The organism is Nocardioides sp. zg-1308, assembly GCF_013155375.1.
GTDB classification, from domain to species: Bacteria; Actinomycetota; Actinomycetes; order Propionibacteriales; family Nocardioidaceae; genus Nocardioides; species Nocardioides renjunii.
This window is the reverse complement of the sequence record NZ_JABJQY010000002.1, coordinates 1,523,280-1,580,082: the sequence shown is the minus strand read 5'-3', so window position 1 is coordinate 1,580,082 and position 56,803 is coordinate 1,523,280. Positions and strand designations below refer to the sequence as shown.

General features: G+C 71.0%; 53 protein-coding genes (2 of these 53 only partly in view). 16 read left to right on the top strand and 37 right to left on the bottom strand.

Annotated features, from left to right (window positions below; translation table 11 throughout):
* A protein-coding gene (locus HN031_RS09320) for a DUF6069 family protein (RefSeq protein ID WP_216652095.1) crosses the window boundary here: on the top strand, positions 1-75 show its end. The gene continues 369 nt to the left of window position 1, outside the view; only the last 75 of its 444 coding nucleotides appear in the window; its start codon lies beyond the left edge, outside the window; the stop codon is at positions 73-75.
* Here HN031_RS09320 and HN031_RS09315 read toward each other — a convergent pair.
* The 6 genes from HN031_RS09315 to HN031_RS09290 form a co-directional block, all read right to left on the bottom strand.
* The gene (locus HN031_RS09315) at positions 2-559 is read right to left on the bottom strand and encodes a M15 family metallopeptidase (RefSeq protein ID WP_172269274.1); all 558 of its coding nucleotides are present in this window, start codon (positions 557-559) and stop codon (positions 2-4) included. The genes HN031_RS09320 and HN031_RS09315 overlap by 74 nt on opposite strands.
* Positions 560-660: 101 nt before the next feature.
* Positions 661-1,053: an SgcJ/EcaC family oxidoreductase gene (locus HN031_RS09310; RefSeq protein ID WP_172269271.1), complete on the bottom strand. Its 393-nt coding sequence runs from the start codon at positions 1,051-1,053 to the stop codon at positions 661-663.
* Positions 1,054-1,109: 56 nt separating this feature from the next.
* Positions 1,110-2,078, bottom strand: a complete 969-nt coding sequence (locus HN031_RS09305) for an RNA polymerase subunit sigma-70 (RefSeq protein WP_172269268.1) — start codon at positions 2,076-2,078, stop codon at positions 1,110-1,112.
* Positions 2,079-2,082: 4 nt separating this feature from the next.
* Positions 2,083-2,568, bottom strand: a complete 486-nt coding sequence (locus HN031_RS09300; RefSeq protein ID WP_172269265.1) for a nucleoside deaminase — start codon at positions 2,566-2,568, stop codon at positions 2,083-2,085.
* Between the two features lie 149 nt (positions 2,569-2,717).
* Positions 2,718-3,398 carry a response regulator transcription factor gene (locus tag HN031_RS09295; protein WP_172269262.1) on the bottom strand — a complete coding sequence of 227 codons (681 nt, stop codon included), beginning with the start codon at positions 3,396-3,398 and terminating at the stop codon, positions 2,718-2,720.
* Positions 3,399-3,546: 148 nt separating this feature from the next.
* A complete protein-coding gene (locus HN031_RS09290; RefSeq protein WP_172269259.1) occupies positions 3,547-4,581 on the bottom strand; it encodes an aldose epimerase family protein in 1,035 nt (344 codons plus the stop codon).
* Positions 4,582-4,670: 89 nt separating this feature from the next.
* Between HN031_RS09290 and HN031_RS09285 the strand changes: the two genes are divergently transcribed.
* On the top strand, positions 4,671-5,396 hold the full coding sequence (locus HN031_RS09285; protein ID WP_172269256.1) for a family 16 glycosylhydrolase: 726 nt from the start codon (positions 4,671-4,673) through the stop codon (positions 5,394-5,396).
* Here the strand turns inward: HN031_RS09285 and HN031_RS09280 are convergent.
* Positions 5,379-6,104 (bottom strand): DinB family protein, encoded by a 726-nt coding sequence (locus HN031_RS09280; protein ID WP_172269253.1) that lies wholly within the window; start codon positions 6,102-6,104, stop codon positions 5,379-5,381. The two genes, HN031_RS09285 and HN031_RS09280, sit on opposite strands and share 18 nt — an antisense overlap.
* A gap of 40 nt (positions 6,105-6,144) precedes the next feature.
* Entirely contained in the window at positions 6,145-7,044 is a 900-nt protein-coding gene (locus tag HN031_RS09275; RefSeq protein WP_172269250.1) for a hypothetical protein, read from the bottom strand.
* A gap of 100 nt (positions 7,045-7,144) precedes the next feature.
* Here HN031_RS09275 and HN031_RS09270 point away from each other — a divergent pair, with 100 nt between their 5' ends.
* A complete protein-coding gene (locus HN031_RS09270) occupies positions 7,145-8,449 on the top strand; it encodes a D-arabinono-1,4-lactone oxidase (protein ID WP_172269247.1) in 1,305 nt (434 codons plus the stop codon).
* 260 nt (positions 8,450-8,709) lie between these two features.
* On the opposite strand, the gene HN031_RS09265 is transcribed toward HN031_RS09270, so the two are convergent.
* Both HN031_RS09265 and HN031_RS09260 read right to left on the bottom strand, forming a co-directional pair.
* Entirely contained in the window at positions 8,710-9,507 is a 798-nt protein-coding gene (locus HN031_RS09265; RefSeq protein ID WP_172269244.1) for a DUF5677 domain-containing protein, read from the bottom strand.
* 54 nt (positions 9,508-9,561) lie between these two features.
* Positions 9,562-10,056 carry a hypothetical protein gene (locus tag HN031_RS09260; protein ID WP_172269241.1) on the bottom strand — a complete coding sequence of 165 codons (495 nt, stop codon included), beginning with the start codon at positions 10,054-10,056 and terminating at the stop codon, positions 9,562-9,564.
* A 263-nt stretch (positions 10,057-10,319) separates the two neighbouring features.
* On the opposite strand from HN031_RS09260, the gene HN031_RS09255 reads away from it, so the two are divergent.
* Positions 10,320-13,940 (top strand): hypothetical protein, encoded by a 3,621-nt coding sequence (locus HN031_RS09255; RefSeq protein ID WP_172269238.1) that lies wholly within the window; start codon positions 10,320-10,322, stop codon positions 13,938-13,940.
* 188 nt (positions 13,941-14,128) lie between these two features.
* On the opposite strand, the gene HN031_RS09250 is transcribed toward HN031_RS09255, so the two are convergent.
* From HN031_RS09250 to HN031_RS09215, 8 genes are all read right to left on the bottom strand, one after another.
* Entirely contained in the window at positions 14,129-15,718 is a 1,590-nt protein-coding gene (locus HN031_RS09250; RefSeq protein ID WP_172269235.1) for a hypothetical protein, read from the bottom strand.
* A 434-nt stretch (positions 15,719-16,152) separates the two neighbouring features.
* On the bottom strand, positions 16,153-16,836 hold the full coding sequence (locus tag HN031_RS09245) for an HNH endonuclease (protein WP_216652094.1): 684 nt from the start codon (positions 16,834-16,836) through the stop codon (positions 16,153-16,155).
* A 254-nt stretch (positions 16,837-17,090) separates the two neighbouring features.
* The gene (locus HN031_RS09240; RefSeq protein ID WP_172269232.1) at positions 17,091-17,453 is read right to left on the bottom strand and encodes an alpha/beta fold hydrolase; all 363 of its coding nucleotides are present in this window, start codon (positions 17,451-17,453) and stop codon (positions 17,091-17,093) included.
* Positions 17,453-18,100, bottom strand: coding sequence for an alpha/beta fold hydrolase (locus tag HN031_RS09235; protein WP_367650711.1), 648 nt, complete (start codon positions 18,098-18,100; stop codon positions 17,453-17,455). Before HN031_RS09235 ends, HN031_RS09240 begins: the two co-directional genes overlap by 1 nt.
* A complete protein-coding gene (locus HN031_RS09230; RefSeq protein WP_172269226.1) occupies positions 18,018-19,295 on the bottom strand; it encodes a hypothetical protein in 1,278 nt (425 codons plus the stop codon). The genes HN031_RS09235 and HN031_RS09230 overlap by 83 nt, the downstream gene beginning before the upstream one ends.
* A 149-nt stretch (positions 19,296-19,444) precedes the next feature.
* Positions 19,445-20,959, bottom strand: a complete 1,515-nt coding sequence (locus HN031_RS09225; protein ID WP_172269223.1) for a hypothetical protein — start codon at positions 20,957-20,959, stop codon at positions 19,445-19,447.
* A gap of 176 nt (positions 20,960-21,135) precedes the next feature.
* Positions 21,136-21,348: a hypothetical protein gene (locus HN031_RS09220; protein ID WP_172269220.1), complete on the bottom strand. Its 213-nt coding sequence runs from the start codon at positions 21,346-21,348 to the stop codon at positions 21,136-21,138.
* Between the two features lie 471 nt (positions 21,349-21,819).
* Positions 21,820-22,692, bottom strand: coding sequence for a helix-turn-helix transcriptional regulator (locus tag HN031_RS09215; RefSeq protein WP_172269217.1), 873 nt, complete (start codon positions 22,690-22,692; stop codon positions 21,820-21,822).
* Between the two features lie 100 nt (positions 22,693-22,792).
* Between HN031_RS09215 and HN031_RS09210 the strand changes: the two genes are divergently transcribed.
* On the top strand, positions 22,793-23,554 hold the full coding sequence (locus HN031_RS09210) for an SDR family NAD(P)-dependent oxidoreductase (RefSeq protein WP_172269214.1): 762 nt from the start codon (positions 22,793-22,795) through the stop codon (positions 23,552-23,554).
* A gap of 151 nt (positions 23,555-23,705) precedes the next feature.
* A complete protein-coding gene (locus HN031_RS09205) occupies positions 23,706-24,314 on the top strand; it encodes a cold shock and DUF1294 domain-containing protein (RefSeq protein ID WP_172269210.1) in 609 nt (202 codons plus the stop codon).
* Positions 24,315-24,343: 29 nt separating this feature from the next.
* On the opposite strand, the gene HN031_RS09200 is transcribed toward HN031_RS09205, so the two are convergent.
* Positions 24,344-24,925: a TetR/AcrR family transcriptional regulator gene (locus tag HN031_RS09200; protein WP_172269207.1), complete on the bottom strand. Its 582-nt coding sequence runs from the start codon at positions 24,923-24,925 to the stop codon at positions 24,344-24,346.
* 58 nt (positions 24,926-24,983) lie between these two features.
* On the bottom strand, positions 24,984-25,826 hold the full coding sequence (locus tag HN031_RS09195) for an alpha/beta fold hydrolase (protein WP_172269204.1): 843 nt from the start codon (positions 25,824-25,826) through the stop codon (positions 24,984-24,986).
* Between the two features lie 233 nt (positions 25,827-26,059).
* On the opposite strand from HN031_RS09195, the gene HN031_RS09190 reads away from it, so the two are divergent.
* Positions 26,060-26,227, top strand: coding sequence for a PspC domain-containing protein (locus tag HN031_RS09190; RefSeq protein WP_367650710.1), 168 nt, complete (start codon positions 26,060-26,062; stop codon positions 26,225-26,227).
* A 2-nt stretch (positions 26,228-26,229) separates the two neighbouring features.
* On the opposite strand, the gene HN031_RS09185 is transcribed toward HN031_RS09190, so the two are convergent.
* The 12 genes from HN031_RS09185 to HN031_RS09130 form a co-directional block, all read right to left on the bottom strand.
* Positions 26,230-26,367 carry a hypothetical protein gene (locus tag HN031_RS09185; RefSeq protein ID WP_172269198.1) on the bottom strand — a complete coding sequence of 46 codons (138 nt, stop codon included), beginning with the start codon at positions 26,365-26,367 and terminating at the stop codon, positions 26,230-26,232.
* A 157-nt stretch (positions 26,368-26,524) separates the two neighbouring features.
* On the bottom strand, positions 26,525-27,529 hold the full coding sequence (locus HN031_RS09180; protein ID WP_253943043.1) for an aldo/keto reductase: 1,005 nt from the start codon (positions 27,527-27,529) through the stop codon (positions 26,525-26,527).
* Positions 27,530-27,554: 25 nt separating this feature from the next.
* Positions 27,555-29,060: an L-arabinose isomerase gene (gene araA, locus HN031_RS09175; RefSeq protein WP_172271521.1), complete on the bottom strand. Its 1,506-nt coding sequence runs from the start codon at positions 29,058-29,060 to the stop codon at positions 27,555-27,557.
* A 65-nt stretch (positions 29,061-29,125) separates the two neighbouring features.
* Entirely contained in the window at positions 29,126-29,803 is a 678-nt protein-coding gene (locus HN031_RS09170; RefSeq protein WP_172269195.1) for an L-ribulose-5-phosphate 4-epimerase, read from the bottom strand.
* A gap of 1 nt (position 29,804) precedes the next feature.
* Positions 29,805-31,538: a ribulokinase gene (araB, locus tag HN031_RS09165; protein WP_172269192.1), complete on the bottom strand. Its 1,734-nt coding sequence runs from the start codon at positions 31,536-31,538 to the stop codon at positions 29,805-29,807.
* A 1-nt stretch (position 31,539) separates the two neighbouring features.
* Positions 31,540-32,598 carry a LacI family DNA-binding transcriptional regulator gene (locus tag HN031_RS09160; RefSeq protein ID WP_216652093.1) on the bottom strand — a complete coding sequence of 353 codons (1,059 nt, stop codon included), beginning with the start codon at positions 32,596-32,598 and terminating at the stop codon, positions 31,540-31,542.
* Complete coding sequence (gene yjfF, locus HN031_RS09155; protein ID WP_172269190.1) at positions 32,595-33,596, bottom strand: galactofuranose ABC transporter, permease protein YjfF; 1,002 nt, start codon at positions 33,594-33,596, stop codon at positions 32,595-32,597. Before yjfF ends, HN031_RS09160 begins: the two co-directional genes overlap by 4 nt.
* Positions 33,593-34,666 (bottom strand): ABC transporter permease, encoded by a 1,074-nt coding sequence (locus tag HN031_RS09150; RefSeq protein ID WP_367650709.1) that lies wholly within the window; start codon positions 34,664-34,666, stop codon positions 33,593-33,595. Before HN031_RS09150 ends, yjfF begins: the two co-directional genes overlap by 4 nt.
* The gene (locus HN031_RS09145; protein WP_253943042.1) at positions 34,659-36,239 is read right to left on the bottom strand and encodes a sugar ABC transporter ATP-binding protein; all 1,581 of its coding nucleotides are present in this window, start codon (positions 36,237-36,239) and stop codon (positions 34,659-34,661) included. The genes HN031_RS09150 and HN031_RS09145 overlap by 8 nt, the downstream gene beginning before the upstream one ends.
* 179 nt (positions 36,240-36,418) lie before the next feature.
* Positions 36,419-37,429, bottom strand: coding sequence for an ABC transporter substrate-binding protein (locus tag HN031_RS09140; RefSeq protein WP_172269187.1), 1,011 nt, complete (start codon positions 37,427-37,429; stop codon positions 36,419-36,421).
* Positions 37,430-37,827: 398 nt separating this feature from the next.
* Complete coding sequence (locus HN031_RS09135; protein WP_172269184.1) at positions 37,828-38,865, bottom strand: LacI family DNA-binding transcriptional regulator; 1,038 nt, start codon at positions 38,863-38,865, stop codon at positions 37,828-37,830.
* An 18-nt stretch (positions 38,866-38,883) separates the two neighbouring features.
* A complete protein-coding gene (locus HN031_RS09130) occupies positions 38,884-40,068 on the bottom strand; it encodes an ROK family protein (protein ID WP_172269181.1) in 1,185 nt (394 codons plus the stop codon).
* 101 nt (positions 40,069-40,169) lie between these two features.
* Between HN031_RS09130 and zwf the strand changes: the two genes are divergently transcribed.
* The 5 genes from zwf (at position 40,170) to HN031_RS09110 (ending at position 45,751) form a co-directional block, all read left to right on the top strand.
* Positions 40,170-41,660, top strand: coding sequence for a glucose-6-phosphate dehydrogenase (zwf, locus tag HN031_RS09125; RefSeq protein WP_367650708.1), 1,491 nt, complete (start codon positions 40,170-40,172; stop codon positions 41,658-41,660).
* An 11-nt stretch (positions 41,661-41,671) separates the two neighbouring features.
* Positions 41,672-43,531: a phosphogluconate dehydratase gene (gene edd, locus HN031_RS21050; RefSeq protein ID WP_367650774.1), complete on the top strand. Its 1,860-nt coding sequence runs from the start codon at positions 41,672-41,674 to the stop codon at positions 43,529-43,531.
* Complete coding sequence (gene eda / locus HN031_RS09120) at positions 43,515-44,174, top strand: bifunctional 4-hydroxy-2-oxoglutarate aldolase/2-dehydro-3-deoxy-phosphogluconate aldolase (protein ID WP_253943041.1); 660 nt, start codon at positions 43,515-43,517, stop codon at positions 44,172-44,174. The genes edd and eda overlap by 17 nt, the downstream gene beginning before the upstream one ends.
* Before the next feature lie 95 nt (positions 44,175-44,269).
* The gene (locus HN031_RS09115; RefSeq protein WP_172269175.1) at positions 44,270-44,731 is read left to right on the top strand and encodes a PPOX class F420-dependent oxidoreductase; all 462 of its coding nucleotides are present in this window, start codon (positions 44,270-44,272) and stop codon (positions 44,729-44,731) included.
* A 42-nt stretch (positions 44,732-44,773) separates the two neighbouring features.
* The gene (locus HN031_RS09110) at positions 44,774-45,751 is read left to right on the top strand and encodes a pyridoxal-phosphate dependent enzyme (protein WP_172269171.1); all 978 of its coding nucleotides are present in this window, start codon (positions 44,774-44,776) and stop codon (positions 45,749-45,751) included.
* Between the two features lie 10 nt (positions 45,752-45,761).
* On the opposite strand, the gene HN031_RS09105 is transcribed toward HN031_RS09110, so the two are convergent.
* Complete coding sequence (locus tag HN031_RS09105) at positions 45,762-47,720, bottom strand: sugar-binding domain-containing protein (RefSeq protein ID WP_367650707.1); 1,959 nt, start codon at positions 47,718-47,720, stop codon at positions 45,762-45,764.
* Positions 47,721-47,866: 146 nt separating this feature from the next.
* Between HN031_RS09105 and HN031_RS09100 the strand changes: the two genes are divergently transcribed.
* The 4 genes from HN031_RS09100 (at position 47,867) to HN031_RS09085 (ending at position 52,197) form a co-directional block, all read left to right on the top strand.
* Entirely contained in the window at positions 47,867-48,874 is a 1,008-nt protein-coding gene (locus tag HN031_RS09100) for a LacI family DNA-binding transcriptional regulator (protein ID WP_172269168.1), read from the top strand.
* Between the two features lie 137 nt (positions 48,875-49,011).
* Positions 49,012-50,322: an ABC transporter substrate-binding protein gene (locus HN031_RS09095; protein ID WP_172269165.1), complete on the top strand. Its 1,311-nt coding sequence runs from the start codon at positions 49,012-49,014 to the stop codon at positions 50,320-50,322.
* Between the two features lie 4 nt (positions 50,323-50,326).
* Complete coding sequence (locus HN031_RS09090) at positions 50,327-51,304, top strand: carbohydrate ABC transporter permease (protein WP_172269162.1); 978 nt, start codon at positions 50,327-50,329, stop codon at positions 51,302-51,304.
* Complete coding sequence (locus HN031_RS09085; protein ID WP_172269159.1) at positions 51,301-52,197, top strand: carbohydrate ABC transporter permease; 897 nt, start codon at positions 51,301-51,303, stop codon at positions 52,195-52,197. Before HN031_RS09090 ends, HN031_RS09085 begins: the two co-directional genes overlap by 4 nt.
* 90 nt (positions 52,198-52,287) lie before the next feature.
* On the opposite strand, the gene HN031_RS09080 is transcribed toward HN031_RS09085, so the two are convergent.
* The 4 genes from HN031_RS09080 to HN031_RS09065 all read right to left on the bottom strand — a co-directional run.
* Positions 52,288-52,644 carry a VOC family protein gene (locus tag HN031_RS09080; RefSeq protein ID WP_172269156.1) on the bottom strand — a complete coding sequence of 119 codons (357 nt, stop codon included), beginning with the start codon at positions 52,642-52,644 and terminating at the stop codon, positions 52,288-52,290.
* A 91-nt stretch (positions 52,645-52,735) separates the two neighbouring features.
* Entirely contained in the window at positions 52,736-54,007 is a 1,272-nt protein-coding gene (locus HN031_RS09075; RefSeq protein ID WP_172269153.1) for an MFS transporter, read from the bottom strand.
* 58 nt (positions 54,008-54,065) lie between these two features.
* Positions 54,066-55,100, bottom strand: a complete 1,035-nt coding sequence (locus tag HN031_RS09070; protein ID WP_172269150.1) for a LacI family DNA-binding transcriptional regulator — start codon at positions 55,098-55,100, stop codon at positions 54,066-54,068.
* A 93-nt stretch (positions 55,101-55,193) separates the two neighbouring features.
* On the bottom strand, positions 55,194-56,803 hold the 3' portion of the coding sequence (locus HN031_RS09065; protein WP_172269147.1) for an alpha-L-rhamnosidase C-terminal domain-containing protein. The gene runs 1,141 nt beyond the window's last position; 1,610 of the gene's 2,751 nt are visible here — the last part of the coding sequence; its start codon lies beyond the right edge, outside the window; it ends in the stop codon at positions 55,194-55,196.

The following is a 56,803-nucleotide window of genomic DNA, read 5'->3' as shown; positions in this document are numbered from 1 at the left end:
CTCAACGCGGCCGCGGCATCCGAGGCGCACTCCCGTCCGGCAGCATCGGCGGGCACGGGCCGCCCGGCGTGGTGAGCAGCTCGAAGTGCCACGGCTCGTTGGCGAAGACCTGGCAGAGGCCGTACGCCGCCCCGTGCCGGCCGACCCAGATCGCGCCGTCGGTGGGACCGATGTCGACGGCGTCGCCGGTGACGTGCGCCGACGCGTCGGGCGTGGCGACCCAGCGGCTGGCCTCCTCGAGGCTGCCGTACTGCTCGACGGCCTCGGCCAGCAACCGCTCCTGGTGCGCGCTGCTGCGCCAGCCACTGGTGATCGTCAGGCGTACGCCGTCCCGCTCGGCGTCGCGGGTCGCCCGGCGCACGGCCGCCAGCAGCTCCGGGTCCAGCCTGGTCAGCGCGGCGTCGTCGGGGGCGAGCGAGTCGACGTCGGTCCGTCCCGTCACCACCGCCTCGGCGGTGCGGAGGGCGTCCTCGCCGCCCTCCGAGGCGTAGCAGCCGAGCGTGAGCAGGGCGAGGACGAGGACGGTCAGGGTGAGCCGGGTGCGGCGGATCGTGGTCACACCAGCACGCTAGGAACGGCCGAGGGTCCGCCACCTCCCTCTGAGGTGCCGACCGGCGGCCCTCGCGGCCAGACCTGCTCCGCCCGGGGTCGAGCGACTGCTCAGGAGACGGCGAACGAGTGGTGCTCGTGCGCGACCACCCACCGCTCCGCCTCGCGGCGCAGGCCGAGCGTCAGGCGCAGGCGTACGTCCGGCTTCTCGGCGAGCTGCTCGGGCGTGGCGCACAGCAGCAGCGCGTGGGCGTACGCGACGCCGTCGCCGGCGGTCACGTCGAGGTCGACGACCTCGAACACCGCTCCGGAGGCCTGCCACTCGAAGAACGGCGGCCAGGTCTCGCGGTAGGCGTCGATGCCGCGGACGCCGTCGTGGGGCGGCGGCACGTCGAACATCACGATGTCGTCGGCGTGGTCGGCCAGGACGGTGTCCAGGTCGCCGCGGTGCACGGCCTCGGCCCAGCGCTGGACGAGGGCGCGGATCTGCTCGTGGTCGGTCATCGGTCGGCTCCTTCGACGGGGTTCTCTCCTCCTACAACCTGGCCGGACGCCCGATCTCATCGGCCGTCGCCGACGAGATCCGCGGCGAGGTCCCCGCGCGTGTCCCCGGAGACCTCGTCCGGGAGCCCGAACCGCCCGAACACCTCGGGCGTCAGGAAGGAGACGACCTCGGTCACCAGGCCGCCCCGGACCCGGAGCAGGTCGAGGGCCATCGCGGCGAAGGTGCCGCGCGACGCGTCCCACATGTAGGTGCCGAAGGCGACCTGCTCGTTGGCGCGGGTGCCGACGAAGCGCCACCGCTCGCGGAGCGGTCCCTCGAGCAGGAATCCGCGGATGGCGTCACGACCCCGGAACCACTGGGGCTCGGGTGGCATGGAGTAGTCGGCGTCCGCGTCGAGCAGCCCCACGATCGCCTCGACGTCCCCCGCCTCCCACGCCCGGGCGTAGCGGCTCGCCACCCGGGCCACCTCGTCCTCGGGCCCGTCCGGCGGGGGCAGCCTGTCGGCGACCGCGACCCGCGCCCGCTGCAGCGCGCTGGTGAGCGCCGGCACGCTCGTGCCGAGGACGGCGGCGGCCTCCGCCGCGGGGAAGCCGAGGACGTCGCGCAGGAGCAGCGCCGCCCGCTGCCGTCCCGGCAGGTGCTGCAGGAGCGCGACGAAGGCGAGCTGCACGGACTCCGCCGCCTCGTAGGTCGCCTCCGGGCCGACCGGGCCCAGGCCGGCGGTCGCCGGGTGGGGCTCGAGCCAGGCGACCTCGTCGAGGGCCGAGCCCGGCGACAGGTCCACCGGCAGCTCGCGGCGCCGGCGTCGCTCGATCATCGTCAGGCAGCGGTTCGTGGCGATCCGGTAGAGCCAGGCCCGCACGTTGCTGCCCGGCTCCAGCCGGTCGAAGGCCGACCAGGCGCGCACCAGCGCCTCCTGCACGGCGTCTTCCGCGTCGTGCGCCGAGCCCAGCATCCGGTAGCAGTGCACCTCGAGCTCGGCACGATGGCTCGCGACCGCAGCGTCGAAGTCGGGCGCCGGCACCGGCTCAGGCGCCGAGCCGGCGCCGGTGCAGCTCGCGGACGCGCTCGTCGTACGGCGCCACCGGTCCGTGTACCTCGATGCCGGGGGCGACGGTCCTGATCGGCAGGACGGCGACGGGCGAGGCGGGGAGACCCCAGGCCGTACGCCACCGCGCCAGCTGGTCGGACGACGCGGCGTGGACGATCGGGCCGAGGCCGACCCACGCGTGGGCGGCGGCGCACATCGGGCAGTGCTCGCCGGAGGTGTAGACGAGGCACGAACCGCGCCGGTCCTCCGCGACGTGGGCGGCGGCCCACTGGGCGAGCTCCAGCTCGGGGTGGGCCGTGGGGTCCGCGCGCGTGACCTCGGCGTTGAGCGCCGTACGCAGGACCGTGCCGGCGGGGTCCACGAGGACCGACCCGAAGGGGAAGTCCCCCCGGTCCAGCGCCTGCTCGGCCAGCTCCAGGCAGAGCTCGAGGTGCTCGGCGGACCCGCGCAGCTCGAGCGACATGGTGTCAACCTGTCCTACCCGCGCCGGTCGGACAAGCCCTGCGAGGACGGAGGACGACGGGCTACGGCTGCCGCTGGCGTCCGTTGCGCGGCTGGGGCGCGCGGTCGTCGGCGTGGAACTCATCTCCGAGACGCTGAGGGCGGGACCGCTCAGTCGGCCGACAACCGGTAGCCGATGCCCCGGACGTTCTCGACGCGGTCCGGCGCCCCGGCAGCGCCGAGCCGCTCCCGGATCCGGCCGATCGCGGTGGGGAGCACCATCGGTGAGCCCGGCCAGTCGCTGCCCCAGACCTCGTCCATCAGCGCGGCGCGCGTCACGACCCGGCCGTGGTGGGCGACCAGCAGCGCGAGGACGTCGTACTCCCGCCCGGCATTGACGATCTCGCGGCCGGCGAAGGTGATCTGGTGCTCAGCGACCTCGAGCGCCCGCGCGGGTGGCGCGTCCGCGGCCGGCTCGTCGTACGAGCGGTGGATCCGCCGCAGCACGGAGCGCACGCGCGACTGCAGCTCGGCGACCGAGCAGGGCTTGGCGAGGTAGTCGTCCGCGCCGGCGTCGAGCCCGGCGACGACGTCGCCCTCCCCGCCGCGGGCGGTCACCATGATCAGGCCGCCGTCGAAGCCGCCGTCGCGCAGCACGCCGCAGACCTCGATGCCGTCCATGTCGGGGAGCATCAGGTCGAGGATCACCATGTCGGTGTCGGTGTCACCGACGTGGGCGATGGCGTCACGGCCGCGCCCGACGACCGTCGCGTCGAAGCCCGCGGTCGTGAGCAGGCTCGCCAGCGGGACGGCGACGTCCTCGTCGTCCTCGACCACCAGAACGTGAGGCATGCCCGGATCCTAGGGAGGCGTCGAGCACGCGCCGGCCACCACAGCGCAACAGCAGATCCACCACTGGCGCGGTGTGTGCGACGTCGCGTCGGAGCGCGGGGTCAGCGGGGGTCAGCGGGTGTCAGCCGGGTCAGCCGGGTCAGCCGGGTCAGCCGCCGAAGCGCCACTCCAGCATCGAGCGGTAGTGCTGCCCGGGCTCGAGCGTCGCCGTCGGCCACTCGGGACGGTTCGGCGAGTCGGGGAAGAGCTGCGGCTCGAGCGCGATGCCGTCGCCCTGGCGGTAGAGCGCGCCGCTGGTCGAGCGGCGCGTGCCCTCGAGGAAGTTGCCGGTGTAGACCTGCAGACCGGGCTGGTCGCTCCACACCTCGAGGGTCGTCCGCGTCCGCGGCGAGGTGAGCACCGCGGCCCGCCGGAGCCCTTCGCCGCGCAGGACGTAGTTGTGGTCGATGCCCCGGGCGTCGAGGAGCTGGGGATGCTCGGTGCGGAGCACCGGCCCCAGGACCGTCGGCTCGCGCAGGTCGAAGGGCGTGCCGGCGACGGGGGCGTGCCCGCCGGTCGGGATCCCGGTGGCGTCGACCGGCGTGAACTCGTCGGCCTCGACCAGCAGCTCGTGGTGGTCGATCGTGCCGGCACCCTCGCCGTCGAGGTGGAAGTAGGCGTGGTTGGTCAGGTTGACCACGGTGGTGGCGTCGGTCGTCGCCTCCATCGTCACCACCACGGTGTCGCCGTCGACGCGGTAGGACGCGGTCGCCGTCACGGTCCCGGGGAAGCCCTGGTCGCCGTCCGGGCTGGTCATCGTCAGCACCACCTCGTCGGCGGTGTGCGACACCACGTCCCACAGCCGGGCGTCGAACCCGTCGGGGCCACCGTGGAGGCTGTGGCCGCGGTCGTGGGTGCCGACCCGCACCTCGCGGCCGTCGAGGACGAAGCGCCCCGCGGCGATGCGGTTGGCGTAGCGCCCGATGGTCCCGCCGACGTAGTCGCTGCTCGCCAACCGCTCCGCCACGTCGGCGTGGCCGAGGACGACGTTGCGCCGCTCGCCGTCGCCGCACGCCACCGTGAGCCGGTGGACGGTGGCGCCGAGCGTCAGCACCTCCACCACCGGACCGGGCTCGGAGCCGATCGTCAGGAGTCGTACGTCGCGCCCGTCGGGCACCTGTCCGAAGACACTGTCTGTCGTCACGGGACCATCCTCGCGCCTCGCCCGGGGCGTCGGTGGAGCCGGTCGCGGAACCGCCCGACCCGAGCCGGGCGGTCTCCATACTGGGCCGCATGTGGCTGCAGGAGTTCGACGGACTGGAGGGACAGCCGCCGGACCCGCGGGTGTGGTCCCACAACCTGGGCGGCGGGGGCTGGGGCGACGGGCAGCAGCAGGTCTACACGGACGCCCCGGCCAACGTCGCGCTCGACGGCGCCGGGCACCTCCGGATCACGGCGCGACGCGAGCTGGACGGCACGATCACCTCGGCGCGCCTCACGACACGGGACGGCTTCGCCACGAGGTTCGGCCGGGTCGAGGCACGCATCAAGGTGCCGGGCGGCCGGGCCACCTGGCCGGCCTTCTGGATGCTGGGCACCGACATCGACGACGTCGGCTGGCCCGCGTGCGGGGAGATCGACGTCATGGAGCACGTCGGCGCGGACCCCCGGCGTGCGCACGGGACGCTCCACGGCCCCGGCTACAGCGGCCTCGCCGGGGGCGTCGGCCGAGCGATCGACGCGGGCACGGACCTGTCCGACGACTTCCACGACTACGCCGTCGCCTGGGACGAGTCCGGGATCACCTGGCTCCTCGACGACCGGGAGCAGCACCGGCTGACCCCGTCGGACGTGCTCGGTCCGTGGCCCTTCGACCACGAGTTCTTCCTCCTCATCAACCTGGCCATCGGGGGTGACTGGCCGGGGCACGCAGCTGACGAGCCGGAGCTACCGGCGGTGCTGCTGGTCGACCGGATCCGCGTCGACGACCTCGCCCAGACGTCAGCCCGTCAGGGGTGATCCCTGCAGCAGGTCGAGGTCGCGCACGCAGAACCCGTGGTGCGCCCACTCCTCGTTGAGCACCACGTGCAGGCACTGGAGCACCGTCCTCCCGGCCGCGTAGGGCGGCCACCCCGGGCCCTCCGGCACCGGCGCGGGCGCCGACAGGTCCTCGGCCGTCACGACCGCCAGCCACCGCTCCAGCTCGGCGGCCTGCTCCTCGCGCACGACCAGCACCTCGTCGAGGTCGGGCGCGGCCGCCGGGTCCAGGCCCTGCTCCTCCTGGTCCGGCACGAAGTCCGTCGCCAACCCGATGGCGGTGAACGGTTGCGTCGACCCGAGGCAGCAGCGCCGGAACCACGAGTCGTGGACGAACACCAGGTGCCGCAGCGTCTCCACCGCCGACCACTCCCCGCCGACGCCCTGGTGCTCCATCCCCTCGTCCATGCCGCGCAGCCGCGCGACCGTCGCCGCCCAGCCGGCCCGCAGCTGCCGGCCCGCCTCCCGCAGGTCAGCGGGGTCGTCCGACCGCATCAGCGTCCGCACGGGGTTGCGTCGGTCGAGCTCGGCCTCGACGTACGACGTCACCTCGATGCCGTTGACCACCAGGTTGGTGACCAGCCCGTCGATGACGGCGTCCTGCATCACCACCCCGACGAGGCGCGCCCCCGTGAGGTCGCACTCGCGGAACTCGGCGTCGGTCAGGTCCTCGTCCTCGAATCTCGCCATGCCGGCCAGCATGCACCGGCACACCGACAGACCGCGCCGATCAACGCGTGGCGTCGTCCTTGGGCCTGTCGGCGAACCACTGCCCGAGCTCCCGCAGCGTCTCCGGGTCGAGCGCCTCCCGCGGGTCCGCCACGATGTCGCGCTGCATGCGCTCGCGCGCGGCGGCGTACAACGGCGGGCTCAGGGCGTACGGCAGGTTGCGGACGTACCAGCGGGGGAAGGTCTGCGCGCCCCACCGTTGCAGGGTGCGGGCGATCAGCCCGGGCCGACCTCGCCGGACCCAGAAGCCGACCGCCTGGCCGAGGACGAAGGCGACCCCCAGAGCGGCCGCCATGACGAACAGCGTGCTGGCGATCTCGTCGCTCGCGAAGTTGTCCACGACGGCGAACAGGCCCCCGTAGTAGACCGGCACCAGCACCTCCACCTGGTCCACGTAGGGACTGACCTGCTCCGCCCGGTCGGCCAGGTCGCGGAGGGACTCGATGTCGGGCTTCGACCCCCACGCCGCACGGACGTGACCGAGCGCGTCCTGACTCCTGTCGAAGGCGTTGAACGGGCTGATGCCGTCGAAGGACCCGAGCGCCGCATCGACCTCGTCGGACGTCGTCTCGATGTCGCGCAGCGTCTCTGAGCTCCGGGCGGCCGCGTCCTCGAGCTCCGCCTGAGGGGGCGTGTTCTCGTTGACGTAGTCGAGGGCGGCCTGGATCTCCTGCCGGTGCTCCACGACGTACTCCGCCGCGCGATAGCGGTCCACGAGGTTGGGCACCGCGGCGAGCGCGTCCTGACCCTTGCCGCCGACGGTCTCGGCGTCGCTCACGACGACGCTCAGCGCCGCGCCCGCGCCGTACGCCTTGATGCCGAGCTCGACGAGCGAGCCGATCACCAATCGTCCGAGCTCGAGCCTGCGTCGCAGCGACGAGACGTCCGGGCCAGGGCTCACAGGGTTCCTCCACAGTGGTCGACGAGCGGGCGGGACCGCCCTGTACCCCGTCGCACGCCGGGGCGCGCTGTAGTTTCCAAGGGACCGACGAGGAGGCCGCATGCCCGGACCGCAGCACGACCCGAGCGCCCCGACCGGCGGAGACGGCTCCACCGGTCCCGGGACGAACTGGGCAGGCAACCACACCTACACGGCCGGGCGCTACGTCCGTGCGGGCTCGCTCGAGGAGGCGCAGGAGGTCATCCGCGCCTCGAGCAAGGTGCGCCTGCTCGGGACCCGCCACTCCTTCAACGCCCTGTGCGACACCGAGGGCACGCTGCTCGACCTGACGGGCCTTGCCGCCGAGCCCGTGCTGGACCTCGAGCGCGGGATGGTCCGCGTCGCCGGCGGTACGCCGTACAACGACGTCGCGGCCCACCTGCAGTCCCACGGCTGGGCGCTCGCCAACATGGGCTCGCTCCCCCACATCTCGGTGGCCGGCGCCACCTCGACCGGCACGCACGGGTCGGGCGCGACCAACCGCATCCTCGGTGCCGGCGTCAGCCGCCTCGAGCTGATCGGCCCGGACGGCGAGCTGCGCACGATCTCGCGTGGTGAGCCGGACTTCGACGGCTCCGTCGTCGCGCTCGGCGCCGTCGGCGCCGTCGTGTCGCTCGACCTCGATGTCGAGCCGACGTACGACGTGCGCCAGGACCTCTACGCCCACCTGCGCTGGAGCGAGGTGGTCGAGCGGATCGACGAGGTGCTCGGGTCGGCCTACAGCGTCAGCGTCTTCGGGCGGTGGAACGACGAGGACCCGACCGAGGTGCTCGCGAAGACCCGCTTGACCGACGACCGCGGGCCCGCCGACTGGACCGGCGGGATCGAGGCCGTCCCGGCCGACACCGCGTCGCTCACCCTCGGGGCGGGCGACCACATCACGGTGCGCGGCACCCCCGGACCGTGGTCGGAGCGGCTGCCCCACTTCCGCGGCGACCGGCAGCCCAGCTTCGGCGCGGAGATCCAGTCGGAGTGGTTCGTCCCCGCCGAGTCGGCGGTGGGCGCGCTGCGTGCGGTCACCGACCTCGCCGCCACGACCAGCGGCGAGCTGGCCGACCTGCTCATCGTGACCGAGATCCGCGCCATCCGCGCCGACGACCTGTGGCTCTCACCGGCCCAGGGCCGGGAGACCGTCGCGCTGCACTTCACCTGGAAGCGCGAGCCCGAGGCCGTGCTCGCCATGGTTCGACGCGTTGAAGACGCGCTCGACCCGTACGCCGCCCGGCCGCACTGGGGGAAGGTGTACGACCGTCTCGACCCTGCGAATCACCCGCGCCTCGCGGACTTCCGGGCGTTGGTGGAGCGGGTGGATCCTTCGGGGACGTTCCGCAATCCGATGGTCGAGCGGGTGCTCGGCCTCGGGTGACGATCGTGTTCCGTTGCCCGAGCCGCTCGGGCACGCGCGTCGCCCCTTTCGCCCAGAATGACGTGCGTGCGGTTGCGGAGAAACGACCACGCAGTCCCCTTCCACATCCGAACGGCACTCGGCGGATGGAAGAGCAAGGCCACTGTCGAGAACCGCTGAACGAGCGGCGAAAAGCACACGGCCATCGGGTTGGACCTGTCCCCCCGCTTAGCCCACCCCACCCATCTGCCCGCAGACCCAGGACATTCCACGTCGCTGCGTTAGGGCTGTAGGTGCGGCTTCTGGTCGCTGAATGACATGTCGTAAGGGAGTCCATATCTGTTGGCGGTCGCCGCGACTGGTGACGGATCTGGTGGGGGCTTTCGACATCGTTCAACGAAGTCCAAAGCCAGTACCGCAGCCATCGCCGCCGCTTGAGCACAGGTGTGAGACGAGACGGCGGAGCCGGACTTGCTCAGACGGCGTGGTGCACCATCGGCCGTCAGGTCCAGGTGCGTCTCCAGTGTCTCGTACGACGGGTGCACGGCCCCGCTGAGTTCGCGGTACATGTCGTAGAACAAGTCGGTATCGGCAAATCGACGAAAGATCTGCTCCATCCTCCAGCTACGTTCCTGCCCGGGCGCTGGTTCGCGAGCGGCCACGGCCGAGAAGGCAGCGAGGTCCGCCTCCTCAACGAACTGGGTCAGCGCAGGATCCTCTCGGATTGCACCCTCGAAGGCTCTCGTTCTGGTGAGATAGCTCGCTTCCATGTGCTTGACCAGCGTCTCCGGACCGCCACGGGTCAAGAGCACCCACTGGGCGGCAAGCGCATGTTCAAGGGCGATTCGCGCACAGCTCGCTGCCACGAGCGGGAACCGATCTCGCATCTCCAGCGCGACCGCGACCTGGTTCAGCGCATGTGACGAGAGTGGAAATCCCACACGGAACCGCACTTCGTGGGTGGCCGAGACGCTCAGCGGGAACGCCAAATTCTCCCACTCCGCGATGCACTCCCGTGCAGCAGCGAGGAGCTTCCCGATTTCGGCCTCGGAGCCCGCTTTGGGAGTCGGATTATTCATCAGCGTCCTCCTACACCGAGCAGCAGCACCGTTACCTGAAGAACAGTTGCCGAATCAAGGCGCGGGTGTCGAAGCACTCCACGCGTACACGTGGTTGAAGTCCCACACGAGCGTGGCGAGCTCTCGTATGAACGCTCCCATCTCCTCGACACTCGTCACGACCGTGTCGGTCGAGCCGTCGGTTACCGACTTCTCGCGGGCAGCTCGGTGTCCCCAGATCCGCCCCGATGCCTGAGCCGGGAATGAGCTGTGCACGAGCTCGTTTCGTCTGTCGAAGGCGACTTGGGCCCTGCCGAGGAACGCGCCAATCAAGGACGGAGCTGGATCCGGTAGGTCCCGTGAGAGACGGCGGCTGGTCTTGATCTGAGCGCTGGTCGGCTCGTGAGTGAAGCGCCCCTGCTGGACGCGTACAAGGGCGTGACGGAGCGAGGCGACCTTGTCCTCGAGCACTGCACAGATGCAGACGATCCGACCCATCGCACCGTAGAACTCCTCGGGGTGACGCCCAAGGAGACCAATCGGAAGGTTGCACGCATCGACTTCGAACATATCCCCATCGTCGCCCAGCCACGCATGCTGTGCATCCGATATCGCGGGCCCGCTACGGGCGTGATCGCGAACCATAGAGTTTTGCCGCTCTGCCGCTCATTCTTGACCGCCAACGCTGGGGACCTTGCTAACGTCGTGCTCCCACAGGGTGGGATTGTCCGGCTCTCCGCAGACGGCGCAGGAAAGTGAAGATCCATGTTGGACGGTGCGCGTCGAGGCTTCGCGGAGTCGAACCGGACCTATGCGAGACCGGACGGCTCGTAGTGGCCACCCACGATTTCGGACCGTTCACTGTCTCGGCCGAACGCGTCACTCTCCTGGGCAGCGCCTTCACCGCATTCGTCAACCGACTCTTGTCCGCCGAGGTCGAGGCGGCTGGCCTGGCAGGACCATCGCTTCAGGAGACGTATCGCGACAACGTGAGCGACGAGGGCGTAGACGCCGCCCTGGTGTCTGAGGTGACGACCAAGTGGATCCCAGCCGGAGAGAGTGCCTGGCAGTTCAAGGCAGGCGACTTGAGGCCGGCCCAGTGTAGATCCGAGCTTCGCGGTGCCACCTTTGCGCAAGAGATCCTGCGACGTGGCGGCCACTATCGCCTGGTGCTCGGCGCGTCTTTGACGGCTGCCAAGCTCACGAAGCGCCGTGCAGCACTTATCGAGGAAGCAAAGACACTCGAGCTCGAGATCGATGACGAGTCGATCCAAATTCTCCACGCCGACTCACTTGCCTCCTGGACCGAGTCCTTTCCGGCACTCGCCGTCTGGCCAGTCCTGGGCGGCCTCGCGCACGGAACGATGACCTTCGAGACCTGGGCGGCCTCGAATAGGCACACCGCGGCATTCGTGGAGTCCGTCGGACGCACTGAGGTTCAAGATGCCATTCGCGCTCTGGTCTCCGGTGGGGAGGCGATCGATCTTCGCCTCACTGGGGTCAGCGGCCTGGGCAAGACACGGTTGGCCCTGGAGACCTTTCGAGGGTCCGGCTTGGAGTCGCTCATCGTGTACCTAAAGGCGGACGACAGCCCCCGCGGAGTTCTCACTCACCTGCTATCCCAGCATCGAAGCGGCATTGTCGTGCTCGATGAATGTTCACGCGACCTGCACAAGTCTTTGGCCGAGGTCATCCCAGCAGGTAGCCGCCTTCGGCTGATCACCATCGGTGAACCTGACTCACAGGGCGGGCTGATCGCTCCGGTGTTCGCGTTGGCCCCGTTTGATGCCGAGGCGATGGACTCCCTGATCGAGCGTAACCAGCCCAGCCTTCGGGCAGAGGTTCGTCGATTCATCGTCGAGATTGCCGAGGGGAACATCGGATATGCCCTGTACGTCGCTCAGCACGTCGCCAGAAATCCTGAGGTCCGCACCGCTGACCTGGTGACACCCGAAGCGATTGCACAGTTCGTGAGCCAGTCGCTGCCCACGGGATCAGATTTTTTAGCCTGTAGCGTCCTGGCGCTGCTCTCCAGGATTGGCTATGAAGGAGAGCTCGCCGGCGAGTTGGAGTTGCTTGCGGAGGTCTTCGGCTTCAGCCCGACTGACCTGCGTGCGGCGGCTCGCAGCCTGACCGAGGCAGGTTTGCTGAGCAGCCACGGACGCTATCGCGCCGTCACGCCGCACCCAATGGCGGTCTACCTGGCTTCAGCCGCCTGGAGCGAGTACAGCGATCGGATCGTTCGGGATCTCCTTCCCCGACTCAGCCCAAGCATGAGTGCCCGATTGTTTCGACGAGCCGCAGACATTGGTGAGTTTGGCCCTACGCGCTCGGCCGTCGTGCGCCTACTTAACAACGACGGCCCGTTCGCCTCCCTCGAGGAGATCGAGCGCACCGGCTCATCCGATCTTCTTACCGAGCTGGCGATGGTTGCGCCGCGCGAGGTCAGCCGCATGATCGCGGGCATGCTCGCAGAGGCCGATGAGGACGAGCTTCGCGGCCGAACCTCGATTCGCCGTGGACTGGTTTGGACGCTCGATAAGTTGGTGTGGCACACGTACACGTTCGAGGAGGCCGCCGATTCGCTTCTCCGCCTGGCTTTGGCTGAGAACGAGACGTGGTCGAACAACGCGACCGGCAACTGGGTGGAACTGTTCGGGCTGATGCTTCCAGCGACGGCGGCCAAACCGCTGCAGCGCCTTGGCTACCTCGGTCGCGCTGTAGTCAACACCGATCCGAGGGTTCGCCTGCTCGCCGTCCGCGCGAGCGCCCAAGCCTTGAGCATCCGAGAGACGATCATGCTGTCCGGCGAGCTCCAGCGCGGCTTCCTCGTCGAAGGACGGGGACAACCCGAGACATGGGAGGAGGTGAGTCAGTACCGCTCAACGGCGCTCGATCATCTTGCTGTTCTTGCTGCGGACAGCGATCCCGACGTCGCTGCCTCCGCGATCGACAAACTGGTGTCCACCATCCACCCGATCCTCGAGCACGAGCCGCTGCGCGAGCACCTCACAGCCATCATCTCCGCTCTCGGCGGATCGGCGCTCGAGCGCACCCGGGTCGAGCTCGAGAATCTCAGTGGTCTCTTTGAACGTGTCGGGCAGCATCATCACCTAAGCGACGGTGACCAAGATGTCGACACCTCCGCCCGCCGCGACGGCCTGGATGCGATGAGGCGGGCCCTGCCTCAAGCGACACCGCTGGAAGACCTCCGCGTGTTGTCACGACTGCGCCGCTGGGACATCGACAGCACAGCGACTAAGGAGCGTCTCCTGGACATCGCGTCTCAGCTCGATGACCCTGCCGCTGCGATCCTCGACATCCTGGAGGCAGAAGTCGAAGTTCCGGCAGAGTTTGACCTCGGCAAAGGGCTGTCCCAGCTCAGCGGCGGATCCACCGCGGTCGAGGAGCGGCTCGCACTCCTCGCACGAGCCGATCGAAGCGCTGCCCTCGTGGGATACCTGTGGGGACGCGTCGAGGCCGGCGTGGAGACGGCGTTCGACGACTTCCTCGACGGACACGCCGGCCAAGCACTGCCGTCTGGTGTGCGACTTGCCCTGACCGCACGTGGACCTGCAACCGACGTCGCTCGACAGAGGGCAGAGTCGCTGTCAACCGAACGACCCGTCGCTGAAGTCGTCCAGATGTCATTTGCCGTATGGCGGGAAATGCCACCGGCCGAGCTTGCAGACCGACTCGGCGACCTCGTCCCACGAGTTGGTTCGCAGGAGGACTACAACGCGCTCCTGGACTTCGTCAGCCTCTCCCTGCATGACGACCGAGATGACTCCGAACTTCAAGACATCTGGGTGCCACTGCTCGCTTTGCGTGCTTACTTTCCGTCGCTGGGCACCCAGACGTGGGCCTGGGGGCAGCTCGCCACCCGTGCAGGTCGCCGACACCCGGTCGCGACTACGCAGCTCGTACTGGATCTCGTGGACCAGGACGTCCTGCGTTTGTACGCCGCGGACGAGGGTGAGGTCCTCAAGGTCGCCGTCCAAGCCGGCGGCCGCAACGCTTGGGAGCTCGTGATGAGCGCCATTCAAGCCGGCAACTGGAAGCTGACGATGGGCGTTGATGGCTGGTTCGGAGGGCTCATCGAACTGGACCAAGTCCGCAACTGGATCGGAGACAACCTGGATCGCGCGCGAGCCGTTGCCTCCGTATCGACCGTCGGCTCAGGTGCGGAGATGAACGAAGTCGCGGTCTATCTACTCTCGACGTTCGCAGAGGATCGCCGCATCGAGTCTTCGCTTTACGGCGAATTCGTCAGCGGGACGTGGTGGGGAAACGAGTCCTCGCGGATCTACGATCAGCTAACCCTTATCGAGGGGTGGCGCCATGCCCATGCCGACTCTGAGGGCGTGAGTCACTGGTGTAACGGCGTCGTCGATTCACTCAGGTCACGACTCAGCGTCGTGCTTCGAGAAGAGGCTGAGGAAGACCGGGACTAGCTGCGGGGATTCGCCTTCCACGATCGACCTTCTCCTTCCCAGTCACGTCCCACCACCGCGCCGGTCAAGTTCGTTGCATCAGTTGGTGTCAACCGACGTAGCCCATTCCGCCGCGTGTTGCCTATCCGACGGGTGGGCCTGCGGACAGGACAGGCGGGGTCGATCGGAACGAGCGGTCGGTCTCGTCGCTATCGCACGTGCCCTGGGAACCATTCAGCCGCACGAACCGTACCTGCGTAAACCCAGCGCCCTTCCAAGTAGGTGCTTGCGCGCCCCTCTCGATTCACGCGGTATACGCCTCCTTTAGGACGAACATGCAATAGGCGTTCGATCACCTTCTTAGAGGCTTGCGCTCCTCGCACCGAGGCGAGCGTGGTACCACTACTGTCCTTGATCAACCCCAGACGAACGGTGTAACGGCGTCCGGTGGCAGCGTCGACTGGATCGCCTAGCGCAGGCTCATCGCTAGTCGCGGCCTGCTCAAGACGCCCCAGGTACACGAGTCGACTGTCGACGTATGTGGCGGCGTCGCCGTCCACGTCAACCCAAGCGCGACCTCCCGTCGGCCGGATCGCAAGAAACGAGGTCACAAGCTCCTCGGCCCGTTTGATGCCCACCAGGTCGGCCAAGGTCGTGTCGTCATCCACTCGAAAGAACAGGCGACGCTGCTTCGACAAGGTCCACACTTCCGAACCACGCTGGTACGGCCAATGCTCACCGGGCGCTGGCAATTCTTCGTCAGCCGCCGGCTGCGGCCGATCCGCGAAGTCGTGCGTGCGAGCTACGATCCCACGCAGCCGCTCCAGAAGCTCATCCTGAGTGACGGTGGACTGGGCTTCCACGATCCTGACCTGAAGGTCGCGATCCTTCGCGTCGAGTTCGGCCTCCCGCAGAGCCACTTCTGCACGCGCGGCCTCCAGCGTTGCGCGCTCCTGCGCGATCTGCGTCGCCTCGTTCTCAGCGGCGCGGCGCTGAGCCTCGAGCGCGGCACGTTCGATTGCCAGCCGATCGAGTTGCTGCTGCGCCTGTACGACCGCCGCCTTGTCGGCCGAGCGAGTAGTCCGCTCCAGTTCGGCCTGCTGCTTGCGCACCTCAGACTCGGCCTGCCTTGCCCGCCGTGCCTCGTCTTCGGCGTTCGCCGCCCTGGAGGCCAGCGCCTCAACCTCGGCGTCGCGCCGCTCTTGCCCCTCACGCAAGACGTGTAGTTCACGGCCCTGCGCCTCGATCTGTACGGCCATCGCCTCGATCTGGTCGTTGGTCGGCGGCGCTTCGCGTCGACCGGCAGCTACCTCCAACAAGTGAGCTTGAAGGGCTCGGTAGTCGGGTAATCGGGCGAGACCAAGTTCGCTCGCGCACCGCACGATGGCAGCGATATGTGTGCGCGCGGCATCAACGTCGAGTACGGCCCTTCGGTGAGCCCACGAGTTGCGAACGTCGACCACGCCTCGTATTAGCTGGTCGACGACTCGATAAGGGCGCCCCCGCGTTAGTGCCCCACGCAACTTCGTCCTACTAGGTTCCCAGCCTTGAGCTTGGGATCGGAGAAGGTCGGCGTAGGCCGTCACGTCCTTGGTGGACAGTTCGTGCGCCCGCCGGTTTGGCATGGCAACCTGCTCTGCCAACGTCCGCGGCCAGTCGTCGCCGCCCAATTCTCGCAGCGTCGGTTCGAGCCTCTCGAGGAGGTCTTCGGCGAGCATCCCAAGTGCTTGATCGATGAGAAAGCGCAATTGCCGGGGACCAGTGTCGGAGATGCGATCCCAGCGGGCGGTGTATGGCACGGCAGCATGCTATGCATCAACGGAATCGTTGTCGGCGAGTTGCAAAACCCCAGCGGGAACATACGACTGGGCGCATCAACGCTCGTCGAGCGATCCACGCTGAATCGTCACGTCCGCGAGCCAGGTGCGCGGGAAGTTCGCAGCACAAGCTTCCCGATAGAGGTCAGGAGACGAGCGCAATCTCCTCACGAGGCCTTGTGGTCTTACCGCCGCGAGCGCGACGCATATCAAGGAGGCGTCAGCAGAGGCATGTGTAGTTGTACCGCCGCGGCAAGCGATGCTGCGGCTTCGAGATTCGTAGCAACACGAAACTGACCCAGAGTGCCAGGTCGTTGACAGCCAACACGGCTGCGCGAATTGAGCAAGCTAGTGCGGTTCACGCGGCGGCGCGAGTCCTCGTTGTCTCCGAAGATGTGTGGCACGAAGACGCTGCTTTAACCGAGCGTCGCGCCCTTGCGTCCATTGCAGGGCTCGCACAGAAGTTGCAAGTTGCGCATCGTGCTGGAGCCCCCCATCGAGAACGGGATGATGTGGTCGAACTCCAGCGCTTCGTTCGAGCCACACTCGACGCACTGGCCACCATCTCGCTGCCACACGGCGATCTTCACTTCACTTGGAATCGACGGCCTGGTCTTCCGCAAGTCCCCGCCTTGGACCAACGCGCTAGCCGCACGTGCCTTCGCCAACCTCAATCGCCGCCGGTTCGCCGACTCGTTGACCAGCGCGAGAACGTCGTCGCTATTCAAGGCACGGTCTGTGCTTGTGTACACGCGCCCCTGATAGATCCAGACATCTGTCGTGTGATTCCCGCAGACTCTCACCGGCTCCTGCACCGACAGTTGCATGGTGTCACCGAGGAAATAGCAACTGGAGCCACCCGCAGACACGTGGAACAGGGTCCCGGCATCCATCAGTGCCTCAATCTCTTCGAATGCAACGTCGGCGGTACCCACACGTGTCGGCTCTGGTGGCTCAAAATCCGCGCATTCATCCGGATCCAGCCCAAGCTCTTGCGGTAGGTAGCCCATGCCTCGCATCCCGCCATACGGGTCGTAGAACTCGCCACGACGAACAGTGGTGACGCCGGCGCCCTGAGCTTCCTTGAGCATTTGAGCCATGTCCGAACCGTAGGCGGCGTGTTGTCGCTAGGAGTCGGAAACCGACAAACCGAGACCGCTGCGCGGATCGGTGACGCCCTGACGTAGCCCATTTCGCCGCTGTTGACGCGCGGGCCGACTTCCCCACGCGGGTCGGTTGGCGTGGCGGTGCTGGAGACCGTCGGGTGGCTGGCTGGACCCGGCTGCTGCCGCAGGTAGGCGCGAGGTGGAGTTCGAGGGGGGCCTAGCGTGTGGCGCCGGGCCGGACGTGGGTGTCAGGCTGAATCTGTCAGCGTGCGGAGCATCTCGGCGCTGTGGATGAAGTAGGCGCCGCCGTGGCCGGTCCCGGGCCGGATGGTCAGCTGCGCGTGCGGGAGTTGCTCCTTCCACCAGCGGCCGTGCTCGATGGGCAGCAGGTCGTCGTCGGCGCCGTACCAGAGGTAGGTCGGCTGGCGGATGGTCGTCAGGTGGATGTCCCAGTCCCGGTCGACCGCGACGTTGTCGTGGGCCATGCCGTCGTAGGTCGTGAGCGCCTCACGGACGTCGCGGGCGAACCGCTTGCGCCATGGAGGCGGGAACGCGTCCCAGTCGACGTCTCGTTTCCCGTCCGGCGACACCATCGCGTCGAACGCGACCATCAGCTCCTCATTGGACTCCTTGGCAGCATGTCGTCGAATGCGCCCGCCATCAGCTCGGGGTATGCCGCAGCGTCCTCGTCGGTGCGGCCTTGGTCGTCGAGGGCGAGGATGTCGAGCTCTGCGGCGAGGTCGGGGGCGTCGGCGTCGAGGACGCGCCAAGGACCTATCCCGACACAGTTGCCGGGAGCGGTGACCCGCTCGGGGTCGGCAGCCGCCGTCGCGGCCGCGAACGGGCCGCCGAACGAGATGCCGAGGACGGCGAACGTGTCCACGCCAAGGGCGGCGGCGACTTCGAGGGCGTCGCGGCTACGGGACGCGAGACTGGGTTCCGACCATGAGGACCGGCCGAACCTGGGCCGGCTGAGCGCGAGCACCCCGGCCTCGCAAGCGCCGTCCTCCAAGTGGGCGGCCACCATCCGGCATTGCGGCATTCCGTGCTGGAGGAGGACGGCGGCCCGTCCGGGTCGCCGCCGACGTAGGTGTCGACGCGGCGGCCGTCGCTCAAGGACACGTGACCGAGGTCCATCCGAGCAGCGTAACCCTCTAGGGAGCGCAGGTTGGACCCTAACCGGGGGTGACCGGGGTCCAGTGGTAGCCGTCGTGGGAGATGGCGATCGTTCGCATCCCAGTGCGCGCGACGATGACACCGCCGGATGTGTAGATCCCCACCGACCAGAAGGCGCCGAACAAGGCTGGCGCACCAGCCAGGAGCTCGGGCGTGGTGCTCCCCCGGGGGAAGCGCCAGATCGTGCCGGGTCGCGTGCAGAGCGACTTCTGGCAGTAAGTGTCGGGTCCCGTGACCTGGGCGAACAGCAGTGCGCCATCCGCGGCATACGCGACGCCGCCGAAGAACGGTCGGTCCCACGGCAGCGGGACCTGACGGAACCGCTTCTCATCTTCGGTCTGCCATAGCGCGTTCACGTACGACGGTGCGTCCTCCAACGAGGTCGTCGATACGGTTGCCTGCAGGTGCCCGGGCCCGACGGCGATGCCCGAAATGTTGCCGTTGAAGTCGGGGCCGCCGGCTGACCTGCCCGCTGGTAGGTCAGCCATGGTGGTGGACCAGGTGTGGCCGCGGTCGGTGCTGGACTCGAAACGCCATTGCTGTCCGCGCCGCTCGAACCCTTGGACACTCAAGATGGCGCCCCTGCGGCCAGGTACGTGCTGCCACACGTCACCGAACCGTGTGCCTTCGACCGGGTAGACCTCCGCGCCGCTGACGTCGGCTGCCCACAGCCGCCGCGTGTCGACCCTGCCCAGGTCGAACAGGATGCTGTCCCAACGGTCGAGGTCGAGGAACACGTCTCCCCGGCCGCGTTCCTGCGGGTTCAAGACCCGCAGGGGCTTGGTCCTGCCGTTCGGGTACAGGACGAACCCCGGGTAGTTCTTGCGGGGGAACTGGCGTCGAGCCTTGACGGCCACCGCTCCATCGCCGAGTGGGGTGTGGGAGACGAGGTCAGCGAGGGCGCTGCTGACGTGGAGCCGTGACGCGTGCGCCCAGTTGTCGTTCGTGGTGGCGATGACCGTGCCCGAGTAGGCTCCGCGCTGGTCGGTGAAACCGGCCACGGCGTCGGTGGGCGAGGTGTACTCCACGTCGTCCAGCTCGAACTGTGGGCCGATGCGGTCAAGGAACTGCGCCTTGTCCAGGAACCCGTTGAGCTTCGCTCGTCTCGCCTGCGAGATGGGCCCTTTTGTGGCCGGCGACGCTGCCTCGACGGATGGGGTCTCAGCGGATGGCGCCTCGGTGGATAGGCTCTCGCTGGTGGGGTCCTGAGAGCCCGGCTCACTGCGCGGTCGGCGTTCGTCGCTGTTGCACCCCGCGACCAAGGTGGCCAGAGCCACCACGACGACGAAGGACCTGACCCCTCGCATGCCCCTCCCGACTGCCCGGGGTGGGTGTCCACCCTTCCTCAGAGTGCCCACGCGTAGAACGTCCGAGAAGGGCCAGTGCGCGTTGAGAGCGGCGTGAGGGACCTGTGTCCGCCTCCGCCTCATCGTCCCGTCACCTGCCCCGGCCTGCCGGTGTTGCCGGACGGTGTGGCTCGCCGGATGTGCAGCTGGTGCGGCTTGCCGGAGGTCCAGGCGAAGGCGGCGTGTCCGCAGTCGCCGATGGCGGCGTCGAACCGCGTGGGCTGATGGGTCGTCGGTGTGACGCGCTGCGGCTTGGTCCAGTCGCCCCCGGCCGCTGCGAACCGCGCCCACAGGCCCAGGTCGCCGGCACCCGTCTTGGTGCCCCATGCGGCGAGCGCGTCGCCGCGCCCGTTCGCCGTCACGTGCGGGTCGAGACCCCACCGACGGGTGTCGTCAACGTCGGCTGCGATGTTGAACGGCTGGCGCCAGGTGCCGTCCGCGCGACTCCACCGACCCCGCAGGCTGCCGCGGTCCCAGCCCCCGATGAGCGCGCGCCCGCGCTCGTCGACGCTGACGCCGTGCAGTCCGAGGGAGTGAGGTTGGCGGACGGGTGCCTGCCAGGTGCCGTCGGCGGTCATCCGCGACGTGTGCACGCGGCCGAGGGGCGTGCCGTCGTCAGTCGGTCCGTGGCTGACCACGGCCACCCCGTCTGCGTTCAACGCCATGCCAAACAGCTCGGTGTCCGGGCCGCTGAGCTGTTTGCTGGGTGTCCACCGGCCGTCGCGTGAGCGTCGGATCGCGTAGACGCCCGGAGGATTCTCGTAGGGGCGGTCGTAGGCGAGGACGATGCGGCCTGCGTCGTCGATGTCGACGTCGAAGTCGTACGCGCGAGCTGCGGGTATGCGCTGTGGGCCGCTCCACGGCGCACCGGCGGCGGTCCGGTAGATGGCTCGATAGCGCGTGTTCTGGGACCACACAAGGACCGCCGCGCCTGAGGCGTTGACGGCCACGTCGACCCGTCCGGTGATCTCCTTGTCCTGCGCCGTCACCGGGGCGGTCGACCAGCTGCCCCCGGCGGGCCGGTCGGCGACGACCAGGTCGTGGAACTGCGTGAACGTGTTCGAGTTGAACCGCACTGGCTCCTGGACGACCATCGTCTGGGTTCCGCTGCCGTCGACTGCCAGGTGGTCGTCGCCCGGCTCCAGCCACGTCTCGTCACGGCCGCCTGATGGGTCCATGGGGTCGTCGGCGGCGGGCGGGTCGTCCGCGGTGCGCGCCAAGTGGCCCGCACCCTGGTAGGCGACGGTCGCTGTCCCGTCCTGGGTGACGATGATGTCCGTCGGTGTCAGGTACTCCGCGGAACTGATTCGACCCGCGACCGTCGTCGGCTTCTCGAGCGTCCACGCACCGGGCCGACCTGTGGAGCACGGAGCGGATGGCTGCGGAGCGCTGGACGGCGCGACGCCCTGGGTGGACGTCGAGGCGTACAGGTCGACTGGCTCGAACGGCTCAACCAGACCTGTGTCGGCGCCGGGACTGTCCAACGCCGTCGAAGCTGTCCGAGCTGGCGGCTCGCTCGAGCTGCAGGCCCCCAGCGCGGCAAGGAGTCCAGCCAGAGAAAGGGCGAGCGCGGCGAGACGGGTTCGACCGTTCATCGCGCGTTCCAGCGCGTCGCTCTGTTGTGGCGCGGCCTCGTGTTCATGGGTCGAGTGTGCGCTTCCCGCGCTGTCTGTGCCCGGGGCTGCAGTCCCGGATGGACAGGGAACTTCACGTCGAGTCGACCGGCTTGCGCCCGCAGTCGTGTCTGCTACGGCGGCTGCCCGGGCGTGGTTCAGTGTGCCGGGGCCATGCGGACGAGGTCTATCTGCTTGAACTTGGGCCTCACCCAGGCGATGGCGACGTCGCCGCTCGGTCCGATGGCAACGCGGAAGGCGCGTTGCCGGCCGGTGGCTCCGGCGTTCACTTCGATCGGTTCGGTCCACGGCTGTCCGGCGGGCTTGTAACGGGCCCACAGTTGGGGAGCGCCGTCGGTGATGCGGTACACGACGACGGCGTCGCCCGCGGCCGTTGACGGCGACGTCGCCGGAGTCCTCGTCGGAGTCGAACGGATCGCTGGCGCGGTCGGTGAGGACGCACGGCTCGTGCCACCGTCCGTCGGGGTCGCTCCGCCGGATGGAAAGGCGTCGCTGGTGCCAGTACATGTAGGCGGCACGCCCGGCGCCGTCGATTGCCACGACGGGACAGAGGCCGAGGGTGTCCGGCTGCCGGACGGCGGGACCCCAGGTTCCGGTCGGGGACATCGAGTACCCGGCTTCGCTGTCAGAATTGCCCGCCACACTCGGGCGCATGGCCGAACACGACGCGAGCGGGAGCACAGGTTCACGCCATTAGCGAGCAGCGCGACGTGAGGGACGCCGCTCAGACGCCGCCGAGCGTGCAGGTTCAATCGGATCTACCACAATGGGTGCGTCAATCCGCCTCCCCCCATCCCTCGCAATCCGCGCCGAGCTCGACCTCACTGCGGATGGCGCATGGCCGGTGACTCCAGTCGATCCAGGTCGCTGAGCTCCCACGAGGCCAGCGCTGGCAACGTCCGCGCGGTCGGCGAGTCGGGCTCGACGGTGTAGACCACCAATCGCTGCTCGGGATCGTGCGGTGAGGTGAGCGCCTCGATGCCGAAACGCAGGGGACCCACCACGGGGTGAGCGATGCGCTTGTCGACGGACGTGCGGTCGGTGACGCCGTGGTCGTCCCACCACCGGGCGACGTCCGGGTCGGCGGCGCGCAGCTCGTAGACCAGGGCCGTGAGGTGGCCGTCCGACGGGTGGCGGCCCTTCTCGTACCGCAGCGCGCCGACCGCGGCCGCCGCGTAGTCGGTCCAGTTCTCGATCCGCAGCCGGGACCGGTGGTCGAGGAAGAGCCAGCGCATGAAGACCGCCCCCGGCACGATCTCGGGGCCGAGGACCGCGCGTACGAGTGCGTTGCACGCGAGGATCTCGGAGCGACGGCCCAGGAGGAGCACGGGGACGTGGTCCATGGCGGTCATCACGCGCAGCAGACCGGGATCGGGGCGCTGCGCCACCTCCCACACGTTGCCCGGTCGGTTCATCGGCGCGGCCAGGTCTCGCAGGTGGGCACGCTCGACCGCGTCGAGCTGCAGCGCCCGACTGAGCGCACGGACGACGTCGTCGGACACGGTGTGCTGGCGACCCTGCTCGAGACGGCTGTAGTGATCGGTGCTGAGGCCGGCCAGGTGCGCCAGCTCCTCCTTGCGCAGGCCCGGGACCCGCCGCGGGCCGGGGAACGCCGTGATGCCGGCCTGCGAGGGGCTCAGTCGGTCGCGACGCGAGCGCAGGAACGCCCCCAGCGCGGATCGATCGGTAGGCACATCGCGAGCCTACGGACCCACCGCGCTCCGGACGTGGTCATGCCGTGCCCCGGCACCGCTCGCACTGGTGCGGCACCGGCCGGGCGGGTGGACTGCTCGCATGACCCACCCCACCTCCCTCTCCGGCCGGACCGCTGTCGTCACCGGCTCCACCAGCGGCATCGGCGCCGCCATCGCCCATCAGCTCGCTGCTCGCGGGGCTCGCGTCGTGGTCACCGGCCGCGACGCCCGACGCGGCGCCGAGGTGGTGACCGGAATCGAGGGCAGCGGCGCCTCCGCTGCCTTCGTCGCCGGTGACCTCACTGCCCCGCCCGCCGCGCTGCGCGAGCTCGCCGCCCAGTGGGTCGCGGCCCTCGACGGTCGCGTCGACATCCTCATCCACAACGCCGCGGTCTGTCCCGCGGTCGACACCGTCACCCTGACTGACGCCGACCTCGAGGCGACCCTGGCCGTCAACGTCCGCGCGCCCCAGGTGCTCACGGCGGCGCTCGCTCCTGCGATGGCAGAGCGCGGTACGGGCGCGATCGTCGTCATCGGGTCCTGGATGGCCTCGGTGGGACACCCCTTCGTCGGCTTCTACTCCGCCACCAAGGCCGCCGAGGCGCAACTGGCCCGGAGCTGGGCAGCAGAGTTCGGCCCGCGCGGCGTGCGGGTCAACACCGTCGCGCCCGGTGCCACCCGGACACCCATCAACGCCGACAGCGGCGACGTGATCGCCCAGATGACCGCCCAGACCCCCGCCGGCCGACCGGGCACCCCGGACGAGATCGCTCACGCCGTCGCGTGGCTCGTCTCCGACGAGGCGGCCTACATCCACGGCGCCGTCATCCCCGTGGACGGCGGGATCACCGCCACGCGTTAGCAGGCGGCGGCGGTGCGGCGAGCATTTCCGCGATCGACCCACGCGCCGGGCGGACCCACGCGAGAATGCGCACCACGTGCTCGTCCGTGGCGTCGGGCACGCCTGACCGCCACCGCCCCACGCCCGCCACCCGACCGGAGGACTCGACCACATGCCTGCAGACGACCGCGGCGGACGCCGGCAAGGCACCCTGGTCAACTGGAAGGACGACCGGGGCTTCGGCTTCATCTCACCGGCAGCCGGAGGATCCCGGGTGTTCGTGCACGTGAGTGCGTTCCCCGATGGTCGACGGCCCGCCGACGGCAGCGAGGTGACCTACGTCGAGGTGCGCGACGAGAACGACAGGGCACGCGCCGCCGAGGTGCGATACCGAGGCGCCGCACCAACCCGCCCGTCCGTCACCGGGACTGCTGGGGCGGTCACCGTCGCGACGCTGTTCTTCCTGCTGCTGCTCGGTCTCGCCGCGCTGGAGGAGCTGCCGCTCCTGGTGCTGGCGGCGTACGGCCTGCTCAGCGCAGTCGCGTTCCTGATGTACGCCGCCGACAAGTCCGCGGCCCGGCAGGGCAGGTGGCGCACGGCCGAGTCCACGCTCCACCTGGTGGGACTGGTGGGCGGCTGGCCGGGGGCGCTGGTCGCCCGACGGGTCCTGCGCCACAAGACGGTCAAGCAGCCGTTCCGGACGATCTTCTGGATGACGGTCGTCGCCAACTGCGCGGCGCTCGCCTGGTTCGTGGCCGGAGGGTCAGACACCCTGCTCTGACAGGGCGTCCGCGACGATCGGGTCAGCCCTCAGGCCCGGCCGACCGCGCTCTGGTCCGACATCGCGGCGTCGATGAGGGTCCGGGCCGCTGCACGGGCGACGCCGGCCGCGTCCGGCACTCCGGAGATCGCGGCGGTCGTCTGCGCACCCTCGGCGAGGATGGCCAGCTGGGGACCGAGGGCCGTCGGTGCCCCCGCGTCGGCGACGAGGCGGTCGACGTACGCCTGGAAGGACCGCTTGTGCTCGCGGACCGCGTCGGCGATGCGGGGGCTGGCCCCGCCGAGCTCGCCGAAGGCGTTGATGAAGCCGCACCCGCGGAAGTCGCTGTCGCCGAACCAGTCGGCCAGGTGGTCGTACATCGCGAGGAGGCGCTCGCGCGGGTCGTCGATGCGCTCGACGGCTCCCTCGACGCCGGTGGTCCACATCTGGTGCCGGCGTCCGAGCACGGCGAGCACCAGGTCCTCCTTGGAGGGGAACTCCTTGTAGATGGCCTTGAGCGAGACCCCGGAGCCGTCCCGCACGGCGTCCATGCCGACGCTGGTGATGCCCCGGCCGTAGAACAGCCGGTCCGCCGCGTCGACGACCCGCTCGCGCACGCTGTCTCCCGCCATGACCATGACTCTACCCGGCCGGAGAACGCGTGTTCTCCAGCCGGGCATCGTCGAGGCGTCAGCCCTGGACGAACTTCAGCAGCGACTCGTTGACCTCCGCCGCGTGCGTCCACAGCAGGCCGTGCGGGGCGCCCTCGATCTCGACGTACTCCGCGGCGGGCACGAGCTCGCGGAACCGGCGACCGGTGACGTCGACCGGCAGGATGTTGTCGGCGGTCCCGTGCAGGATCAGCGTGGGCAGGCCTGCGTCGCGCACCGCCTCGACGTCCGGACGGAAGTCCTCGAGCCAGGCCGGTACGACGGCGTACGCCGCGATCGGCGCGCTGCTGACGGCGGTGGCCCAGCTGCCGCGGACGACCTCCTCGCTGATCCGCGAGCCCAGGTTCTCGTCGAGGTTGTAGAAGTCCTTGAAGAACTGCGTGTACCACGCGTAGCGGTCGGTGCGGGCGGCCTCGACGATGCCGTCGAAGACGTCCTGCGGGACGGCGCCCTCGTTGTCGTCACGCTCGACCAGGTAGGGCTCCAGCGAGGCGAGGAAGGCCAGCTTGGCGACGCGCTCGGTGCCGTACTGCCGGACGTAGCGGGCCAGCTCGCCGGTGCCCATGGAGAAGCCGACGAGGACCACGTCGCGCAGGTCGAGCTCCTCGAGGAGGGTGTTGAGGTCGGCGGCGAACGTGTCGTAGTCGTAGCCCACGCCGACCTTGGAGGAGCCGCCGAAGCCGCGGCGGTCGTAGGTGATGACGCGGTAGCCGGCGTCGATCAGCTCGCGCGACTGCAGCTCCCAGCTGTCGCCGTTGAGCGGGTAGCCGTGGATCAGCACGACCGGCTGGCCGCTGCCGTGGTCCTCGTAGTGCAGCTCGATGTCGGTGGAGTTCTCGGTGCCGACGGTGATGGTGCCCATGCGTCTCGCCCTCTTCCTGGTTGCCTGGTGGAGAACGAACGTTCTCCGTCGCTCGACTGTAGAGAACGGTCGTTCCCCTTGTCAACGCCCATCGTGGCGGCTCGGGGCGTCCAGCGGTTGACGCGTGGGCGACGAGCCGACGACGAACCGCCGCCTCGCTCGGCCGCCAGGGCCCCGGCTCTTGCGGGTGCCGGCGCGGCACGCTAGGGATGGCTATGGCTACTTCGCGGTTGGTGCGCCCCCGACAGGGCAGATGGATCGCCGGGGTCTGCGCCGGCCTCGCAGACAGGTTCGGGATCTCGCGGGGCCTGGTCCGCCTCGGGTTCGTGATCTTCGGCCTCGTGGGAGCGGGCGAGATCGCCTACCTCATCGGGTGGGTCGTCATGCCCAAGGACCCCTGACGTCAGCCGCGCCCGGGCATGACGTGGGCGCAGGCGCAGTCGGTGCCGCACGGGAGGAACGTGTGGGCGTCATGTCCGCAGCGCGCGCAGGGCATGTCGTGCGACAGGTGCACGTCGTTGGTCTGCACGGTGTCCCACATGGCCTGGCCTTAAGTCGGCTGTCTCCTGGTGGTTGTTCGTAGCCACCGGCGCCAGCGACGGGTCGTTCGTCGAACGAGCCGGGGCCAGCCGGCGACGGCTGGCCCCGGCTCGGGGTCAGAGGAGGTGCGTGGACCGCAGGTCCGCGTGAAGGTACGCCTACCAGCGGCCGTGGACCTGCGCCCGGATCCTCCGGTCGTAGAGCTCGGCCACCCCGTCGAGGAACGACGCGGGCAGCTCGCCGACCTGGCCGGCAGCCGCGTTGGACGCCGCCTGGTCGACGTTGCGGGCGCCCGGGATGACCGTCGAGACGCCGGGCTGCTGGCAGACCCAGGCGATCGCGGCCTGCGCCGGCGTGACGTCGGACAGCCCGGCGTCGGAGACGAGCGCGGAGAACTCCTGCGCCGCCTCGACACCGGTCGCGTAGTCGACGCCGGAGAAGGTCTCCCCCACGTCGAAGGCGCTGCCGTCGCGGTTGTAGTTGCGGTGGTCGTCCTCCGCGAACGAGGTGTCGAGGTCGTACTTGCCCGACAGCAGCCCGGAGGCGAGCGGCACGCGGGCGATGATGCCGACACCTGCGGCGGCGGCCGCCGGCAGCACCTCGTCGAGCGGCTTCATCCGGAAGGCGTTGAGGATGATCTGGATGCTGGCGACGTGCGGGCGGGCGATGGCGCTGAGCGCCTGCGCGGCGGTCTCGACGCTGACGCCGTAGGCCGCGATCACGCCGTCGTCGACGAGGCGGTCGAGCACGTCGTAGGTCTCGTCGGCGTCGATGACCTCGCTCGGCGGGCAGTGCAGCTGCACGAGGTCGATGGTGTCGACGCCGAGGTTCGTGCGCGAGCGGTCGAGCCACTCGCGGAAGCTGGCCTCGACGTAGCTGGCCGGCACCTGCTCGGCGCGGCGGCCCATCTTGGTGGCGACGGTGAAGCCGGCGTCGGGGTGGGCCGCGACGAAGCGGCCGACGAGCTGCTCGCTGCGGCCGTCGCCGTAGACGTCGGCGGTGTCGTAGAACGTGACGCCGGCCTCGGCCGAGGCCTCGAGGACCGCGCGGGCGTCGTCCTCGCTGACCTCGCCCCAGTCGGCACCCAGCTGCCAGGTGCCCAGGCCGACGACCGAGACCTCGCGGCCGGTCCTTCCGAGAGTGCGGTGCTCCATCTGCGACATGTCCTCGATTCTCACAGACCCGGGCTCAGAGGCCCTGGGCGAGGCGGTGGTAGGCGGCGTTCCAGCGCAGCTCGCGCTGGAAGCTGCGCGGCGTGGTATCGGCGTCGATGGTGACCATCTCGGTGCCGGTCATCTCGGCGAAGTCCTCGAGCACCTCGGCGTCGACCGCCTTGGACAGCACCGTGTGGTGCGGGGCGCCGGCCATCAGCCAGGCCTCGGCCGACGTCGACAGCGAGGGGCGCGGCTCCCACACCGCGCACGCGACGGGCAGCTGCGGCAGCGCCTCGTCGGGCTCGACGACGTCGATCTCGTTGACCGTCAGGCGGAAGCGGTCGCCGAGGTCGGACAGGCCGGCCACGACCGCCGGGCCGGGGTCGGCGGTGAAGCGCAGCCGCACCGGGTCCTCGCGGCCGCCGATCGAGAGCGGGTGCACCTCGAGCGTGGGCTGCTGCGTGGTGATGGTCGGGCAGACCTCGAGCATGTGGGCGCCGAGGATCTTCTCCTCGCCCGGGACCAGGTGGTAGGTGTAGTCCTCCATGAACGACGTGCCGCCGGGCAGTCCGCCCGCCATCGTCTTGGTGGCGCGCAGGAGCACCGAGGTCTTCCAGTCGCCCTCGCCGCCGAAGCCGTAGCCGTCCGCCATCAGCCGCTGCACGGCCAGGCCCGGCAGCTGCCGCAGGCCGCCGAGGTCCTCGAAGTTGGTGGTGAACGCGCCGAAGCCGCCGGCGGTGAGGAACTCGCGCAGGCCGAGCTCGATCCGCGCGCCGTAGCGCAGCGAGTCGTGCCGTTCGGCACCCGGCAGCAGCTCGGGCGCGACGGCGTACGTGTCGGCGTACTCGATCACGAGCTTGTCGACGTCGGCGTCGGAGACCGCGTCGACGACCGCGACGAGGTCGTTGACGCCGTAGGTGTTGACCGAGACGCCGAAGCGCAGCTGCGCCTCGACCTTGTCGCCCTCGGTGACCGCGACGTCGCGCATGTTGTCGCCGAAGCGCGCCAGCTTGAGGTGCGCCAGCTCGTGCCGACCGATGGCCGCGCGGGTCCAGCGGGCGATGCGCTCGGCGACGACCGGCGACTCGACGTGGCCGGCGACGGTCTTGCGGGCCACCCCGAGCCGCGACTGGATGTAGCCGAACTCCCGGTCGCCGTGGGCGGCCTGGTTGAGGTTCATGAAGTCCATGTCGATGCTCGACCACGGCAGCTCCATGCCCGCCTGGGTGTGCAGGTGCAGCAGCGGCTTGCGCAGCGCGTCGAGGCCGGCGATCCACATCTTGGCCGGCGAGAAGGTGTGCATCCACGCGACGACGCCGACGCACGAGGGGTCGGAGTTGGCCTCGAGCATCTGGCGGTGGATCGAGCCGGCGTCGAGGAGCACGGGCTTCCACACCACCGAGACCGGCAGGTCGGCCACCTCGGCGAGACGCTCGGCGATCCCCCGCGACTGCTCGGCCACCTGGTCGAGGGTCTCGGGCCCGTAGAGGGACTGGCTCCCGGTGAGGAACCAGACCTCGGGGACGGGGCTGGACGTCATGCTCATGGGTCTCCTCGGTGGTCGCACCGCTCGTGGCGGCACAGGTGGGTGGGTGTCCGGCGCGGTCAGCGCTGGCCGTAGACGTTCTGGTAGCGGTCGAACAGGGCGTCGACGTGGTGCTGCGCGACCGGCACGGGCTCTCCGAGCTGGCGCGAGACGTGGACGGTGCGCGCCACGTCCTCGCACATCACGGCCGCCTTCACCGCCGCACGGGCGGTGGGGCCGATGGTGAAGACGCCGTGGTTGCGCATGAGCACCGCGGGCGAGCGGCTGTCGCGGAGCATGTCGACGATGCCGCGGCCGATCGAGTCGTCGCCGATGATCGCGAACGGCCCGACGGGGATCTCGCCGCCGAACTCGTCGGCGCCCATCGTCAGCACGCACGGCACCGCCTCGCCCCGCGCCGCCCACGCCGTGGCGTAGGTCGAGTGGGTGTGCACCACGCCGCCGACATGCGGCATCTCGCGGTAGACGTAGGCCTGGGCCTCGGTGTCCGAGGACGGCGCGTGCTCGCCCTCGACCACCCGGCCGTCGAGGTCGCAGACGACCATGTTGTCGGGCGTGAGGTCGTCGTAGGACACCCCGCTCGGCTTGATGACGAGCAGGTCGTGCCCGGGCACCCGCGCCGACACGTTGCCGGCGGTCCACACGACGAGCTGGTAGCGGGTGAGCTGCTCGTGCAGGGCGCACACCTCGCGGCGCAGCTCCGAGATGGTGTCGGTGACGTCGGAGACGGCGGTCATCTCAGCGGCTCCCCTCGGTCGCGGTCGTGCGGCGGGCCACCGCGTCGCGGCGGATCGCCTTGAGCCGGCGCATGGTGGTGGTGGCCCGGCCGAAGTGGTCGTGCAGCGCGACGTACTGCTCGAAGAGATCGTCGTACGCCGCGGCGCGCGCCTCGTCGGGCACGAAGACGTGGCGGCGGACCTTGCCCATCTGCTTGGCCGCGGCCGGCACGTCGTCGTAGGCGCCCGCCGCAACGGCTGCGTGGATGGCGGAGCCGAGGGCCGGGCCCTGGTCGGAGTCGATGACCGAGAGCGGCAGGCGGGTGACGTCGGCGTAGATCTGCATGAGCAGCGCGTTCTTCTGCAGCCCGCCGGCGACGATGAACTCCTCGACCGGCACGCCGCTGTCGCGGAACGTCTCGACGATGACCCGGGTGCCGAAGGCGGTGGCCTCGAGCAGGGCACGGTAGACGTCCTCGGCGCGGGTGGCGAGGGTCTGGCCGACGACGAGCCCGGACAGCTCGTGGTCGACGAGCACCGAGCGGTTGCCGGAGTGCCAGTCGAGCGCGACCAGGCCGTGCTCGCCGATCTCCTGCTCCCCGGCGAGGCGGGTGAGGTGCTCGTGCACCGACTCACCCGCGGCCGCGGCCGCCTCGGTGTAGGAGGCCGGCACGCCGTGGTCGACGAACCAGCCGAAGATGTCGCCGACGCCGCTCTGGCCCGCCTCGTAGCCCCACAGGCCCTCGACGATGCCGCCGTCGACGACCCCGCACATGCCGGGCACCTCGCGCAGCACCTCGGCGCTCATCACGTGGCACGTCGAGGTGCCCATGATCGCGACCATCTGACCGGCACCGACGGCCTGCGCGGCGGGGGCGCTGACGTGGGCGTCGACGTTGCCGACCGCCACCGCGATGCCCTCGGGCAGCCCGGTCCACCCCGCCGCCTCGGCGGTGAGCGTGCCGGCCCGCTCCCCCAGCTGGCCGATCGGGTGCTCGACCTTGTCGGCGACGAAGGCCTCGAAGCCGTCGGCGAGCTCGCCGAGGAAGGCGGTCGAGGGGTAGGCGGCGTCCTGGCCGTCGAACGTCTGCAGCTGGCCCTTGTAGCCGGCGGTGCAGGCGTTGCGGACGTAGTCGCCGCAGAGCTGCCACACGATCCAGTCGGCGGCCTCGACCCAGTGCTCCATCCGGTCGTAGAGCTCGCGGTCCTCCTCGAACAGCTGGAGGCCCTTGGCGAACTCCCACTCCGAGGAGATGAGCCCGCCGTAGCGCGGCAGCCACGGCTCCCCACGGTCGCGGGCGAGCTGGTTGATGCGGTCGGCCTGGCCCTGGGCGGCGTGGTGCTTCCACAGCTTGACGTAGGCGTGCGGGCGGTCCTGCAGGCCGTCGACCTCGTTGAGCGGGGTGCCGTCGCCGAGCGTCGGGACCATCGTGCAGGCGGTGAAGTCGGTGGCGATGCCGATGACCCGGTCCGGGTCGACGCCGGACGCGGCGAGCGCGGCCGGGACGGCGACCTTCAGCACCTCCCGGTAGTCCTCAGGCACCTGCAGCGCCCACTCCGGCGGGAGCCGGCGCTCGCTGCCGGCGAGGTGGGCGGGCAGCGACCGCTCGAGCACGGCGTGGGGGTAGGCGTGCACCGCGGTGCCCAGCTCGGCCCCGTCGGAGACCCGGACGACGACCGCGCGGCCGGACAGGGTGCCGTAGTCGACGCCGACGACGTAGTGCTCGTCGGCCTGGCCGGTGGAGGCGTCGGGCATGTCAGTGCTTCCTCTCGACGGGTGCTGCGCTGCTGGCGCGCACCACGAGCTCGGGGTTGATCAGGCGACCCGGCGCGGGGTCGCCGGACAGGGCGGCGCGGAGGATCTCGATGGCCCGGCGGCCGACCGCCTGGAAGTCCTGCCGCACGGTCGTGAGCGGCGGGACGAGGTAGGGCGCCTCGGGGATGTCGTCGAAGCCGACGACGCTGACGCCGCGCTCGCCGTCGGGCACGGTGCGGCCGGACTCGCTGAGGGCGCGCAGCAGGCCGAGGGCCATCTGGTCGTTGGCGCAGAACACCGCGGTGACGTCCTCGCGGGCCGCGATCCGCTGCCCGGCCTCGAAGCCGCTGGCGGCCGACCAGTCGCCGGTCACGTGCTCCGACGGCCTCAGCCCGGCGGCGTACATCGCGGTGCGCCAGCCGTGCAGCCGGGCCCGCGCCTCGGTCCACTCCTGGGGGCCGGCGAGGTGGACGATGTCGGTGTGCCCGAGGTCGATGAGGTGCTGGGTGCCGAGCTCGGCGCCGGCGACCTGGTCGACGCCGACCGTCCAGTGGGTCCGGTCCGGGTCGCCCTCGACGACCACGACCGGGGTGCCGAGGTGCTCCTGGGCGCGCGCCACCTCGACCGCCTCGTCGGTGGCGGAGATGAGGACGATGCCCTCCACGCCCTGGTCGCGCAGGTGGTCGATGGCGTCGACGAGCTCGCTGCGGGTGAGGCTCTGCAGGTTGACCGAGCTCACGAAGTAGCCCGCCTCGCGGCCGGCGGCCTGGATCGTGCGGTGCACGGTCGAGGGTCCCCAGTAGCCGCTCTTGGAGCCGATGACGCCGATCGTGGCCGAGCGGCGGGTGACCAGCGCGCGGGCCGCGGTGTTGGGCCGGTAGCCGAGCTGGCGGATCGCCTCCTCGACCCTCTCCCGGGTGGCGGGGCGCAGGTTGTCCTGCCCGTTGACGACGCGGGACACCGTCTGGTGCGAGACGCCGGCCAGCCGGGCGACGTCGGCCATGACCGGCGTACGCCTGCGCTGGGGGTCGGCGTCGGGCCGCGGGACGACGTCGGTCATGCCTGGCGCCTGGTGGCGAAGCGCTGCACGACGACGAAGGCGAGGAGCAGCAGGCCGGTGATGATCCGGATCCAGTAGGAGCTGAGGGTGCCGTCGAAGGAGATGAGCGTCTTGATGATGCCGAGCACCAGCACGCCGAGGAGCGAGCCGACGACGTAGCCGCGGCCGCCGGTGAGCAGCGTGCCGCCGATGACGACGGCGGCGATGGCGTCGAGCTCCATGCCGATCGCGTGCAGGCTGTTGCCGGAGAGGATGTAGAGCGCGAAGAGCAGGCCGGCGAGCGAGGCGCAGAAACCGCTGATGACGTAGACGCCGACCTTGGTCGCCGCCACCCGGAGCCCCATCAGCATCGCCGACGCCTCGTTGCCGCCGATGGCGTACACCGTGCGGCCGAAGCGGGTGCGCGCCAGGACGTACGCCGCGACGACGACCGTGGCCAGCGCGATGACCGCGGTCCAGCGGAGGTAGTAGTCGCCGATGTAGAGGGTGCGGAAGGCGAGGTCCATGAAGGTCGGGTCCTTGATGGAGATGGACTCGACGCTGATCAGGTAGGTCAGCCCGCGCGCCAGGAACAGCCCCGCCAGTGTCGCGATGAAGGGCTGGATGTCGAAGTAGTGGATGAGCAGGCCCATGAGCAGGCCGAGGACGGTGCCGGTGGCCAGCACCGCGCCGATGGAGGCGTAGGGCGACCAGCCCATCTCGAGGGTCTTGGCGGCGATCATCGTCGACAGCGCGACCACCGAGCCGACCGACAGGTCGATGCCGCCGGTGAGGATGACGAACGTCATCCCGACGCCGAGCACGATGAGGAAGGCGTTGTCGATGAGCAGGCTCAGCAGCACCTGCGGGTCGGAGAACCCCTCGTAGCGCAGGCCGCCGACGCCGAAGAGCCCGATGAACAGCGCGGCCGTGGCGATGATCGGCAGGTAGCGATTGGGCGGTCGGTAGGTCCGGACGCGGTCCCACGTCGACTCGGTGGGGACGGTGACGGCGCTCATGCTGCGGAACCTGCCTTCGCGAGGACGGGGGTCGGGGCACCCGGGGTCGGGCCGCCCGGTCGGCGTACGCGCAGGAGGCCGCGCGCCTTGGGCGACTGGAGGAGGCACACGGCGATGACGACGATCGCCTTGAAGAGGTAGTTGACCTCCGACGGGATCCCGATGTTGGGAATGGTGCGGGTCAGCGTCGCGATGAAGATCGCGCCGATGAACGTGCCGGCCAGCGAGAAGCGGCCGCCCATCAGCGACGTGCCGCCGATGACGACGGCGAGGATGGCGTCGAGCTCGATCCACAGGCCGAGGCTGTTGGCGTTGACCGAGTTGGTGTTGGCGGCGATCACCAAGCCGGCCATCCCGGCGCAGAGGCCGGAGAAGGCGTAGACGGTCCAGATGATCGTGCGGGCCCGGACGCCGGCGAGCCGGCTCGCCTCGGGGTTGATTCCGACCGACTCGATCAGCATCCCCAGCGCCGTACGCCGGGTCAGCGCCGCGGTGAACAGCAGCATGCCGACCGCGACGAGGAACGCGAGCGGCAGCGTCAGCACGAAGCCGGACGCGAGGTCGCTGAACCACGGGTTGTTGACGGTGGTGATCTGTCCGTCGGTGATCGCCATCGAGATGCCACGGCCGGCGACCATGAGGATCAGCGTCGCGATGATCGGCTGGATGCCGAGCACCGAGACCAGGAACCCGTTCCACGCGCCGAGCACGATGCAGACGACGACGGCGTAGGTCATCGCCATCACGGCGGTGCTCAGCGCGGCCTCGTCGCCGGCGTTGATGATGCGGGTGCAGGCGACGGCCGCGGCGATGGCGGCGATCGCGCCGACCGAGAGGTCGATGCCGCGGGTGGCGATGACCAGGGTCATGCCGAGCGCGACCAGCATCACCGGCGCGCTGTTGCGCAGGATGTCGACGACGTTGCCGTAGAGGTGGCCGTCCTGCATCCGGATGTCGAGGAACGAGGTGTTGACCGCGACGTTGACGAGCAGCAGGACCGCCAGGGCCAGGACCGGCCAGAGCAGCTGGTGCCGCAGCACGCGCTGGGCGAGGGTCGGGGACTCAGGCACGGGACTCCTCCTGCGTGCGGGCCTCGCCCGCGATGATCTCGAGGACGTCGCGGACGCTGACGTCGTGGTTGGTCCGCTCGTCGATCTTGCGGCGGTCGCGCATCACCACCAGCCGGTCGCTGAGCCGGAGGACCTCCTCCAGCTCGGCGGAGATGAACACCACCGACAGCCCCTGCGCGGAGAGCTCGGCGACCTTGGCCTGGATCTGCGCCTTGGCGCCGATGTCGATGCCGCGGGTGGGCTCGTCGAGGATGAGGATCTCGGGCTGGGTGATGAGCCAGCGGGCGAGCAGCACCTTCTGCTGGTTGCCGCCCGAGAGGTTGCGCATCAGGGCGGTCGGGTCGGCCGGGCGGATGTCGAGCGCCTCGATGTACTCCTTGACCAGCCGGGTGCGCGTCGACTGCGGGATCGGGCGGAGCCAGCCGCGCGAGGCCTGCAGGGCGAGGAGCATGTTGTCGGCGACGGTGAGGTCGCCGACGACGCCCTCGGCCTTGCGGTCCTCGCTCGAGAAGGCGATCTTGCGGTCGATGGCGTGGCGCGGGCTGCGCAGGCGGCGACGCTGGGAGCGGAAGGTCAGCTCACCGGTGTCGGCGGTGTCGGCGCCGAAGAGCAGGCGGGCGAGCTCGGTGCGCCCGGAGCCGAGGAGGCCGGCGATGCCGACGACCTCGCCCTCGAAGAGCTCCAGGTCGGTGGCCTCCAACGTGTTCTTGCGACCGAGGCCGACGGCCTTCAGCAGCGGCTCACCGGTCTCGGCGTCGGTGTTGGGCGACTCGCGGTCGAGCCGCTCGAGCGTCTCGAGCTCGCGGCCGATCATCAGGCGTACGAGCTCGAGCTGCGGGGTGTCGGCGACCATGCGCTCCTCGACGAGGCGGCCGTTGCGCAGGATCGTCATGCGGTCGGCGATCTCGTAGATCTGGTCGAGGAAGTGCGACACGAAGACGATCGCGACGCCCTCCGCGCGGAGCCGGCGCATGACGGTGAAGAGCTTCTCGACCTCGTCGGCGTCGAGGCTGGAGGTGGGCTCGTCGAGGATGAGGACCTTGGCCTCCACGTCGACGGCGCGCGCGATGGCGACGAGCTGCTGGACGGCGATCGGGTGCTCGTCGAGGACCGTGCGGGGGTCCACGTCGATGCCGAGGTGCAGCAGCGTGCGCCGGGCGCGGCGATTCATCTCCCGGACATTGATGGAGCCGAGGCGCCGCGGCTCGCGGCCGAGCAGCATGTTCTCGGCGACCGTCAGGTTCGGGACCAGGTTGACCTCCTGGTAGACGGTGCTGATGCCGGCGGCCTGCGCCGCGGCGGGCGAGTGGAACGCGTGCTCCTCGCCCTCGACCAGCACCTCGCCCGCGTCGATCGTGTAGACGCCGGTGAGGGCCTTGATCAGCGTGGACTTGCCCGCGCCGTTCTCGCCCATCAGCGCGTGGACCTCCCCGGGGAACAGTCGGAGGGAGACCTTGTCGAGGGCGTGGACGGCGCCGAAGGTGATGGAGATGTCGCGCATCTCGATCACCGGCTGCCGGTCGTCACCTGGCAGGGCGGCGGCGACCTCCGGCTGCGACTTCATCTGCGTCATCTCGTTCCTCTCTGGCTGCTGCGGGTGCTTGCCGTGGGCGGCGCACCGGGCCCGGCCTGACGTGCGGAGGGGCCCGGTGCAGGTGGCACGGACTCGTCACCGACCCGACCTCGTCGTGCGTCGGACCGGGTGACGGGAGGTGCGGCGCGGCCCGCGGGTGGCGCGGGCCGCGCTGCGGCTCAGTACTGCCGGTCGGGCAGGGCCTCCTTGGCCTGCTCCTGGGTGAAGGCGGCCTCCTCGGTGACGACCCGCTCGGGGACCTCCTCGCCGTCGAGGACCTTCTGGGCGAGGTCCATCAGCTGGGGCCCGAGCAGCGGGTTGCACTCGACGATGTAGTTGATCTTGCCGTCGGCGAGGGCCTGCATGCCATCCTTGACCGCGTCGATCGTGATGATCTTGATGTCCTTGCCGGGCTCGAGACCGGCGGCCTCGATCGCCTCGATGGCGCCGAGGCCCATGTCGTCGTTGTGCGCGAAGACGACGTCGATGCTGTCGTCGGACTGCAGGAACGACTCCATGACCTGCTTGCCGCCGTCACGCGTGAAGTCACCGGTCTGCGACGCGGTCACCTCGATCGTGTCGTCGGCGGCGATCTCGGACGCGAAGCCCTCGGCGCGGTCGATCGCCGGCGCGGCGCCGGTCGTACCCTCCAGCTGGACGACGTTGACGGTGCCGTCACCGTCGACGTCGGAGTCCGCGGCGTTCTCCACCAGCCACTGGCCGGCCTTCTCGCCCTCGAGGACGAAGTCGGAGCCGAGGAACGTCTCGTAGAGCGACGGGTCGTCGACGTCGACCGCGCGGTCGGTGAGGATCACGGGGATCCCGGCCGCCTTGGCCTCCTGGAGGACGGCGTCGAAACCGGTCTCCACGACGGGGCTGAAGGCGATGACGTCGACCTTCTGCTGGATGTAGGACCGGATCGCCTGGATCTGGTTCTCCTGCTTGCCCTGGGCGTCGGTGAACTTCAGGTCGATGCCCTCGGCCTCCGCCGTCTCCTGGATGGACTTCGTGTTCGCCGTGCGCCAACCGCTCTCGGCGCCGACCTGCGCGAAGCCCATCGTGATGGTCCCGTCGCCACCGCCGCTGTCCGACCCGCTGTCCGCGTCGGAGCTGCTCCCGCAGCTGGTGAGAGCGAAGGTGCTCAAAGAGATCGCCGCCACAGCGACCAAGGTCTTCTTCACCACTGTCATTCCTCCACATCAAAGGGGCTTGTCGGCCCGTGTGACTGGTGTCACGTCCGATGAGTGTGAGCGCTAACATCGGTGGTCGTCAAGTGGCCGTTCCCCAAAATCCTCGTTGAAATGTGAACGCTCACTCTGGCGGTGGGGTCTTGGAGCGGTGAGTGAGGCAGGTTCTGGGCTCGGAGAACCTGCGTCACTCACCGCCCACCCGAGGGTCGTACGCCGACACGCCCGCAGCGGTGAGTGAGGCAGGTTCTGGGCACGGAAAACCTGCGTCACTCACCGCCCACCCGCGCGTCGTACGCCGACACGCCCCAAGCGGTGAGTGAGGCAGGTTCTGGGCGCGGAAAACCTGCGTCACTCACCGCCCACCCGCGGGCGAGGGGCGGGGGCGTGCAGACCCGACGTCAGGACGTCCGCGAGGGCGGGGCGGAGGAGGCCCGCACCGTGAGCGTGGGCTCGATCGGCTCGGCGGTGGCCTGCTCGTCGCCGCGGACGGCGGCGAGGGCGAGGTCCAGGGCGCGGCGGCCGAGCTCGGAGAAGTCCTGGGAGACCGTGGTGAGGGCGGGCCAGTAGAACGCCGACTCGGGGACGTCGTCGAAGCCGACGACGCTGATGTCGTCGGGCACCCGGCGCCCGCGCTCGTGGAGGGCGTGCAGCAGCCCGAGCGCCATGGAGTCGTTGCCGGCGAAGACCGCGGTGACGTCGGGGTCGTCGGCGACCATCAGCCCCGCGGCGTGGCCGCTGTCGGCCGACCAGTCGCCGTCGAGCTCGGGTCCGGGGAGCAGGCCGCGCCGCTCGTGCGCGCGCCGCCAGCCGGCGCGCCGCTGGTCGGCCTCGACCCAGTCGAGGGGGCCGCTGAGGTGGGCGATCTTGCGGTGCCCGAGGTCGAGCAGGTGGCCGACCGCGAGCTCGGCGCCCGCTGCCTGGTCGATGCCGGCAGTAAGCGGGGCGCCCGCGGTGACGCCCTGCACCGTCACCAGCGGGATCGTGAGCTGCAGGGAGCGTGTCATCTCGGCTGCCTCGCGGTGGGCGACGGCGACCACGATGGCCTCGACGGCCTGGTCGTAGAGCCGGTCGACGGCGCTCTGCAGCGCCTCGAGGGAGAACTCCGACAGCCCCACGAGCGAGACGTCGTAGCCCTCGCGGTGGCCGGCCTCCTGCACGCCGAGCGCGATCATGCTCGGGCCGTGCAGGGCGAGGTGGGCGGTGACCATCCCGATCCGGCGCGAGCGGTTGGTGGCCAGGACCCGGGCGGCGAAGTTGCGGCGGTAGCCGAGCTCCTCGATGGCCGACTGGACCCGCAGCCGGGTCTCCTCCTTGACGAGCGAGGCGTCGTTGAGCACGCGCGACACCGTCTGGTGGGACACCCCCGCCCGCTCGGCCACCTCCGCCATGCTGGGGGACCGGCGTGGGCCGTTCCTCCGCGCGCGCTGCTCCCCCATGGCCGCGATCCTAGGTGCTCACCACGCGCTCGGGGCCGCGCTCGGACCCTCGCGTGCGAGCTCGGCGAGCCGGGCGTCGACGGACCTGGGAGCCAGGACGTGGTCGAGCGCCATGACCGCGCACCCGACCAGGCCGGCGCGGTCGCCGTACGTCGACGGCAGCACCTGCAGGTCGCGGGTGGCCAGGACGGTGGAGGCGGCGTAGACGCTCTCGCGCAGGCCGGCGGCGTAGACGTCGAAGGCGGCGGACATGTCGCCGCCCACGACGACCGCCTGCGGGTTGAGCAGCGTGATCGCGGTGGCCAACACCTCGCCGACCAGCCGGCCGCTCTCGCGCAGCATCGCGCGGGCCTCGGCCTCGCCGGCGATCGCGAGCGCGGTCAGCTCGCGGACGTGGTGGACGTCGCGGCCGGAGCCGGCGCGCCGCGCCACCAGCGCCCAGCCGCCCGCCACCGTCTCGAGGCACCCCTCGGCGCCGCACCGGCATGACCGACCGGCACCCGCCCCGACCTTGACGTGCCCGAGGTCCCCGGCGCCGCCGAGGTGGCCGCTGACCACCTCGCCGCCGGCGACGATCCCCAGGCCGAGGCCGGTGGAGGCCTTGAGCACCAGCATGTCGGCGTACGTCGCGCCGTGCCCGAGCCGCTCGGAGAGGGCCAGCACGTCGGCGTCGTTGCCGACGAGGAGCGGGGCGTCGGTGACGTCGGCGACGTAGGGCGCGAGGTCGACGCCGTCCCAGCCCGCCATCACCGGGGAGGCGAGGCTCACCGCGCGCTCGGGATCGATGGCGCCGGGGAGGCTGACGCCCACGCCCAGCACCGGCCGGTCGTCGGGGAGCAGGTCGCCGAGTCGGGCGGCGACCGGCGGGAGGACCGCGTCGGGGCCGGCGCCGACCTCGTGCTCGACGGACGCGGTCGCGAGCTCGGTGCCGGCGAGGTCGAAGCCCGCCAGCTGCGTGCGCGAGCGGCCGACGGCGACCGAGAGGACGACGCCCGCGTCCACGTTGAAGACGAGGCTGCCGGGCGGTCGACCGCCGGTGCTGGCCAGCTCCTCGCCCAGCAGCAGCAGCCCCGCGTCGGCGAGGGCGTTGACGCGGGAGACGACCGCGGTGCGGGACATGCCGGTCAGCCGGCGCAGCTCGGAGCGGGTGCTGGCCCGGCCGGTGCGCACCAGCTCGAGCAGGTCCCCTGCGGTCTCGTTCATCGCCGAGATCCTAGGCGTGAAGACCCATCCCTCGCCGACTTATGCACACGAAAGTCCTAAGAAGGGGTCACAGTGAGCCGAAGATGGGTTAGCGTCGTCGCGTGACCTTGCCCACGACCGAGCTCGCCACCGAGCTCCCGGACTGCGACTTCGTCGTCTTCGGCGGCACCGGGGACCTCGCGCTGCGCAAGCTGCTGCCGGCCCTCTACCACCGCGAGCGCGAGCACCAGCTGCCCCGCGACTTCCGCATCATCGGCGCCTCCCGCAGCGACCACGACGACGCGGCCTACCGCGCCCTGGCCCGCGGGGCGCTCGGTCGCCACGTCGACCCGGCCGACCTCGAGCCGGCCGCCGTCGACCGGATGCTCGACCGGCTCCACCACCTGACGGTCGACGCGAGCGACCCCGACGGGTGGCACCACCTGCACGGGATGCTCAAGGAGCGCGACCGAGGCGTGGTCCGGGCCTTCTACCTCGCCGTCGCGCCCGCGCTGTTCGGGCCCATCTGCGAGCGGCTCGACGAGATCGGCGTGGTCGAGCCGACCTCGCGCGTCGTCATGGAGAAGCCGGTCGGGACCGACCTCGCCTCGGCGCAGCGGATCAACGACGCCGTGGGCCGGGTCTTCGAGGAGCACCAGGTCTTCCGGATCGACCACTACCTCGGCAAGGAGAGCGTCCAGAACCTCCTCGTCACCCGGTTCGCCAACACGTTCCTCGAGCCGCTGTGGAACTCCCGCTGGGTCGACCACGTGCAGATCACCGTTGCCGAGACCCTTGGCGTCGGCGACCGCGGCGCCTACTACGACACCTCGGGCGCGCTGCGCGACATGGTGCAGAACCACCTCCTGCAGCTGCTGTGCCTCGTCGCCATGGAGCCGCCGACGTACGTCGGTCGCGAGACGGTCCGTGACGAGAAGCTCAAGGTGCTGCAGGCGCTCAAGCCGATGGGGCCCGCCGACGTCGACCGCGACACCGTCCGCGGGGCGTACGGCCAGGGCGTCGTCGACGGCCGCGTGGTGGCGTCCTACGCCGAGGACCTCGGGCACACCGGCTCGAGCACCGAGACCTTCGTCGCGATGCGCGCCGAGGTGCAGAACTGGCGCTGGGCCGGGGTGCCGTTCTACCTCCGCACCGGCAAGCGGATGAGCCGGCGGCTGTCGGAGATCGTCGTGGTCTTCAAGGAGCCGCCGCACGCGATGTTCCCGCACTCCGAGGGCGCGGTGCTGGGCAACCGGCTGCACATCCAGCTCCAACCGGAGGAGGGCATGCGGCTGCACATGACCGCCAAGGAGCCCGGCCCCGGCGGCATCCGGCTGCACCCGGTCTCGCTCGACCTCAGCTATGCGACCGCCTTCTCGGAGCGGTCGCCCGACGCCTACGAGCGGCTGCTCATGGACGTCATCAAGGGCAACCCGACCCTCTTCATGCGACGCGACGAGGTCGAGGCCGCCTGGGCCTGGGTCGAGCCGATCCTGTGCCGCTGGAGGGCCGACGGCCACCACCCCAAGCGCTACCCCGCCGGCACGTCCGGCCCGACCGCCGCGGCCATGCTCCTCGAGCGTGACGGCCGCACCTGGCAGGAGATCGAATGACCACCGACCGCATGCACCCCGTCGTCGCCGCGGTGACCGCCCGGCTCGTCGAGCGCAGCACCGCCTCGCGCGCGGCGTACCTCTCCCGGGTGCGCGCCGCCGCCGGCACCGGCCCGGCCGCGCGCACCGACCTCGGCTGCGCCAACCTCGCGCACGGCTTCGCCGCCAGCGAGCCGGCCGCCAAGACCGCCCTGCGCGGTCGCACCAAGCCCAACCTCGCGATCGTCACCAGCTACAACGACATGCTGTCGGCGCACCAGCCGTTCGTGGACTACCCGCCCGTGCTCAAGAAGGCGGCCGTGCGCGCCGGCGGGCTCGCCCAGGTCGCCGGCGGCGTCCCGGCCATGTGCGACGGGATCACCCAGGGTCGCGCCGGGATGCAGCTGTCCCTCTACAGCCGCGACGTGATCGCGATGTCCACCGCGATCGCGCTCAGCCACGACATGTTCGACGGGACGCTGCTGCTCGGCGTCTGCGACAAGATCGTGCCCGGGCTGCTCATCGGCGCGCTGTCGTTCGGCCACCTGCCCACCGTCTTCGTCCCCGCCGGGCCGATGCCCTCGGGCCTGCCCAACGCCGAGAAGGCGCGGATCCGCCAGCTCCACGCCGAGGGCAAGGCCACCCGCGAGCAGCTGCTCGAGGCCGAGGCCGCGTCCTACCACTCGGCCGGCACCTGCACGTTCTACGGCACCGCCAACTCCAACCAGCTCCTGATGGAGGTGATGGGCCTGCACCTGCCCGGCTCCTCCTTCGTCAACCCCGGTACGCCGCTGCGCGACGCGCTCACCCGGGCGGCTGCGGCCCGGGCGGTGGCCATCACCCGCCAGGGCGGCGAGCCGACACCGATCGGCGAGCTGGTCGACGAGCGCACGATCGTCAACGCCTGCGTCGCCCTGCTCGCCAGCGGCGGCTCGACCAACCACACCCTCCACCTCGTCGCCATCGCCCGCGCCGCGGGGATCGCGCTGACGTGGGAGGACCTGTCGGACCTCTCGGCCGTCGTGCCGCTGCTGTGCCGGATCTACCCCAACGGCCAGGCGGACGTGAACCACTTCCACGCCGCCGGCGGCATCGCCTACCTCGTGCACACCCTCCTCGGGGCCGGCCTGCTGCACGAGGACGTCCAGACGATCGTCGGCCGCGGGCTGTCGCTCTACACCCGCGAGCCGGTGCTGCGCGGCGACGACCTCACGTGGGAGGAGGGCCCCAAGGCCAGCCTCGACCACGACGTGCTGCGGCCGGCCGACCAGCCCTTCGCCCCCGACGGCGGCCTCAAGGTGCTGACCGGCCCGCTCGGCACGGCCGTCATCAAGACGTCCGCCGTCGCTCCCGAGCACCGGGTGGTCACCGCGCCGGCGCTGGTCTTCGACGACCAAGCCGACTTCCTCACCGCCTTCGCCGAGGGGCGGCTCGACGGCCGCGACCTCGTCGCCGTCATCCGCTACCAGGGACCGGCGGCCAACGGGATGCCCGAGCTGCACAAGCTCACCCCCGCGCTCGGGGTGCTGCAGGACCGCGGACAGCAGGTCGCCATCGTCACCGACGGCCGCATGTCCGGCGCCTCCGGCAAGGTCCCCGCCGCCATCCACGTCACCCCGGAGGCCGCGCTCGGTGGTCCGCTGTCGCGGATCGTCGACGGCGACGTCGTCACCGTCGACGCGCTCACGGGCCGCCTGGTCGTCGCCGACGAGGCCGCGCTGCGCAGCCGCCCGGCGACCGGCCGCGCGCCCGAGGGCGCCGAGTTCGCCGGCACCGGCCGCGAGCTCTTCGCCGCCTTCCGCGCCACCGTCGGTCCCGCCGACGCCGGCGCCAGCGTCTTCCCCGCGTTCGACATGCCGTCCCCGGAGGTGCCCGTTGCCCAGCACGCCTGAGTCCCCGACCGTGGGGTCCCTGCTCGACGTCGTCCCGGTCATGCCGGTGGTCGTCGTCGAGGACGTCGCCCACGCGGTCCCGCTGGCCCGCGCCCTCGTCGCCGGCGGCCTGCCCGCGATCGAGCTGACCCTGCGCACCCCCGTCGCCCTCGACGCGATCCGGGCGATCGCCGCCGAGGTGCCCGACATCCTCGTCGGGGCCGGCACCGTGCTCGCGCCGGCCCACGCCGAGGCGGCCCGCGACGCCGGCGCCACCTTCCTCGTCTCCCCCGGCGCCACGCCGACCCTGCTCGAGGCGATGGCCGGCACGGGCCTGCCCTTCCTGCCCGGCACCGCGACGGTGTCGGAGGTGATGGCCGTGCTCGAGGCCGGCCACACCGAGATGAAGTTCTTCCCCGCCGAGGCCGCCGGCGGCGCGCCGTGGCTCAAGTCGATCGCCTCGCCGGTGCCCGACGCGCGGTTCTGCCCGACCGGCGGCATCACCGCCGCCAGCGCGGCGTCCTACCTCGCGCTGCCCAACGTCGGGTGTGTCGGCGGATCCTGGCTCACCCCGGCCGACGTCGTACGACGCGGCGACTGGGCCGAGGTCGAGCGGCTCGCCCGCGAGGCGGCCGGCCTGCGAGCGGGATCCGCGGCGGCCTGAGCACCACCCGACTCCTCCGGGGGTTGGCTGCGCCGTCGGTCACCGGTTGACTCGGGGTGAGCGACCCGCACCCGCCCGCGACCGGAAGGACGCCGATGCCCCGCACCGTGGCCACCACCACCCGCGTCGAGCTCGAGGGACTCCTCGACTTCGTCCGACCCCGGCACCGCTTCGTGCTCATCACCCGGCGCGCCGACGGCACCAGCCAGGCCTCGCCGGTGACGGGCGGCGTCGACGGCGCCGGACGCCTGGTCGTGTCGACCTACCCGGAGCGGGCGAAGACCCGCAACGTGCGCCGCGACCGCGCCGTCAGCGTCCTCGTCCTCTCGGACGACTGGGACGGGCCGTGGGTGCAGGTCAACGGCGAGGCGGAGGTGCTCGACGTGCCCGAGGCCGTCGAAGGGCTGGTCGAGTACTTCCGCACCATCTCCGGCGAGCACCCCGACTGGGACGAGTACCGCCAGGCGATGCTCGACCAGGGCAAGTCGCTGATCCGCGTGACGCCCACCGACTGGGGTCCCGTCGCCACCGGCGGGTTCCCGGCGCGGCTCGCCTGACGCCGCGTCCGGTGCGCGCTCCCACCCTGCGAGGCTGACCGCATGGCCCTTCCTCCCCACCGCCCGACCGGCCCCGACACCGCGGCGCTGGCCACCCTCCCCACGCCGCTGGAGCCGATGCCGCGGCTCGGCGTGGCGCTGGGGCTAGGGCCCGACGACCTCTGGGTGAAGCGCGACGACCTCATCGGGCTGGGCGGCGGCGGCAACAAGGTCCGCAAGCTCGAGCGCACCATGGCCGCCGCGCTGCACGACGGCGCCGACGTGGTCGTGACCAGCGGGGCCCCGCAGAGCAACCACGCGCGCCTGACCGCTGCCGCCGGCGCCCGGCTCGGGGTGCCGGTCGTCCTCGTGCTGGTGGGGGACGAGCCCGCCACGGAGACCGGCAACCTGCTGCTGGACCGCCTGCTGGGTGCCCGGATCGTGTGGGCCGGCGACGTCGGCGCCGAGGGCCTCGCGGCGGCGGTCCAGGACGCGGCCGACCACGAGCGGTCCGCGGGGAGGCGTCCGGGCGTGATCCCCTTCGGTGGCTCCAACGCCGTCGGCGCTCGCGCGTACGAGGACGCGGGCCGTGAGCTCCTCGACCAGGCTCCCGACCTGCGTGACGTCGTGGTGGCCGTCGGCTCGGGAGGGACGATGGCGGGGCTGGTGAGCGCCCTGGGGCCCGAGCGGGTCCTCGGCGTCGACACCGGTGCGGTCGACGACGCCGAGGACCGCGTCCTCTCACTGTGGGGCGCGATCGCTCCCGACGGCGCCGCCGCCGGGACGCTCCGGATCCGCTCCGACCACGTCGGCGCCGGCTACGAGGTCCTCACCGACGACACCCGCGCCGCGATGCAGCTGGTCGCCCGGACCGAGGGCATCGTCCTCGACCCCGTCTACACCGGCCGCGCGGCGGCCGGCCTGGTCGCGAGCGTCCGCGACGGTGCCGTCACGGCCGGGTCACGGACCGTCCTGCTGCACAGCGGAGGCCTGCCCGGCCTGTTCGGCCACCCGCACGCCTCGCCCTGGCGCGAGGCCTGAGCGACGCAGGTCAGGGGGCGTCGCCGGTCGGTGCGGCGGCCTCCTCGCGGGTCTGGTCCACCTCGCTGGCCGGGTCGGAGCGCGCGGGTCGCGACAGGGCCGCGCGGATGTGCTCCACCGGTGCCTTCGGCTCGCGGTCGGCGGTCAGGAGGCCGTTGTCCTCCTGCTCGGTGTCGGTGAGCTGGGTGTAGCAGAAGCCCGCGATGGTGGGGCTGTCGACCAGCGCGTCGACGAGCTCGGCCAGCTTGGCGACGAGGTCGTCGGCGCTGGCGACGGTGGAGTAGCCGAACCAGTCCTGGCCCTCGTCCGGGGTGAAGGACAGGCCGCCGAACTCGGTGATCACGACCGGCTGGCCGCGGTCGGTCCCCTCCTCGAGCAGCACCCGACGGCGTCCGGGACGGCCCTCGCGCAGGTTGCGGTCGAGCGCCTCGCGGGTGCCGTAGCGCTCGCGGAGCCCGCGTCCGCTCGGGCCGTAGTCGTGCACGCCCCAGATGTCGCTGTCGGTGTGCTCCCAGCCGTCGTTGCTGATCGCGGGCCGGGTCGGGTCGACCGACCGGGTCAGGTGGTAGAGCGCGGAGGCGAAGTGCCGCTGGGCGGCGTCCTGCTCGACCATCTGGAAGCCCCAGCTCTCGTTGAGCGGCACCCACGTGACGATGCAGGGGTGGCTGCGGTCGCGCCTGACGACCTCGAGCCACTCGCGGGTCAGGCGCTCGACCATCGTGGGCGAGTAGGCGTAGGGGCTGGGCATCTCGCCCCACACCACGAGGCCGAGGCGGTCGCACCAGTAGAGGAAGCGCGGGTCCTCGACCTTCTGGTGCACGCGTACGCCGTTGAACCCGAGCTCCTTGATCAGCTCGACCTCGCGGCGCAGCGCCGCCGGCGACGGCGCGGCGAGGTGCGACTCGGGCCAGTAGCCCTGGCCGAGCACCAGCCGGAGGAAGTAGGGGTGGTTGTTGAGCAGGAAGTGCCCGTCGGCGTAGCCGACCTGGCGGAAGCCGGTGTAGCTGGTGACCTCGTCGACCGGCTCGCCGTCGCGCAGCAGCGTGAGGTCGACGTCGAGGAGGTTGGGCCACTCCGGTCGCCAGGTGATGCGGTGCACCTCCTGGTAGTTGCGGGCGAACGGCAGCTCCACCGACAGCCGCAGGTCGGGGTCGACGACGGTGACCGTGGTCTCGGCGAGGGTCTCCCCCTCGAACCGCACCCGGCAGCGCAGCGCGAGGCCGGGACCGGCCGACCTGGGGACCCGCGCCTCCACGTCGATGCGGCCGCGCACCACGTCGGGGGTGACGTGCAGCTCGGTGAGGTGGGCGGGGCTGACCCGCTCCCACCACACGGGCTGCCAGATCCCGGTGGTGCGGTGGTACCAGATGGTGTGCGGCTTCTCGGCCCAGTCCTGCTTGCCCCGCGGCTGGGTGACGTCGTCGTGCCAGTCCTCCGCCCGCACGACGACGACCTGGTCGTCGGTGTCGGCCTCGAGGGCGGCGGTGACGTCGAGGGTGAACGACGAGTGCCCGCCCTCGTGGTCGCCGACGCGGTGGCCGTTGACCCAGACCGTGCAGCGGTAGTCGACCGCGCCGAAGGTCAGCAGGATCCGGTCGCCGTCGCCGGGCCGCGGGCACGGCACGACGCGGCGGTACCAGACGACGGGGTGGTAGCCGGGGTCGTGGATCCCCGAGAGCCGCGACTCCGGCGGGAACGGGACGACGATCTCGCGGTCGAAGACGTCCTCGCGGCCGGCCCACGACGCGTCGAGGCCGGCGTCCTCGTCGTCGTACGCGAACTGCCAGGGGCCGTCGAGCTCGGTCCACTCCGCCCGGGCGAACTGCGGTCGGGGGTGCAGGAGCTCGTCGGCGGGGTCCGGCGCACCGGTCCCCGGGTCGTTCCCCGGGTCGGTCCCCGGGTCGGTCCCCGGGTCGGTCCCTGGGTCGGTCCCACTGGCGTCCGGGGCGGTGACGGGAGACTCGGGCACGTGCTCTCCTAGGGTCGTGGACGGCGCGGCACGGCGCCGGGCGACACGGGGTCGTGGCGGACGACGCGGGTTCCTCGTATGTTTACATCGTTGGAGACGCGCAGCAACCCAGCCGGCGCACGGCGCCGTGTCACGGAGGACAGCTCATGGCGGTGAGGCTCAAGGACGTCGCGCTGCTGGCCGGGGTCTCGGTCAAGACCGTCTCCAACGTCATCAACGGCTACCCCCACGTCAGCGCGACGACCCGCGCGAAGGTCGAGGCGGCCGTCGAGCAGCTCGACTACCGCCCGAACCTCCAGGCACGCAGCCTGCGCACGGGACGTACGGGCGTCATCGCGCTCGGGGTGCCCCGGCTCGACGAGGTCTACTTCGCCGAGGTGGCCGCCCACGTCATCGAGGCGGCCGACCGGCTCGGCCTCACTGTGCTCGTCGAGCAGACCGACGGCGAGCGGCAGCGCGAGCTCGAGGTGCTCTCGGGAATCCGGCCGGGGCTCGTCGACGGGGTCATCCTCAGCCCCCTCGGCCTACTGCGCGAGGACATCGAGCAGACGGCACGACGTACGCCGGTCGTCATGCTCGGCGAGCACGTCACCGACAGCACCGTGGACCACCTCCGCATCGACAACGTGAAGGCGGCCGCGCGGCTGACGCACACCCTGCTCACCGCCGGGCGGCGGCGGATCGCGGTCGTCGGCACCCCGACCGAGCGGCACGTCAGCGCGGCCCGGCTCCGGCTGGCCGGCTACCAGCGCGCGCACGAGGAGCTCGGCATCCCCTGGCACGAGGAGCTGTGGGCGCCGGCCGCCAACTACCGCCGGGCCGACGGGGCTGCGGCGATCCACCGGCTCGTAGCGGCCGGCGCCCCGTTCGACGCGGTGTTCTGCTTCAACGACCTCCTCGCCCTCGGGGCGCTGGCCGCGCTACGCCAGCACGGGGTCCGGGTGCCCGAAGACGTGGCGGTGGGGGGCTTCGACGACATCGACGAGTGCGCCTACAGCGTCCCGACGCTGACCACCGTGTCGCCCGACAAGGTGCAGCTCGCGGTCCGCGCCGTGCACACGCTGCACGCCCGGCTGTCCGGCGTCGAGGAGTCGCCGGACCCCGACGTCCCCTTCGTGGTGGTCGAGCGGGACAGCACCGCCGGGGACCGCTGAGCCCGTCGGCCGCCCGCCGACTGCCGACCGTCGACCTGTGGCGGACGCCACATCCCCCGCTTTACATCGTTGGAAATCCGTAGTAGACCGGACCTGTCGCGCGGCCCCCCGACGCGCGCATCCCGAGGAGCTGAGCGATGACCCTGACCCGACGACAGCTGCTGGCGGTCGCCGGCGGCGCGACCGTGGCGTCCGTGGTGAGCGGGTGCGGTGGCGCGACCACGCCGGTGGTGGACACCGGCGCCGCGCTCGGCGCCAGCTATGACGGGCCGCCGGTCACGATCAGCTACTGGCACGGGTTCACCGGTGGCGACGGCCCGGCGATGCGCGACCTGGTCGCCCGGTTCAACTCCAGCCAGGACCTCATCACCGTCGAGCAGAACACCATCAACTGGGCGCAGTACTACCAGCGGGTCGTGGCCGCGGTGCACGCCGGCCGCGGTCCCGACGTCGGCGCCATGCACCTCGAGCAGCTGGCCACCCAGTCGGCCCGCCAGACGCTCAACCCGCTCGACGACGTCCTCGAGGAGCTCGGCATCAGCGCCGACCAGTACCCCGAGCAGGTCTGGAACGGCGGGATGGTCAACGACGTCCGGTACGGCGTGCCGCTCGACGTGCACTGCCTCGCGAGCTACACCAACCGATCGATGCTCGAGCGCGTCGGCGCCTCCGGGCAGCCGGGCACGGGCGACGAGCTGCGCCAGGTGCTCGACCAGATGACCGGCGAGGGCGTCGAGACCCCCTTCTGGATGCCGAACCGCTGGCCCGCCCACCTGATGTTCCTCTCGCTGCTGTGGCAGTTCGGCGGCGAGCCCTACGCCGAGGACGGCAGCGAGGCGCTCTTCGACAGCGACGCGGGCGTCGAGGCGCTGTCGTGGATGCGCCGCCAGGTCGAGGAGGGCTACAGTCCCGACAACGTCGCCGTGGACACCCAGTACACCGCCTTCAAGAACGGCGAGGGCGCCTTCACCTGGGACGGCATCTGGCAGATCAACGACCTGCAGGCCGCCGGCGGCGACCTCGACTGGGGCATCGCGCCGATCCCGACGATCGGCGAGCAGCCCGCCGTGTGGGCCAACTCCCACCACCTCGTCCTCTTCCGCGACCGCGAGCCCGAGGACGACCGGCTGAAGGCCGGCAAGGCGTTCATCCGCTACCTCACCGAGCAGTCGGCGGCCTGGTCCGGCGCCGGCATGATCCCCGCGCTCAACGAGGCGCGCGAGTCCACGGAGTTCAAGGACTCCCCGCAGTCGGCGCTCGCCTCTGCCATCCCGGCGATGCGCTTCCTGCCCAGCGTCCCCGGCGTCCCGGACGTGCAGACGCAGACGCTGGAGACAGCGGTGAGCGAGGCGATCCTCGGCCGGCTCAAGCCGGACGAAGCGCTCAGCGACGCCGCCGGCCGCGCGACGCAGCTGCTCCAGGCCAACCTCGACAAGTTCGGGCGGTGACACGATGACCACGACCCAGACGGTGGACGACGCGAGCGAGGACGTCCGGTCCGCGCCGGCCTCCGGTGCGCCACCGGGCGGGCGGCGCGAGCACGAGACCCGCGACGCCTACCTGTTCCTCGCCCCCTACCTGCTGCTCTTCCTGGCCTTCGTCATCGCGCCGTTCGCCTACGGCCTCTGGATCAGCCTCCACGAGTACGACTACTCGCTTCCGGAGAAGCCGTGGGTCGGGCTGGAGAACTACACCGGGCTCATCGACGGCACGTCGCCCTACGCCGAGGCGTTCTGGGACTCCATGAAGGCCACCTGGATCTTCACGGCGCTCTCCGTGCCGCTGCTGCTGGTGCTGCCGCTGCTCGTGGCGATGGTGATGAACGAGAAGTTCCGCGGCCGCAACCTGTTCCGGGCGATGTACTTCGCGCCGTACGTCCTCGGCGTGGCCGTGGTCGCGGTGCTGTGGCGCTACCTCCTCGACTCCAACATCGGGCTCGTCAACCACTACCTCGGCGTGCTCGGGCTGCCGTCGGACACCGCGTGGCTGACGTCGCAGCCGTGGGCGTGGATCTCGCTCGTCGGCGTCACCGTGTGGTGGACGCTCGGCTTCAACGCGATCATCTACCTCGCCGCGCTCGGGGAGATCTCCCCCGACCTCTACGAGGCCGCGCGGATGGACGGCGCCAACGGCTGGCAGCGGTTCATCCACGTCACGCTCCCCGGCCTGCGTCCGGTGCTGCTGTTCGTCACGAGCGTGACGATCATCGCCTCGGTCAACATGTTCGGGCAGTCGTTCCTGATGACCCAGGGCGGACCCGGCACGGAGACCCGCACCGCGATCTACCAGATCGCCGACACCGGCCTGACCAACTTCAACTCGGGGGACTCGACCGCGATGTCGATGATCTTCTCCTTCTTCCTGATGCTGGTCAGCACGCTGGTGTTCTTCCTGTTCCGCGACCGTGAGCCGGAGGGCAGCCGACGATGAGCACCGCCACCCCCACCCGCGAGCCCGCCACCGAGCACCGCGACGACCACAGCGGCTCGGCGGGCAGTCCGGCCAAGCTGCGCCGGATCCTGCAGTACGGCGTCCTCGGCGTCCTGACGCTGCTGTTCATCAGCCCGCTGGTCTACATGCTCTCGACGGCGTTCAAGACCACCGGCGACGCCGCCTCGCCCGACCCGCAGTGGATCCCGGACGACCCGACGACCCAGGCGTTCGACGCCATCCTCGGCAACGACGGCACTCCCGTCGTGCGCTGGCTCGTCAACTCGCTCGTCGCCGCCGGCCTGCAGTCGCTGCTCATCGTCGCCACGGCGGCGCTCGCCGGCTACGCGCTGGCGCGGATGGACTTCGCCGGCAAGAAGTGGATCTTCGGGATCATCATCGGCACGCTCTTCATCCCGCCGGTGATCCTGCTGATCCCCAACTACCTCATCACCAGCCGGATCGGGTGGCTCGACACCTTGGCCGCGGTCATCGTGCCGGGTGCGGCCGGCGCGTTCGGCGTCTTCTTCATGCGCCAGTTCTTCCTCGGCATCCCGCCGGAGCTCGAGGAGGCGGCCGCCATGGACGGGGCCGGGCGCTTCCGCACGTTCCTCACCGTGGTGCTGCCGCTGTCGCGACCGGCGCTGGTGACCCTCGGCATGCTGTCGTTCCTCACCAACTGGAACGACTTCCTCTGGCCCGTCTACGTCCTGTTCTCCCCCGAGAGCCAGACCCTGCCCGCGGGCCTCGCCACGCTGCAGAACGCCAACGCCGTGCGCTACGACCTGCTGATGGCCGGCGCGGTGATCGCGTCCGTGCCGGTGCTCGTCCTCTACGCCGCCGCGCAGCGCTTCGTCGTCGAGGGCGTGTCGCGGGCCGGGCTCAAGGGCTGACGGTCCCGGACACGACGACGCCCCGGAGGATCGCTCCGGGGCGTCGTCGCGCTGCGTCACGCCTGGGGTCGGCCGTCGCCGGCCGATCCGTCAGTCGGCGGGCGGGCTGTAGAGCTGGAGGTCGTTGCCCTCGCTGTCCCCGAAGGGGAGGATCCGGCCCCACGGGTGCTCCGAGATCTCGCCGGTCAGCTCGCCGCCCCGCGACGTGAGCTCGTCCCGCTCGTCCTCGATGCTGCCGTCGGGCTGGAACGAGATCACGGCACCACCGCCGTCCGAGCTGGTGGCGGACTCCCGCGCGTTGAGGCCGATCACCAGGCCGTCGGTCTCGAGCTCGGACCAGTCCTCGCTCTGCGACTTCAGCGACAGCCCGAGGACGTCGCGGTAGTAGGCGACGGCCCTGTCCATGTCGGTGACCGGGACCCAGACCGTGGCGATTCCGTTGACCATGTGGTGCTCCTTGCGGTGTGTGCTCGCGGATGTCGATCGTTGACGTCCTCGACGATGCCCGAGGCCGCGGGCCGACAAATCCCCCCAATGGCTATGGGGTCGGGACGCCTCGCGTGCTCCGAGCGGCCGGGCCGGCGGAGGGCCGCTCACGGGACCGCCGGCCGACCAGCACCGCCGCGGCGGCGATCACCGTGAGCAGCCAGAAGAGGACCGCGGGGTCATCCGCGAGGAGCGACGGCGTGACCAGGGCGAAGAGCGCGGCGGCGGCGCGGGCTCCGGCGATGGTCGCGCCCTGGAACGTCGCCCGCGCCGCCGGGGACACCGACTCCTGCGCCCAGACCTTGTAGAGGCCCTCGCCGACGTAGGGATAGGCCAGGGCGTAGAGGACGAGCGCGGCGACGGTCGCAGACAGCGACTGGCCGACCGTCAGGGAGAGCATCGCCTGCGAGCACACGAGTGCCACCGCGGCGAACGGATACACCGTGCGCCTCCACCGGGAGTCCGCGATGGCGCTGAAGGCGACCGTGCCGACGAGACCGACCAGTGTCATGCCGAACGAGATGGCGGTGGCCCCCGCCTGGCTGGCGTCACCCACCGTCACGAGGAGGTAGGTGCGGAAGCTGCCGAAGGTGTTCGCCACCAGCGTGTAGAGCAGGTAGAACAGCGCGACGGCGACCAGCACGCGTACGTCGCCCCGGGCGACCGGCGCTGCGGCGACCTCCCCCGCGCCGGTGCGCGGCCCGGCTGCCGCGCCCGGGTCCGGGCCCAGGTCCGGGTCCAGGTCCGGCGGTACGGCGCGTCGCCGCGCCGCCAGTGTCGCGAGGGCCCCGAGCGCCAGGGCGCCGAACACCGCCCGCATGCCGGGGAGGCCGAACGGCGAGACCGCGAACGCGGCGGCGCTGGCCAGGACGATGCCCACGGTCCACATGACGTGGGTGGCGGCGACCATCCGCCCGCGCAGCCGTGCGGGGACCCGGCCGGCGACCAGGGCGATGGAGGCGGGCAGGTCGGCCCCCGACCCGAGACCGAGGACGGCGACGCCGGCGACCAGGCCGGTCCGGGAGCCCGCCAGGGCCACCAGCGCAGCCCCGAAGGCGTACAGCGCGACGGTGGCGGTGAAGACGCGACGCCTCCCGAGGCGGTCCGCCAGCCAGCCTCCCGCGAGCGCGCCGAGCGCGATGGCGATCGTCATCGTCGCGCTGACGACCCCGACCTCGACGTCGTCGAGCCGGAGCTGCGAGCGCCACAGCGGCAGCGCCGAGCCGACGGAGATGATCGCCGCGCTGTCGAGGAGCGAGGCGGAGCCCGCCACGAGGACGAGCCGCTCGACGTGTCGCGGGTGCCGTGCGCGCGCCGGGTTCACGGCGACATCGACGAGGCCGTCGTCCCGGCGGCCCGAGCGGTCGCGGTCGCCGGCGGCGTCACGGGGCGGCGGTGGTCGAGGCGCGCACGACCAGCCGGGGCTCCAGCTCCACCTGACGGGGACGCGGCTCGTCGTCCGGCGCGCCGCCGGAGGCGATCTCGGCGAGCAGCAGCTCGGCGACGGCGACGCCGAGCCTCTCCTGCGGCGAGCTGACAGTGGTCAGCGGGACCGCGCCGAGACGGGCGAACTCGATGTCGTCGTAACCGACCACGCCCATGTCCTGCGGCACCGACACGGCGTGCCGGAGTCCCCCGCACAGCCCGAGCGCGACGAGGTCGTTGACGCAGAACACGCCCTCGGGACGGCTGGTCGACGGCCGGCGCAGCAGCTGTGCCGCCGCGTCCTCGCCCCCCGCCACCGAACGCTCCGGGCAGGTGACCACCTCGAGCGTCGCGTCGGGGTGCTCGGCCACAGCGGCCATCGCGCCCTGGAACCGCTCGGAGACCTGGTGCAGCTCCAGCGTGTCGGTGACGAACGCCAGCCGCCGACGCCCGGTCGCGAGGAGGTGCTCGGCGGCGAGGCGGCCGCCGTGGCGGTGGTCGATGGAGACCGAGGGCTGCTCGGGGCTCGTGGCGCGCTGCGCGCTGAGCACGCTGCGGAGACCGGCCCGGCGCAGCCGCGCGAGCTCGGGCTCGAGGTCGGTCACCGGGGTGATCACCAGCCCGGCGACGCGCTGCCTCTCGAAGAGCTCGAGGTAGGCGCGCTCCCGGGCGGGGTCCCCGCCGTCCACGGCCGAGAGGAGGTGCATCCCCGCCTGCGCCAGCCGGTCGCCCATCGCGGTGGTGATCGCCGGCGTGCGCGCGCTCGCGAGCTCGAAGGAGATGTAGCCGACGACCGTGCTGCGCCCGCGCCGCAGGCTGCGGGCGGCGTCGCTCGGGGAGAACCCGAGCGATGCGACGGCGGCGCCGACGCGGTCACGCGTGGTCGCGGTCATCCGCTCGGGGTGGTTGAAGAAGTTGGACACCGTGGTCACCGACACGCCTGCGAGCGCGGCGACGTCGCGGATGGTGGAGGGACCGCGGGCATCGGACATGGCGCGCACATCGTACGGTCGGCGACTCCTCCGACCGCCTGCACGGCCGCGGGCGGCGGCGGGAGCCGAGCTCCCGCCGCCGCCCGACGGACCTCACCGCTTGCGGCGCACGACCTTGACGGTCGCCCTGCCTCGGCTCGGCTCGATCGCCTCGTCACCCGGGTAGGCGACGGCGACCCTGTGCGTGCCGGCCTTCAGCCGCGGCAGGCGCGTGGACGCCCTGCCGGAGCCGTCGAGCCGGACCTTCTTGACCAGCCGGCCGTCCACGCGGACCGTGACCTTGCCGCGGGGGTCACCGGTGGAGCGGACCCTGATCCTCACCTTGGCCCGCTCGGTCGTGCTCGGCCTGCCGGGCTTGACCTTGACCTTCACCTCGGAGTCCGCCTTGCCGGCCGGGGGCGTCACGGGACCGGCACCCTGCGGCGCCACGGTGACGGCGAGCGCACCGCTCCCGGCGTTGAACGTGACGTAGCCGTCCGCGAGCGTGGCGTTGCGCGCCACGGACGTGCCGGCGACCCAGACGGGCTGGCCGTCCACGCGGACGACGGAGTCGGCCTTGACCGGCACGGCCACCGTCCCGGACGTGCCCGCGGGCGTGTCGAGCTGCATGCTGAACGTGCCGGCCTGCTCGTCCTGCTTCCACGAGGCGGCGATGGAGCCGGTCTCGGTCGGGACCACGCCCCGGCTGAAGGCCAGGTCCCCGGGGTGCGGCTTGACCGTCCAGGTCGAGTAGCCGGGGCCGACCGGCCGGACACCCAGCACCGACTCGGTCAGCTGCACCGTCGGGGAGGCGGCCCAGCCGTGCGCCAGGCTGGCGGTCGTCCGGTTGACGCCGCCCTCGGTGTTCTTGAACTCCCAGAACGTGCCGGTGTAGAGCGGGTTGGCCGGGTCGATCATGGTGCCCCACGTGCGACGCATCAGGTCGAACGCGCCCGCGGTGTCGTCGACCGCCAGTCGGCCGCCGGTCTCCATGCCGATGCCGAAGGGCTCGATCGTGTGCCCGGTGGGGTCGACGAGGCCCTCGCCCATGATGGCGCCGTGCGGGTTCCAGTTGACCTTGAGCGCCTCGAGCACGCGGCCCTCCTGGCCCTTGGGCACGAAGCCGTACTGCAGCGCCAGGCCGTTCACGTCACCCGCGACGAGGTCCGGCTTGAGGTCGCTCTGCCCGAAGACTCCGAGCCGCTGGTTCCACAGCGTGCTGGTCACGGCAGCCTTGATCCGGTCGGCCGTGGCGTCGTAGTCGGCGGCCCTGGCTGCCGAGCCGATCTCCCGCTCGTACCACGCCATCTCGCGGAGGAGGATGTAGTAGTCGATGCTGAACTTCGTGACGTAGCCGGGCATGTAGGACTGGAAGTAGTCGCGGTCGCCGCGGGTGTAGTTCGGGTCCTCGGGGTTGGCCGGGTTGCGCGGCGCGATGAGGTTCTTCTCGGTGTCGAGGAACCGCTGGTTGTAGGCCACCGCCTCCCGGACGTCCTCGAGGGTCTGGCGTGCGTAGGCCTCGTCTCCGGAGTAGCGGTAGTAGTCGATGATCGACCGCGCGCCGTAGCCGGAGTAGTTGACCGAGTAGTAGATCGGCGCACCCTGCCCGACCTCGTACGGGGCGTTGGGACCGCTGGCGGGGTTGGTGTTGAGCCGGCCCTTGTTGAAGTCGGGCGAGCCGGGGAGGTGGCCGTCCGCACGCTGCTCGCGGATGAGCTCGTCGA

What these genes read in the sequence shown, in the direction of transcription:
- araB (WP_172269192.1), bottom strand. Translation starts at nt 31,538, where the DNA reads ATGCCCGACGCCTCCACCGGCCAGGCCGACGAGCACTACGTCGTCGGC.
- HN031_RS09245 (WP_216652094.1), bottom strand. Translation starts at nt 16,836, where the DNA reads ATGGCTCAAATGCTCAAGGAAGCTCAGGGCGCCGGCGTCACCACTGTT.
- HN031_RS09095 (WP_172269165.1), top strand. Translation starts at nt 49,012, where the DNA reads ATGACCCTGACCCGACGACAGCTGCTGGCGGTCGCCGGCGGCGCGACC.
- HN031_RS09210 (WP_172269214.1), top strand. Translation starts at nt 22,793, where the DNA reads ATGACCCACCCCACCTCCCTCTCCGGCCGGACCGCTGTCGTCACCGGC.
- HN031_RS09100 (WP_172269168.1), top strand. Translation starts at nt 47,867, where the DNA reads ATGGCGGTGAGGCTCAAGGACGTCGCGCTGCTGGCCGGGGTCTCGGTC.
- HN031_RS09300 (WP_172269265.1), bottom strand. Translation starts at nt 2,568, where the DNA reads ATGTCGCTCGAGCTGCGCGGGTCCGCCGAGCACCTCGAGCTCTGCCTG.
- HN031_RS09225 (WP_172269223.1), bottom strand. Translation starts at nt 20,959, where the DNA reads ATGAACGGTCGAACCCGTCTCGCCGCGCTCGCCCTTTCTCTGGCTGGA.
- HN031_RS09205 (WP_172269210.1), top strand. Translation starts at nt 23,706, where the DNA reads ATGCCTGCAGACGACCGCGGCGGACGCCGGCAAGGCACCCTGGTCAAC.
- HN031_RS09070 (WP_172269150.1), bottom strand. Translation starts at nt 55,100, where the DNA reads ATGTCCGATGCCCGCGGTCCCTCCACCATCCGCGACGTCGCCGCGCTC.
- HN031_RS09090 (WP_172269162.1), top strand. Translation starts at nt 50,327, where the DNA reads ATGACCACGACCCAGACGGTGGACGACGCGAGCGAGGACGTCCGGTCC.
- HN031_RS09080 (WP_172269156.1), bottom strand. Translation starts at nt 52,644, where the DNA reads ATGGTCAACGGAATCGCCACGGTCTGGGTCCCGGTCACCGACATGGAC.
- HN031_RS09195 (WP_172269204.1), bottom strand. Translation starts at nt 25,826, where the DNA reads ATGGGCACCATCACCGTCGGCACCGAGAACTCCACCGACATCGAGCTG.
- HN031_RS09285 (WP_172269256.1), top strand. Translation starts at nt 4,671, where the DNA reads ATGTGGCTGCAGGAGTTCGACGGACTGGAGGGACAGCCGCCGGACCCG.
- HN031_RS09135 (WP_172269184.1), bottom strand. Translation starts at nt 38,865, where the DNA reads ATGGGGGAGCAGCGCGCGCGGAGGAACGGCCCACGCCGGTCCCCCAGC.
- HN031_RS09180 (WP_253943043.1), bottom strand. Translation starts at nt 27,529, where the DNA reads ATGTCGCAGATGGAGCACCGCACTCTCGGAAGGACCGGCCGCGAGGTC.
- HN031_RS09200 (WP_172269207.1), bottom strand. Translation starts at nt 24,925, where the DNA reads ATGGCGGGAGACAGCGTGCGCGAGCGGGTCGTCGACGCGGCGGACCGG.
- HN031_RS09085 (WP_172269159.1), top strand. Translation starts at nt 51,301, where the DNA reads ATGAGCACCGCCACCCCCACCCGCGAGCCCGCCACCGAGCACCGCGAC.
- HN031_RS09160 (WP_216652093.1), bottom strand. Translation starts at nt 32,598, where the DNA reads ATGACCGACGTCGTCCCGCGGCCCGACGCCGACCCCCAGCGCAGGCGT.
- HN031_RS09295 (WP_172269262.1), bottom strand. Translation starts at nt 3,398, where the DNA reads ATGCCTCACGTTCTGGTGGTCGAGGACGACGAGGACGTCGCCGTCCCG.
- HN031_RS09260 (WP_172269241.1), bottom strand. Translation starts at nt 10,056, where the DNA reads ATGTTCGAAGTCGATGCGTGCAACCTTCCGATTGGTCTCCTTGGGCGT.
- edd (WP_367650774.1), top strand. Translation starts at nt 41,672, where the DNA reads ATGCACCCCGTCGTCGCCGCGGTGACCGCCCGGCTCGTCGAGCGCAGC.
- HN031_RS09310 (WP_172269271.1), bottom strand. Translation starts at nt 1,053, where the DNA reads ATGACCGACCACGAGCAGATCCGCGCCCTCGTCCAGCGCTGGGCCGAG.
- araA (WP_172271521.1), bottom strand. Translation starts at nt 29,060, where the DNA reads ATGACGTCCAGCCCCGTCCCCGAGGTCTGGTTCCTCACCGGGAGCCAG.
- HN031_RS09280 (WP_172269253.1), bottom strand. Translation starts at nt 6,104, where the DNA reads ATGGCGAGATTCGAGGACGAGGACCTGACCGACGCCGAGTTCCGCGAG.
- HN031_RS09170 (WP_172269195.1), bottom strand. Translation starts at nt 29,803, where the DNA reads ATGACCGCCGTCTCCGACGTCACCGACACCATCTCGGAGCTGCGCCGC.
- HN031_RS09185 (WP_172269198.1), bottom strand. Translation starts at nt 26,367, where the DNA reads ATGTGGGACACCGTGCAGACCAACGACGTGCACCTGTCGCACGACATG.
- HN031_RS09265 (WP_172269244.1), bottom strand. Translation starts at nt 9,507, where the DNA reads ATGAATAATCCGACTCCCAAAGCGGGCTCCGAGGCCGAAATCGGGAAG.
- HN031_RS09115 (WP_172269175.1), top strand. Translation starts at nt 44,270, where the DNA reads ATGCCCCGCACCGTGGCCACCACCACCCGCGTCGAGCTCGAGGGACTC.
- HN031_RS09110 (WP_172269171.1), top strand. Translation starts at nt 44,774, where the DNA reads ATGGCCCTTCCTCCCCACCGCCCGACCGGCCCCGACACCGCGGCGCTG.
- HN031_RS09270 (WP_172269247.1), top strand. Translation starts at nt 7,145, where the DNA reads ATGCCCGGACCGCAGCACGACCCGAGCGCCCCGACCGGCGGAGACGGC.
- HN031_RS09145 (WP_253943042.1), bottom strand. Translation starts at nt 36,239, where the DNA reads ATGACGCAGATGAAGTCGCAGCCGGAGGTCGCCGCCGCCCTGCCAGGT.
- HN031_RS09240 (WP_172269232.1), bottom strand. Translation starts at nt 17,453, where the DNA reads ATGGTCGCGTTCGACGCGATGGTGTCGCCGGACGGGAAACGAGACGTC.
- HN031_RS09140 (WP_172269187.1), bottom strand. Translation starts at nt 37,429, where the DNA reads ATGACAGTGGTGAAGAAGACCTTGGTCGCTGTGGCGGCGATCTCTTTG.
- yjfF (WP_172269190.1), bottom strand. Translation starts at nt 33,596, where the DNA reads ATGAGCGCCGTCACCGTCCCCACCGAGTCGACGTGGGACCGCGTCCGG.
- HN031_RS09130 (WP_172269181.1), bottom strand. Translation starts at nt 40,068, where the DNA reads ATGAACGAGACCGCAGGGGACCTGCTCGAGCTGGTGCGCACCGGCCGG.